Annotated in this window: 40 protein-coding genes; 17 read left to right on the plus strand and 23 right to left on the minus strand. The window is 72.0% G+C overall.

All coding sequences use genetic code 11. The features are described from left to right. Positions 1 to 595, minus strand: a 595-nt coding sequence (locus AOK22_RS29975; protein ID WP_244165137.1) for an FAD-binding oxidoreductase, incomplete at its 3' end; no start/stop codon positions are given. A 156-nt stretch (positions 596 to 751) separates the two neighbouring features. Here AOK22_RS29975 and AOK22_RS29980 point away from each other — a divergent pair. Beyond that, positions 752 to 1,690 carry a LysR family transcriptional regulator gene (locus AOK22_RS29980; protein ID WP_055701861.1) on the plus strand — a complete coding sequence of 313 codons (939 nt, stop codon included), beginning with the start codon at positions 752 to 754 and terminating at the stop codon, positions 1,688 to 1,690. A 6-nt stretch (positions 1,691 to 1,696) separates the two neighbouring features. Here AOK22_RS29980 and AOK22_RS29985 read toward each other — a convergent pair whose 3' ends face one another. The 9 genes from AOK22_RS29985 to solA form a co-directional block, all read right to left on the minus strand. After that, positions 1,697 to 4,012, minus strand: a complete 2,316-nt coding sequence (locus tag AOK22_RS29985; protein ID WP_055701862.1) for an acyltransferase domain-containing protein — start codon at positions 4,010 to 4,012, stop codon at positions 1,697 to 1,699. 36 nt (positions 4,013 to 4,048) lie between these two features. Next, complete coding sequence (locus AOK22_RS29990; protein WP_055701863.1) at positions 4,049 to 5,098, minus strand: aldo/keto reductase; 1,050 nt, start codon at positions 5,096 to 5,098, stop codon at positions 4,049 to 4,051. Positions 5,099 to 5,109: 11 nt separating this feature from the next. Next, entirely contained in the window at positions 5,110 to 5,883 is a 774-nt protein-coding gene (locus AOK22_RS29995; RefSeq protein ID WP_055701864.1) for a thioesterase II family protein, read from the minus strand. A 2-nt stretch (positions 5,884 to 5,885) separates the two neighbouring features. Continuing rightward, positions 5,886 to 8,630, minus strand: coding sequence for a type I polyketide synthase (locus AOK22_RS30000; protein ID WP_055701865.1), 2,745 nt, complete (start codon positions 8,628 to 8,630; stop codon positions 5,886 to 5,888). Next, positions 8,623 to 8,985, minus strand: coding sequence for a phosphopantetheine-binding protein (locus AOK22_RS30005; RefSeq protein WP_055701866.1), 363 nt, complete (start codon positions 8,983 to 8,985; stop codon positions 8,623 to 8,625). The genes AOK22_RS30000 and AOK22_RS30005 overlap by 8 nt, the downstream gene beginning before the upstream one ends. 188 nt (positions 8,986 to 9,173) lie before the next feature. Further along, positions 9,174 to 10,541 (minus strand): aldehyde dehydrogenase family protein, encoded by a 1,368-nt coding sequence (locus tag AOK22_RS30010; RefSeq protein WP_055701867.1) that lies wholly within the window; start codon positions 10,539 to 10,541, stop codon positions 9,174 to 9,176. Continuing rightward, positions 10,541 to 11,641 (minus strand): phenylacetate--CoA ligase family protein, encoded by a 1,101-nt coding sequence (locus tag AOK22_RS30015; RefSeq protein WP_157872317.1) that lies wholly within the window; start codon positions 11,639 to 11,641, stop codon positions 10,541 to 10,543. The genes AOK22_RS30010 and AOK22_RS30015 overlap by 1 nt, the downstream gene beginning before the upstream one ends. A gap of 36 nt (positions 11,642 to 11,677) precedes the next feature. Beyond that, positions 11,678 to 12,181 carry a flavin reductase family protein gene (locus AOK22_RS30020; protein ID WP_055701869.1) on the minus strand — a complete coding sequence of 168 codons (504 nt, stop codon included), beginning with the start codon at positions 12,179 to 12,181 and terminating at the stop codon, positions 11,678 to 11,680. Further along, entirely contained in the window at positions 12,178 to 13,416 is a 1,239-nt protein-coding gene (solA, locus tag AOK22_RS30025; protein WP_063795360.1) for an N-methyl-L-tryptophan oxidase, read from the minus strand. The genes AOK22_RS30020 and solA overlap by 4 nt, the downstream gene beginning before the upstream one ends. Before the next feature lie 302 nt (positions 13,417 to 13,718). Here solA and AOK22_RS30030 point away from each other — a divergent pair, with 302 nt between their 5' ends. Then, positions 13,719 to 14,582 carry an AfsR/SARP family transcriptional regulator gene (locus AOK22_RS30030; RefSeq protein ID WP_167357899.1) on the plus strand — a complete coding sequence of 288 codons (864 nt, stop codon included), beginning with the start codon at positions 13,719 to 13,721 and terminating at the stop codon, positions 14,580 to 14,582. Between the two features lie 20 nt (positions 14,583 to 14,602). Here AOK22_RS30030 and AOK22_RS30035 read toward each other — a convergent pair whose 3' ends face one another. Next, positions 14,603 to 15,664, minus strand: a complete 1,062-nt coding sequence (locus AOK22_RS30035; protein ID WP_055701871.1) for an LLM class flavin-dependent oxidoreductase — start codon at positions 15,662 to 15,664, stop codon at positions 14,603 to 14,605. A 223-nt stretch (positions 15,665 to 15,887) separates the two neighbouring features. On the opposite strand from AOK22_RS30035, the gene AOK22_RS30040 reads away from it, so the two are divergent. The 8 genes from AOK22_RS30040 to AOK22_RS30075 are packed head-to-tail and all read left to right on the plus strand — an operon-like array spanning position 15,888 to position 24,291. Continuing rightward, positions 15,888 to 17,135 carry a DegT/DnrJ/EryC1/StrS aminotransferase family protein gene (locus AOK22_RS30040; RefSeq protein ID WP_055701872.1) on the plus strand — a complete coding sequence of 416 codons (1,248 nt, stop codon included), beginning with the start codon at positions 15,888 to 15,890 and terminating at the stop codon, positions 17,133 to 17,135. Continuing rightward, on the plus strand, positions 17,117 to 17,302 hold the full coding sequence (locus AOK22_RS30045; protein WP_055701873.1) for a tautomerase family protein: 186 nt from the start codon (positions 17,117 to 17,119) through the stop codon (positions 17,300 to 17,302). Before AOK22_RS30040 ends, AOK22_RS30045 begins: the two co-directional genes overlap by 19 nt. Before the next feature lie 52 nt (positions 17,303 to 17,354). Continuing rightward, the gene (locus tag AOK22_RS30050; protein WP_055701874.1) at positions 17,355 to 18,419 is read left to right on the plus strand and encodes a ketoacyl-ACP synthase III family protein; all 1,065 of its coding nucleotides are present in this window, start codon (positions 17,355 to 17,357) and stop codon (positions 18,417 to 18,419) included. Beyond that, the gene (locus AOK22_RS30055; RefSeq protein ID WP_055701875.1) at positions 18,419 to 20,089 is read left to right on the plus strand and encodes a (2,3-dihydroxybenzoyl)adenylate synthase; all 1,671 of its coding nucleotides are present in this window, start codon (positions 18,419 to 18,421) and stop codon (positions 20,087 to 20,089) included. The genes AOK22_RS30050 and AOK22_RS30055 overlap by 1 nt, the downstream gene beginning before the upstream one ends. 32 nt (positions 20,090 to 20,121) lie before the next feature. Next, the gene (locus AOK22_RS30060; protein WP_055701876.1) at positions 20,122 to 20,382 is read left to right on the plus strand and encodes a phosphopantetheine-binding protein; all 261 of its coding nucleotides are present in this window, start codon (positions 20,122 to 20,124) and stop codon (positions 20,380 to 20,382) included. Between the two features lie 53 nt (positions 20,383 to 20,435). After that, positions 20,436 to 21,098, plus strand: coding sequence for an isochorismatase family protein (locus AOK22_RS30065; protein ID WP_425264088.1), 663 nt, complete (start codon positions 20,436 to 20,438; stop codon positions 21,096 to 21,098). Then, the gene (locus AOK22_RS30070; protein ID WP_055701877.1) at positions 21,095 to 23,047 is read left to right on the plus strand and encodes an anthranilate synthase family protein; all 1,953 of its coding nucleotides are present in this window, start codon (positions 21,095 to 21,097) and stop codon (positions 23,045 to 23,047) included. The genes AOK22_RS30065 and AOK22_RS30070 overlap by 4 nt, the downstream gene beginning before the upstream one ends. Next, the gene (locus AOK22_RS30075) at positions 23,044 to 24,291 is read left to right on the plus strand and encodes a 3-deoxy-7-phosphoheptulonate synthase (RefSeq protein ID WP_079036906.1); all 1,248 of its coding nucleotides are present in this window, start codon (positions 23,044 to 23,046) and stop codon (positions 24,289 to 24,291) included. Before AOK22_RS30070 ends, AOK22_RS30075 begins: the two co-directional genes overlap by 4 nt. Positions 24,292 to 24,330: 39 nt before the next feature. Here the strand turns inward: AOK22_RS30075 and AOK22_RS30080 are convergent, their stop codons facing one another. From AOK22_RS30080 to AOK22_RS30110, 7 genes are all read right to left on the minus strand, one after another. Next, a complete protein-coding gene (locus tag AOK22_RS30080; RefSeq protein ID WP_055701878.1) occupies positions 24,331 to 26,964 on the minus strand; it encodes a helix-turn-helix transcriptional regulator in 2,634 nt (877 codons plus the stop codon). Between the two features lie 36 nt (positions 26,965 to 27,000). Beyond that, on the minus strand, positions 27,001 to 27,837 hold the full coding sequence (locus AOK22_RS30085; RefSeq protein ID WP_055701892.1) for a PhzF family phenazine biosynthesis protein: 837 nt from the start codon (positions 27,835 to 27,837) through the stop codon (positions 27,001 to 27,003). A 61-nt stretch (positions 27,838 to 27,898) separates the two neighbouring features. Then, the gene (locus AOK22_RS30090) at positions 27,899 to 29,125 is read right to left on the minus strand and encodes an MFS transporter (protein WP_157872318.1); all 1,227 of its coding nucleotides are present in this window, start codon (positions 29,123 to 29,125) and stop codon (positions 27,899 to 27,901) included. Continuing rightward, on the minus strand, positions 29,122 to 29,745 hold the full coding sequence (gene phzG / locus AOK22_RS30095) for a phenazine biosynthesis FMN-dependent oxidase PhzG (RefSeq protein WP_237773299.1): 624 nt from the start codon (positions 29,743 to 29,745) through the stop codon (positions 29,122 to 29,124). Before phzG ends, AOK22_RS30090 begins: the two co-directional genes overlap by 4 nt. Continuing rightward, entirely contained in the window at positions 29,742 to 30,083 is a 342-nt protein-coding gene (locus AOK22_RS30100; protein ID WP_055701879.1) for a hypothetical protein, read from the minus strand. The genes phzG and AOK22_RS30100 overlap by 4 nt, the downstream gene beginning before the upstream one ends. After that, on the minus strand, positions 30,080 to 30,568 hold the full coding sequence (locus AOK22_RS30105; RefSeq protein WP_069885394.1) for a PhzA/PhzB family protein: 489 nt from the start codon (positions 30,566 to 30,568) through the stop codon (positions 30,080 to 30,082). Before AOK22_RS30105 ends, AOK22_RS30100 begins: the two co-directional genes overlap by 4 nt. Positions 30,569 to 30,649: 81 nt before the next feature. Further along, positions 30,650 to 32,623: an AfsR/SARP family transcriptional regulator gene (locus tag AOK22_RS30110; protein ID WP_055701880.1), complete on the minus strand. Its 1,974-nt coding sequence runs from the start codon at positions 32,621 to 32,623 to the stop codon at positions 30,650 to 30,652. A 486-nt stretch (positions 32,624 to 33,109) separates the two neighbouring features. Here AOK22_RS30110 and AOK22_RS30115 point away from each other — a divergent pair, with 486 nt between their 5' ends. From AOK22_RS30115 to AOK22_RS30130, 4 genes are all read left to right on the plus strand, one after another. Next, on the plus strand, positions 33,110 to 33,535 hold the full coding sequence (locus AOK22_RS30115; protein WP_055701881.1) for a helix-turn-helix domain-containing protein: 426 nt from the start codon (positions 33,110 to 33,112) through the stop codon (positions 33,533 to 33,535). 193 nt (positions 33,536 to 33,728) lie between these two features. Then, positions 33,729 to 34,169 (plus strand): hypothetical protein, encoded by a 441-nt coding sequence (locus AOK22_RS30120; protein ID WP_237773300.1) that lies wholly within the window; start codon positions 33,729 to 33,731, stop codon positions 34,167 to 34,169. A gap of 2 nt (positions 34,170 to 34,171) precedes the next feature. Beyond that, complete coding sequence (locus AOK22_RS30125; protein ID WP_055701883.1) at positions 34,172 to 35,299, plus strand: MAB_1171c family putative transporter; 1,128 nt, start codon at positions 34,172 to 34,174, stop codon at positions 35,297 to 35,299. 281 nt (positions 35,300 to 35,580) lie between these two features. Beyond that, entirely contained in the window at positions 35,581 to 36,432 is an 852-nt protein-coding gene (locus AOK22_RS30130) for a class I SAM-dependent methyltransferase (protein ID WP_107102066.1), read from the plus strand. A gap of 111 nt (positions 36,433 to 36,543) precedes the next feature. Here AOK22_RS30130 and AOK22_RS30135 read toward each other — a convergent pair whose 3' ends face one another. From AOK22_RS30135 to AOK22_RS30145, 3 genes are all read right to left on the minus strand, one after another. After that, positions 36,544 to 37,092 carry a DUF1062 domain-containing protein gene (locus tag AOK22_RS30135; RefSeq protein ID WP_107102067.1) on the minus strand — a complete coding sequence of 183 codons (549 nt, stop codon included), beginning with the start codon at positions 37,090 to 37,092 and terminating at the stop codon, positions 36,544 to 36,546. Between the two features lie 251 nt (positions 37,093 to 37,343). Beyond that, positions 37,344 to 37,994, minus strand: a complete 651-nt coding sequence (locus tag AOK22_RS30140) for a DUF4232 domain-containing protein (RefSeq protein ID WP_055701885.1) — start codon at positions 37,992 to 37,994, stop codon at positions 37,344 to 37,346. Positions 37,995 to 38,365: 371 nt separating this feature from the next. Beyond that, a complete protein-coding gene (locus AOK22_RS30145) occupies positions 38,366 to 38,671 on the minus strand; it encodes a trypco2 family protein (protein ID WP_244165139.1) in 306 nt (101 codons plus the stop codon). Between the two features lie 109 nt (positions 38,672 to 38,780). Here AOK22_RS30145 and AOK22_RS30150 point away from each other — a divergent pair, with 109 nt between their 5' ends. The 3 genes from AOK22_RS30150 to AOK22_RS30160 all read left to right on the plus strand — a co-directional run bounded on the left by AOK22_RS30150 (position 38,781) and on the right by AOK22_RS30160 (position 40,943). Then, on the plus strand, positions 38,781 to 39,389 hold the full coding sequence (locus AOK22_RS30150) for a S1 family peptidase (RefSeq protein ID WP_157872319.1): 609 nt from the start codon (positions 38,781 to 38,783) through the stop codon (positions 39,387 to 39,389). 177 nt (positions 39,390 to 39,566) lie between these two features. Then, the gene (locus tag AOK22_RS30155; protein ID WP_055701887.1) at positions 39,567 to 40,064 is read left to right on the plus strand and encodes a hypothetical protein; all 498 of its coding nucleotides are present in this window, start codon (positions 39,567 to 39,569) and stop codon (positions 40,062 to 40,064) included. Between the two features lie 54 nt (positions 40,065 to 40,118). Further along, a complete protein-coding gene (locus AOK22_RS30160; RefSeq protein WP_055701888.1) occupies positions 40,119 to 40,943 on the plus strand; it encodes a GAF domain-containing protein in 825 nt (274 codons plus the stop codon). A 51-nt stretch (positions 40,944 to 40,994) separates the two neighbouring features. On the opposite strand, the gene AOK22_RS30165 is transcribed toward AOK22_RS30160, so the two are convergent. Both AOK22_RS30165 and AOK22_RS39205 read right to left on the minus strand, forming a co-directional pair. Next, complete coding sequence (locus tag AOK22_RS30165) at positions 40,995 to 41,411, minus strand: hypothetical protein (protein WP_055701889.1); 417 nt, start codon at positions 41,409 to 41,411, stop codon at positions 40,995 to 40,997. 195 nt (positions 41,412 to 41,606) lie between these two features. Further along, a partial coding sequence (locus AOK22_RS39205; RefSeq protein ID WP_208606467.1) for an FAD-binding oxidoreductase occupies positions 41,607 to 42,994 on the minus strand: 1,388 nt, incomplete at its 5' end.

Raw genomic sequence — 42,994 nt, forward strand, 5'->3', positions numbered from 1 at the left:
CGATGGAGGAGTTCATGGTGTCGGGGAGGGTGGTGGTCCAGGTGCGCCAGGTGGCGAGTACGTCCTCGACGTGTTCGGCGGCGTAGTACAGGCCGCCGCCGTAGATCCGGGTGACGGGTACCAGGCCGATCTCCAGGCCGGTGACGACACCGAAGTTGTCGCGGGCGCCGAGCAGCGCGAAGAACAGGTCCGGGTCGCTGTCCGGGGTGACCTGACGGGTCTGTGCGTCGGGGGTGACCACCTCGATGCGGCGGACCCGGTCGGCCGCGTAGCCGAACGTGCGCCCCAGCAGGGGCAGTCCGCCGCCCAGGACATAGGAGACGGCACCGACGTGCGGCGCGGAACCGTTCAGCGGCGCGAGCCCGAAGCGGGCCGCTTCCGTGACCACCTGCTCCCAGCGCACCCCCGCTTGCAGCCACGCCGTCCCGGTCTCGGGATCCACCCGCACCTCGGCCATCCGGCGGGTCGTGATCAGCACCCCGCCCTCCAGCGCGGCCGACAGCCCGTGTCCCGTGCCCATCACCGCGACCGGCAGGCCCTGCCCGACCGCGAAATCCACCGCGGCGGCCACATCACCCGCATCCGCCGCACCCACGATCACATCCGGACGGTGCGACACCGCCCGCTGAAAACCCGTCCGCTCCTCATCAAAACCCTCCTGCCCCGGAACAAACACCTCACCCCCGACCCGCTGGTCCAGTAAGGAGAAACCCTTCATGTCCGCAACACCCGCAATCTAGAGTCGACGCTTATGGAACTGCGTCAGTTCGAATACTTCGTCGCCGTGGCCGAGGAGTCGAGCTTCACCAAAGCGGCCGCCCGCGTGCATGTGGCCCAGCCCGGAGTGAGTGCTCAGATCCGGCGGCTGGAGCGGGAGTTCGGCCATGAGCTGCTCGACCGCAGCGGGCGCACGGTTCGGCTGACCGATGTGGGCAGCGCCGTACTGCCCTACGCGCGGGCGGCGCTGGCCGCCGTGGAAGGCGCCCGTCTGGCCGTGGACGACCTCGCCGACCTGACCCGCGGTCAGGTCACGATCGGTACGGTCGCCGCGTCCTCCTCCCTGGCACTTCCGGAGCTGCTCGCCCGGTTCCACGAGCGGTATCCGGCCGTCGCCATGGCGCTGACCGAGGGCAACTCCGACCAGTTGTCAGAGGCGATACGGGCCGGCCGGATCGACGCGGCCGTCATCGGCCTCGCCGTCGAGCCGCCCGAGGACCTGGACATCCAGGTGATCGCCGACGAACTCCTCGTGGGGGCGGTCGCCCACGACCACAGTCTGGCCGGGCGCCGGGAGGTGTCGGTGGAGGAGATCCTGGACCAGACCCTGATCTGTCTTCCGTCGGGCACCGGGCTGCGCAGCTCGGTCGAGGCGGCCTGGGCGGCCGTGGGCGCCAAGCCCCGGATCGCCTTCGAGGCCAGCGACCCGCAGGTGCTGGCCCAACTGGCCGCGCGGGGGCTGGGGCTGGGGATCCTGCCCCAGCCGTTCGCCCGCGCCCACGCCCACCAACTGCGCTCCATCACCATCTCCAGTCCGCACCTGCGGGGGCAGCTGGCGCTGGCCTGGCGTGCCGAGGGCCCGATCAATCCGGCGGCACGGGCGTTCATCGCGTACGCCCGTGAGTCCCTCGGCAGCCTCGGCTCGAGCGCGGGCCCGGAGATCGGCTCCGTGGGTGTCGCATCCGGTTCCTGACCCCCATCAGACGACCGACAGCGGCGGAAGGAACTCCTGCCGCTGAAAGGGATGTCCGGGCAGCGAGACCCTTCGGCGGTCCCGTCCGCCGTGGAGCGCCGCCCAGTCCGGCTCCGTCCCCTCCAGCCACAGGCTGCCGAGCGCCGACAGCAGCACCCGCGCCTCGGCCGTGTCGTCCGCCGGGTGCGGCAGGGTCTGGAGCACCGGATGGTCCTCGGCCAGCGCCGGGTGCCGGCGCGCGAGAGAGGTCAGCGTCATCCCGGGCCCGGTTTCGAGCAGTACGGCCCCGTCCAGGCCGGCCAGGGTGTCCAGGGCGTCGGAGAACCGCACCGCGCGGCGCATGTGCGCCCGCCAGTACGCGGGGTCGGCGATCTCGTCGCCCACCCAGGCTCCCGTGGTGTCCGAGACAACGGGGATCCGGGGGGCCCGTAGCCTCAGCCCGGCAACGTACGTCTCGAAGGGATCCAGGACGGGCTCCACCAGCGCGGAGTGGCCGGCCGTCGCGATCCTCAGCAGCCTGACCTCGACGTCGGGCCGGGGGAACTCCCGGACGAACCGCTCCACCAGTTCGGCGGGCCCGGACACGGCCACCTGCTCGGGACCGTTGACCGCGCCGATACCGAGGCCGTCGGGGAGCAGGGGCAGCACCTCGGCCTCCGGGAGCCCCACCGCGGCCATCGCACCCGACGGCAGGCTCTGGAGCAGCCGACCGCGTTCCACGACCAGGGCGAGGGCGTCGGGGAAAGTGAACACACCGGCCACGCACGCCGCGGCATACGCGCCGAGGCTGTGCCCGACGACTGCCGCGGGCCGCACGCCCCACCGCATCAGCGCCCTGGCCAATGCGTATTCAACGGCGAAGACCGCGGGCTGACCCACGGCGATGGTCGAAAGAGCCGTCTCCGCCCGGACGGTCGCGGCGGCGTCGGCCGGGTCGACGATGTCCCTCAGGTCGATGCCGAGGGCCTCGCGCGCATGGACGGCGCAGGCGTCGATGTCGGCGCGGAACTCCGGCTGGGTCCGGTACAGCGCCCGGGCCATGCCCACGTGCTGACCGCCCTGACCGGGGAAGGTGAAGACGACCGGGCGGGGCTCACGCGGTGCCTGTCCGGTGGGCGTGTCCCGGCGTTTGCCGCTGCTGAGGGCGGCCGTGGCGTCGGCGGTGGTCCGGGCCACCACGAATCGCCGGTGTGTCTCGGCGGCGCGGCCCGTCTGCAGGGTCCAGGCCACGTCCGGCAGCGGTGTAGGAGCATGGGAGAGGGAGTCGCCGAGGCGGGCGGTGAACTCGTCGAGTGCGGTCTCGTTCCGGGCCGACAGCGGCAACAGCTGCCAGGCGGCCTCGGGTTCGGGCCGTGCGACGACCGGGGCTTCCTCGACGACGACATGGGCGCACATCCCGAAGGGGCCCGAGGCCGCCACCTCGGCCCGGCGCGGCCGTCCCGGCAGCCGCCAGTCGTCCGTGTCGCCCGGCAACGTCCCGGAGGCGACGCCCGTCACGGCTTTCAGGAGCGCGGTCACGCCGGGGGTCGTGTCGGTGATGCCGGCGCCGTCCATGGCGTGGGCGGTCACGTGGACGACGGTGTCCGCCCCGACCCCGGCGACCGCGCGGGCGCGGCGCCCGACCCGGCCCTCGCCACCGTCCCGGCCGGCGGCCGTGCCACGTATCACCGCGTGGACGCGGTCACCGTCGGCGACGGCGGCGGACAGCGGCTTGAGGACGAGGGCTCCGCACCCGCCGACGGCCGCCGGGTCGGGGCCGTCGGCTGCGGGGCGGACCGTGACGGCCCCGGCCACGGCGATGTCGCAGTCCCCGGCGAGCAGCGCCTGAACGGCGTGGTGCACTGCGAGCGGCATCGTGGCGCCCGCTCCCTGCACGGTCACCGCCGGACCGGTGAGTCCCAGCTTGTAGGCGGGGCGGGCGGCGAGGAAGTCGGGGCCGGCGGCGATGCGGATCTGCCAGTCATCGGCGTGCGGCAGGCGCCGGATGCCGCGGCGCAACCCGGCCGCGTACGGCGTGGTGCTGCCTCCCGCGTAGACGCCGATGACCGCTTCGGCACGGGCAGGGTTCACGGCCGCGTCCTGGAGGGCGTGGGTGACGCACTCCAGGAGCATGCGGGCCTGCGGGTCGGTGATGACGGCCTCGCCCGGCGAGAGGCCGAAGTAGGCGTTGTCGAAGGCGTGCGCGTCGGTCAGGACCGGGCCGGGTCCGTCGCCCCGCGCGAGCTGTGCGTGGCAGGCGTCGGCGTCGGCCGTGCCGGGCAACCGCGCGGCCGTGCCGATGACGGCGACCCGAGTGTCGTCCTCCGGATCGATCGCTTGCATCTGTCGTCCTTCCTCGTGACCTCGTCGGTGTCCGGCTCAGGCCACGGGTACGGCGGGGCGGGTGACCACCCGTCCGCCGCGGACGGGTCCTGCGGCGCCCGCGGCCAGTTCGTGCGGCTGCCCCAGCGGTACGGCGCTGACCTCGTCGAGCCGCTGCACCGCGGACTCGTCGAGCGTGATGTCCAGGACGGCGAGGTACCCCTCCAACTGGCTCACGCTGCGCGGGCCGACGATGGGGACGAGCGCGGTCGGGGAGCCCTCGGTCCGGGCGCGCAGCCAGGCCATGGACACCTGGGCCGGCGTGTGGCCGGTCTCCTCGGCAAGGGCGATCACGGTGTCGACGATCCTGGTGCGCTGCTCGCTGTCCTCGGTGCGGATGCCCCGCCCTTCCCAGTCGGTGAGCCTGCCGGCCGTGCCCGTGCGGTACTTGCCGGTGAGCAGTCCGCCGCCCAGCGGTGCGAACAGTGCGGCACCGAGGCCCAGCGCCTCTGCCATGGGGAGCAGCTCCCGGTCGGCACCGCGCTCGGCGAGGCTGTACTCGAACTGCACGCCCACCAGCGGCGCCCAGCCGCGCAGTTCGGCGAGCGTGACGGCCCGGGACACGCGCCAGGCGGGGAAGTTGGAGAGGCCCGCGTGCAGGATCTTCCCCGCGGCGACGAGATCGTCGAGGGCCGTGACGATCTCCTCCATGGGGGTGAGGTCGTCGGGCAGGTGTGCCCAGTAGAGGTCGAGGTAGTCGGTGCCGAGCCGCTTCAAGCTGGCCTCGACGGAACGGCGGATGTTCTTGCGGCTGTTGCCGGTGGTGGAGGGGTGGGGGCGGCCGGTGCCGAGGGAGAACTTCGTGGTGAGGACGTAGTGGTCCCGGTCGGAGCCGATCAGTTCACCGAGCATCTGCTCGGACGTGCCGAGCTGGTAGCTGTCGGAGGTGTCGATCAGGGTGCCGCCGGCGTCGGTGAACCGGTCGAGGATCTTGCGGGCCTCGTCCCGTCCGGCCCCGCCGCCCCACAGGGTGCCGAAGTTGGCCGTGCCGAGGGCGTACTCGGATACCCGCAGGCCGGTGTGCCGGCCGAAAGTCGTGAAGCGCATGGTGCCTCCTGTCATCGGTCCGCGGTCATCGCCTGGTGGACGATGCGCAGCAGGTCCCGCTGTGTGCCGGGGTCACGGAAGTGGAAGTGGCCCCCGCGCAGGGTGTGGTGCGTGAAGGGGCCACGGGTGTGGGTGGCCCAGCCCCGCAGGTCACCGTCCTCCTCGTCGCCGATGAAGGTGGTGACCGGCAGGTCCAGCGGCGGCCCGGCGACGAAGTCGTGCGTTTCGGCGATCTCCATGTCGGCCCGGAAATAGCCGAGCACCAGGGCGCGCAGGTCCTCGTCCTCGTGGACGACCGGTGGCAGGGCACCCCATCGACGCTCGATCTCGGCGAGCAGCGCGTCGGGGGGCAGCCCGTGCACCGGACGTGCCGCGCTCACCGGCGGGGGCAGGATGGAGGAGACGAAGAGCCGCTCCGGCAGGGGCCGCCCCGCGTTCCGCAGCGTGCGGGCCACCTCGTGTGCGACAAGGCCGCCGAGGCTGTGCCCGAAGAAGGCGAAGGGGCCTGGACCGAACTCGACCTCCGTGACCAGGGCCCGGACCAGTTCGGTCATCCTGGTGAAGGGCGGCTCGTCCTGCCGGGGCGCCCGGCCGGGCATCTGCAGACCCAGGACCCGTACGCCCGGCAGTCGGTCGGACCAGCGCAGGAACTCGCCCGCCGAGCCTCCGGCATGAGCGAAGCAGTACAGGTCGGCGACGGCGTCCGGTTTGAGGTCCCGGCAGGCCAGCCACCGGCTGTCGACGGGCGTGCGAGCCGCGGCACCGGGTGCCGTGGTGTCGGCCATGGTCACTCCTTGGGTGACGGGTGGGTGGCGGGCAGCTGCTGGTCGAGGAGTCCGGTGAATGCGGCGGCCGTAGGGGCCGAGAACAATGCCTTCACCTTCAGGTCGACGGGGAAGAGTTCGCGTACCTCGGCCAGGAGCCGGGCGGCGATCAGTGAGTCGCCACCGAGCGCGAAGAAGTTGTCGTCGGGGTCCACCGAGGGCAGTCCGAGGGTCTGTGCGAAGAGCCGCAGCACGGTGCCGAGGGTGTCGTCGGCGGAGTCGGCCGCCGACGACACGGGCTCGGCCTCGGTGTGCGCGCTCTCCTGTGAGGTGCCGGGGACCGGTGTCTCCACCGGTCCCGCGTCGGGGACGGGCGGACCGGCTGGCTCGTCGGCCGGCTCGACGAGATACGGAAGCCGTTCGAACGGATAGCCGGGCAGCGGCAACCGGGCCCTGCGTGCGCCGTCGTGCACGGCACGCCAGTCGACGGAGGCGCCCTGTGTCCAGAGCCGCCCGAGGGCGGTGAGCAGGGCGGTCGGTGCGGTGCCCGGAATGCCGTCGGAGGAAGGCAGTTCGACGCATACCCGGTCGGGGTCGCCGAGGAGGTCCGCGGGCACGGCCTCACCGCCGGGCCGGCGCGCCGCCCACGCGGTGATCCAGTGGGCGGCGTCGGCCTCCGGCGCCGGGCCGTACCGGCCCCTGCCGTCGTCGGTGAGCAGCGGCACCGTCGGTTTCCCGAGCGGGATGTCCGCCAGCAGCTCCCGCAGTGTCCGCTCACGGTCGGCGGAGCGCGCCGCGGCCACGACGAGCCGTACCGCGTCGGGCAGATCCAGGACCTCGGCGGCCACCGCCGCGGCGAGGGCGCCAGGACCGGTGCCGAAGACGGCGGACGGCTCGCCCGCCCAGTGCCGCCACAGCGAGCCGAGGGCGTGTTCGCGGGCGAAGACGACCAGGTCGTGCACGGCCGGGTCGTCGGGCCGGCCGGCTCTCGGGGTGCCGAGCGCGGTACGCACGGCCTCGACGAGACCGCCGACGGGCGGGCCGGCGACGTCGAGGAGGGCGAGACCGTCGAGGCAGGAGTCGAACGCGGCGGTGAGGACCGGTTCCGAGTTCGGCAGCCAGCCGGGGCCGGGCCCGCCCGGGGTGCCGGGGAAGACCAGCGTGGCGGCGCGGGGGATGACCGCCCTGTCTTCGGTAGGGGGCAGGGCGGTGAGGGCGTCTGCCGCGTCTTCGGTGGTGGCGGCGACCACGAAGGCGCGGTGGGACAGTTCACGACGGCCGGTCTGCAGGGTCCAGGCGATGTCGGCGAGCGGCAGACCGGGGTGGTCGCGCAGATGGGCGGCGAGGTTGCGGGCGGCCGTGCGCAGGGCCGTCGGTGTGCGGGCGGAGAGGACCAGCAGATGGGCCGGACGGGCCGGACCGCCGGCGGCGGGGGCGGGAGCTTCTTCGAGGACGACATGGGAGTTGACACCGCCGATACCGAAGGCGCTGACGCCCGCGCGGCGGACGGCGGCCCCGGGGCGGGGCCGCCATGGTTCGAGCGCGGTGGCGACCCGGAAAGGGCCGGCCGCGAAGTCGATCTGGGGGTTGGGCTCGGTGAAGTGGAGGCTGGGCGGGATGGTGGCGTGCTCCAGCGCGAGCACGGTCTTGATGAGTCCGGCGGCTCCGGCGGCGGCGTCGGTGTGGCCGATGTTGCTCTTCACCGAGCCGATGGCGCAGTAGCCCCGGTCGTCGGTGTCCTCGCGGAAGGCGTGGGTGAGGGCCGTGATCTCGATGGGATCGCCGAGCGGCGTGGCCGTTCCGTGGGTCTCCACGTACGTGATGGTTCCGGCGTCGGTACCTGCGGCGAGCTGGGCCGTGCGGACTGCCGCCGCCTGTCCGCCGACGCTGGGGGCGGTGAAACCGATCCGGGCCGATCCGTCGTTGGTGACGGCGGAGCCGCGCAGGACCGCGTGGACGCGGTCGCCGTCGGCGAGCGCGTCGCTCAGGCGCTTGAGTACGACGACGCCGACGCCGTTGCTCGCGACCGTGCCCTCGCCGAGTGCGTCGAACGGACGGCACACGCCATCGCGGGAGAGGATGCCGTCCTCGGTGTATCCGGCCTTCTTGGGCGGGGCGTGCACCGCGACTCCCCCGGCCAGGGCGAGGTCGCAGTCGCCGGAGAGCAGGTCCTGCGCGGCAAGGTGGACGGCCACGAGGGCGGTGGCGCAGGCGGACTGCACGGCGACCACGGGGCCGCGCAGGCCCAGGCGCTCGGCCGTGCGCGCCGGCAGGAAGTCCGGGGCCGTGCCCAGCAGGATGTCCTCCTCGGTGACGTCCGGCAGTTTCTCCGCCTGGTCCCTGAGGGTCTGGGCGTACGACGTCTCCGTGGAGCCGCCGTAGACACCGATGCCGCCGGGGTGGCGGTCGGGATCCTGGCCGGCGTGTTCCAGGGCGGCAACGGCACATTCGAGGAACACGCGCTGCTGGGGGTCGATGAGCAGGGCTTCCTCGGCGGAGTAGCCGAAGTAGCCGGCGTCGAACCACTCGGGCCGCTCCAGCAGGCCCCGGGCGGGGACGAAGACGTCGCCGGCCTCGTCGCCGGTGTGGCCGGTCGCCGGGCGCAGGGGCCGGGGCGCTTCACGGGTGAGGGTGTCCAGGCCTTCGGTGAGGTTGCGCCAGAAGGCGTCGATGTCCTCCGCGCCCGGGAAGCGGCCCGCCATGCCGAGGACGGCGATGTGCCCTTCGGCGCCGGCCGCTGTCCCGTCCCGCTGCTCGTGGTCATTCATCGTGACCTCCTGCGGTCTCGTGTTCGCCGCGTGCACGGCGGCTGCCGAGCCGGGCGCGGCGGCCAGCCCGTGCGGCGGGCAGGCGGTGGGTGCCCCCGCCGCCGCTGTCCGGCGCACCGTCGAGATGGCGGGCAAGCGAGCTGATCGTCGTGTGGGTGAAGAGCTCGACGAGCGGGACGTCCTTGCCCAGGCGCTCGGCGATGCCGTCCCGGACCATGTGCAGCAGGACGGAGTGGCCGCCGAGGTCGAAGAAGTTGTCCTGCGGCCCCACCCGGGGCAGTTCGAGAATGTCGCACCAGATCTCGGCCAGGACGTTCTGGGTGTGCCGTTCCGGTGCCGGGGGTTGTGCGGGCATGGTCCACTCCAATGTGTCCCGTGAGGGAGTTCTAGGGGGCGGCTCATCGATCGTCCAAGTCACGGAATCAGATGTCCAATAGCTGACTTCCCTAGAGCGCAGAAGAGTTGGTTATGGGCAGGGGCATGGGAGAGGGCGCCGTAACCGGGGTGTCCCGGTTACGGCGCCCTCGGGTGACACGGGTCGTTTCAGCCGCGAAGCACGGTCTTGCTGCGCATCAGGAAGTCCGCCAGATACCCGTCGTGGGGCATACCTGTGTCGGTCCAGTGGGTGGGGTGGTCTCCCACGTACACATTGCTGATGGTGGGGTCGTCGCAGAGGGCGTCGACGAGCGCCTCGTCGTCGGTGAAGGCGCTCATCACCAGCGTGTCGCGCAGGGGGGCGACGCCGGCCGTACGGTCCCAGGGCGCGACCCAGACACAGGGGCAGGGCACCTCGGTCCCCGCCTCGGGCGCGTCGGGCCGGTCGAGTTCGAAGACGGCGGGGCGCAGCACCGCGCTCCCGTCGCCGAGTTCGTCGGCGATGCCGTCACCGCCCAGCCAGGCTCGGGCGGCGCCCGCGGCACGGCCGAGAACGTAGCGTTCCAACGCCCTTGCGGAGCCGCCTGGTTGGACGGGCAGCCCGGCCTTTGGGTCCTCGGGCGGCAGGCTCGGCAGCACGGCGAGCCGTTCGGCGAGGGCCTCGGCCACCGGCGCCGGGTCGCCCTCGACGAAGACGGCCGTGGCGTTGACGCAGCCCGTGCCCCCGTGGTGGGCGACGGAGTCCACCAGTGTGTCGAGGTGGCGCCGCCAGTCCACGTCCTTGGTGAGCAGGATCTTGCTCCGGCCCGGACTCAGCGCCAGCACGCTCCGATCGTCGGCGTGCTCCCGGATGACCTCGTCGCTGCCGTACGCCAGATCGGCGTCCCGCAGCATGGCTTCGGCGGGCTCGTGCTCGGTGGGCAGCAGCACCACGTGATCGGGCCCGAACCCGGCGGCCCGCAGGGCGAGGACCAGCCGGTGCGGGGTGAGCGGTTCGCGCCGGGAGGGCCGGACGGCCACCCGGTAGCCGAGGGCGAGCGCCTCGGGCCACAAGGAGTGGGTACCGGGATGGTTTCCGGCCGCGTGCACGGCGAGGACGTCGCCGCGCCGCGCCCACACGGCCCGGCCGGTCCTGGTCAGTGGATCGCGCCAGTCGGTGACGGCTCCGGCGGGACGGGCGAACTGCAGACCGCGGTGGAGGTGGGTGGTGCGGTGGGTCAGGGTGCGGGTCGCGGCGCGGACCACGGTGAGGGGGAGGCCGGCGACCCGGCTGACAGCATGCTCGTACGCCTCCGGGGTCAGCCCGCCGAGTTCGGCGGTGGCGAACAGCCGGCCGGCTTCGGCGATCGCCGCGACCCGTTCGTCGACCGGCAGGGGGGTGGCCGCGCGCAGGGCGCCCATGGCGCGGCCGACGAAGACCTTGGGGGCGAGGCCGAGTTCACCGACTACCCGTCCGGACACGTCGGACACGGGCTGCCGGTGGTGTGCCCGGTAGGTCCCGGACGGGCCGAGGACGTCCAGAGGGACGGCGGTCATCAGTAGACCCCCTCGATCACGACCTCGTCGTCGAAGCGGGCCACGGGCGCGATGTCGGCGACCGAGTCACCGACACGGCCGTCGGGGCCCTTGATCCGGGTGGCGAGGTCGCGCTCCAGGTTGTTGGGCAGCAGCAGGCCCTTGCTGACGTGATTCATGACGACCTGTCCGCGCTCGCCGTACGGAACCGGTCGGCCGCTCGCGGGGTCGATGACGGAGAAGGTGATGTAGGGCGAGAAGGTGTCGAAGATGCAGGGGTCGTCGTCGCCGAGGCCGTACCGCTGCCCGGCGATTCCCAGGATCATCGTGCTGCCGTAGTGGCCGTAGAGCGGGATGCCGGGGAAGATCTCGGTGCGGTACAGCTGGCGGCTTTCGGCATCCATCTGGGTGCCGCCCCAGCGGATCGCCCGTACCTTCCGGTTGACGAGGTCCACGAGGTCGTCGCGGCGGGCCAGTCGTTCCAGCAGGGGCGGGGTGATCGTCATGACGCCGATGTCCTGTGTGCGCAGGACGAAGGCGGCCTGGTCGACGAGGTGTTCGGCGTAGTCGTCGGCGAGGTCGCCGCGGCCGGAGGCGATCAGCTTCTTCGCCCAGCGCGGGTCCAGGTCGATGAAGAACCCGAGACTTCCGTGCGTGGCGGCGGACTCCTCGAAGATCCGGCCCACGACGTGGGGACCGGAGGGGGTGACGCCGAGCCACTGGGCACCCCGGGGAAAGCCGTGGGCGTCCAGGTTGGCGTTGCTCCAGGCCACCATGCGGTCCATCCAGTCGCGGAGACAGACGACCCGCTTGGGCGCTCCGGTGGTACCGCCGCTCTCGAAGGTGCCGACGATGTCGGGGCGTTCGCCGTAGCCGCGCGGGACGAGGTCCCGCACCGGTACGTCCCGGAGTTCGTTGACGACGTTCGGGAACAGGGCGAGGTCGGCATGGGTCTTGATGTCGTTGCGCGGGTCGAAGTCGAGGCTCCGGGCGCGGCGGAGCCAGTACGGCGATCCCGTCTCGGGGTTGAAGTGCCACTCCATCGCGGCGCGGACGAACTCGTCGGGGTCCGGCGTGGCGTCGAAGGGCAGGTCCAGAACGGGATGGGTTGTTGGCGACACAGGTGGTCCTCCTTGGGCAGCGATGGGCGGCGGGGTTCAGCGGGGCGTGTGAAAGGTCCGCCCGTACCAGAGGAGCGGGGTGCCGGGGTCCCGTGCGTTCACCCCGGCGAAGGCACCGAACAGCAGGTCGTGGTCGCCCACGGCCACCACGTCGTGGCGCAGACAGCGGTACGCGGCGTGGGCGTCCGGCAGCACCGGCAAGGCGGTTCCCGGCCAGTGCGCGAACTCCTGCCCGGCGAAGCGGTCCACGCCGTGCCGGGCGAAGGTTCGGGCCAGGGCACGGTGGCGGTCGTCGAGGACGTTCACCACGAACTCGGGGGCGGACAGGAACGCGTCGCGACAGCTGGAGGTACGGGACAGCCCCACCATGAGCAGCGGTGGATCGAGCGAGACGGACACCACGGAGCTGGCGGTGAACCCCCAGCGGCGTCCTTCGTCGTCAGTGGTCGTCACGACGGTGAGAGCGGCCGGCAGCAGGGCCATGGCGTCGCGGAAATCGTCCGCCCCGGTCAACGGGGTGGTGGGAACAGGGGTGTTCATCGTTTTCCCTCCTGCGCTGCGGGGGCCGTGGGCACGGCCTCACGCACCGTCGTGCTCATGCGTACGGGCGCCGGCGCGGGCCGGGTCCGGACGGCGAACCGGCCTGGCGCCAGGAAGTCGAGCGGCAGGCGCGCGGTCCTGCCCGTGGCCAGGTCGGCGAGCGCCTCGCCGATGCCCGAGGCGTGTTTGAAGCCGTGGGCGTTGCAGCCGCCCCCGACGATGACGCGCGCGTCGTCGTCCAGCGCGCCGACGGCGAACTGGCCGTCCGGGGTGCGCGTGAAGAACGACACGGCCACCCGGTCGGGCAGTTCCGCCAGACCCGGCAGCCGTCCCGGCAGCATCCGTGCGACGTCCGCCCAGTCCTCGGGCCGGACGAAGCGGTCGGCGTCGTCGTCGGGATCGATGGGGCGGGCCCCGGGGCCGTACCCCTCCAGACCGAGCTTGACCTCGTGGCCGCCTTCCCTGCCGTTGCCCCAGAGCACGGGGCCCTCTTCGGTCTCCCGCATGAAGACGGGGAAACGCTCCAGGTCGTACCCACTGTCCTCCACGACGGGCCGGAACCAGGTCAACGGCATGCGCAGGGTCTCCAGCGGCAGCCCTTCGACGAGGGCGGAGAGCCAGGACCCGACGGTGATCACCACCCGCCGGACCCGGTGGACGCGCTCAGCGGTGCGGACCTCCACGCCTCCGCCGACGACCCGCACGTCCGTGACCCTGCTGTCGGTGAACACCCTGGCGCCCGCCGCCGTGGCGAGTCCGGTCGCCGCCCGGATGGACGCCTCGGGGCGGAGGATCCCGGCCGAGGGCTCCCATACCGCGAGGTGGTGGTCGGGCACCCCGGCCTGGCGGGGGAAGCGCTCGCGCAGCTGCCCCGGGGTCAGTGTCCGCACCTCGATGCCGTGGGAGCGGGCCGCCCGCAGGGTCCCGCCGACGATCGTGCCCTGCTCGGGCCCGATCAGCAGTCCGCCACCGGGAAGGAACAGCCTCTCGCCCGCATCGTCCTCCAGGCGCCGCCACACCTCCGACGACCTGCGGGCGAGGGGCACGAGCGCCGGGTGCTCCAGGCACGTGATCCGGAACATCCGCGATCCCCCGGAGGACGAGCCCAGGGCGTGTCCGGGGCGGTGCCGCTCGAATCCGATCACGTCAACGCCACGGGCGGCCAGTTGCCACAAGGCCATGGCTCCCCAGGCTCCCAGGCCGACCACGGCCACGTCAGCGTCCCACCGGTTCATGCGTGCCTCTCTCGCTCGCGCTCCGCTGTGGCCGGACCGGGTGGCACGGCGCCATCCACGACACCACGCGGCCGTCGTTCGGCACGTGAGTGGTCGGTACTCAATTCACCACGTACGCAAGCCCGTTGAGCGCGCGTACGGCGCCCGCGGGCCGGGCTGCCGGGGCGCGTGCCCGGGAGCCGATTGAGTAGCGCTCGCTCAGGCGCAGCCGTCGTACGCCGTGGTCCCCTCGGTGGCGGAGACGAGTGCACCAGGCAGGAAGCGGACGTGAGACGGCCAAGGGAGAACCAATGCTCTTCAGGATGCTGGGTGTACCGGAGGTGTACGACGAGAGGCTGCGCCGGGGCATCCGGCTCACCAGCTCGAAGCAGGGCACCGTGCTGGGCGCGCTGATGGCCCGTACGGGAACGCCCGTACCGGTGGACGAGCTCATCCACGAGGTGTGGGGGGACCACCCCCCGGCGAAGGCGGGCAACGCCCTGCAGGCCCATGTCTCACGGCTGCGGCAGACGCTGTCCCTGGCGGAGCCGGAGACGGGCAACCAGTCCCGGCTCCTCACGAAGCGGTCGGGCTATGTGCTGCGGGCGCACGAGCGGGAGACCGACAGCGGGCAGTTCCGGCTGTCGGTGGCCCGCGCACGGCGGCTCGCCGATCGCGAACCGCATGCCACATACCACCAGTTGCGCCAGACCCTGGCGCTGTGGCGAGGTGAGGTACTGGAGGGGAGCGTCCGCGGGCCGATCTGCGCCGGGATGGCGGCGGAGCTGGAGCGGGTGCGGCAGGACGCCCTGGAGGCGCTGTTCGACCTGGCGCTGCGCGTCGGCCGCCACGAGCACGTCCTCGGCGAGCTCCGGGAGGCGGTCCGGGCCCATCCGGAACGCCCCCGTTTCCGTACGCAGCTGGCGCGGGCCCTCACCCGCAGCGGCCTGACCGCCGAACCCCCGTCCGGCACGACGGCCGGGCTCGTGGCGCCCTCCGCTCCGGCCGACGGCGGCAGGCCGTCGCCACGGGCCCGAACGCAGTCGCCGGCGGAGGCCGGGCGGGCCGATGAACTGGCGCAGCTGCGCGGCCTGGTGCAGTTGCTGGCCTCGGAACAGCGTTCGCTGCGGGCCCGGCTGGAGCGGCTGACGGAGCTGGTGGGCAGCGGGGGCGCCGGCGCGACCTGACGCCCGCCGCGCCCCGCCGGTCACGGAAACGCGGGCATGACCTCCGCGGCGAAGAGTTCCATCGCCGTGGCGGCGCGCGCGAAGGAAAGTCCGCCGGGGTTGAACTGCAGGCTGAAGGAGAGGTCGTCGCCGAATTTCCGGCGTACCGCGTGAATCTGATCGATCACACCGTCGGGGTCGCCCGCGAGCACCTTGTCGGCCGCCAAAGAAGCGGCGAACTCGTAGTTCTTCGCCTTCTCCAGGAACTTTTCGTACCCGGGATAATCAGCGGACTTCTCGGTGGCGAGCGGGGCTACGGCCGCCGCCATGTGCTCGATGTAGTTGCGTTCGTAGAAATCGCCCTGCTGGAGCGCTTCTTCGCGGTTGCGGGAAACGTAGCAGGTGAATTTTATCTGGATGCGCCGGGCGGCCGGATCGTGGCCCGCGGCGTCCCAGGCGTCGCGGTAGGCGTCCAGCATCGAGGCGAGTTGCTCGACCGAGGTGACGGACGGCACCACTTGGAGGTGGTGACCGGCCGTGCCGGCGGCCGCGCAGGACTCGGCACTGGTGGCCGAGGCGATGTAGACCGGCGGGTGCGGTTGCTGGAAGGGCCTCGGCAGCAGGGTGACCGGGCCGAACCGATGGAAGCGGCCCTCCCACACCAGGTCCTCGGTGGTCCACAGCCGGCGGCAGGCCTCGACGCCTTCGGTGAACCGGGCCCGGCTCTCGTCCATCGGGACACCGAAGGCGGCGAACTCGGTGGGCAGGAAGGCTCGTCCGAATCCGACGTCGAGGCGGCCGTGGGAGAGGTGGTCGAGCATGGCGAGCTTCCCGGCCAGCTTCACCGGGTGGGTGAAGGCGGGGACGACAGCACCGGTGGCGAGGCGGATGCGGCTGGTGCGCGCGGCCGCGGCGGTGAGCAGGGTCACCGGATCGGGGCTGTACCCGCCGTAGGCGGTGAAGTAGTGCTCGACGGTCTGTGCCTGGGTGAATCCGAGGGACTCGGCGAGTTCGATGAGCCGCAGTGTCTCGTCGTAGTAGTCAGTGGCGGATTTCGTCGCCGGATCCACCACCGGGAAGAAGTTGACACCGAATTCCGTCATCTGCGGGCCTCCTGAGTGTCTGCATTCGAGCGGGGTCCAGAAAAGAGGCGACACCCCATGGCCGTCAAGTTCAGGAAGCGGTGATACGTCAGTCTGTCAGCAGCGGGTCAGGAAAGGCCTTTTCCCATTGCTCGGGGAACGTCCGGGCTGATTGTTTGCTGACCGTGCGTTGCCGCGGAGGAAGCGGCAGCCGATCCCCGACCCGAACGCCGGAGGACCCGTCATGCGCGGAACCTACGCCGTCCCGTACGCGAGCCGTGGCAGCATCCTCGGCAGCGCCGAGAGCGAGGCACTCGGGCAGCTGATCGCCTCAAGCGGTTCACTGTCCATGGGCTCCTTCCGGGACCGTTTCGAGCAGCGTTTCCGCGAGCACATCGGCACCCGCCATGCCCTGTCCGTGACCAGCGGCACGGTGGCGCTGGAGCTCGCCATCCACTTGCTCGACCTCAGGGAGGGCGACGAGGTCGTCGTCACCCCGCAGACGTTCCAGGCCACCGCCCAGCCCTTGCTCGGGCTCCCGGCCACGGTCCGCTTCTGCGACGTCGACCGGGACTCGCTGAACATGGACCCGGGCGTCCTCAAGTCCCTCATCAATGACCGCACACGCGCCGTGCTCCTGGTCCACTACGGCGGCTGGACCGCCGAGATGGACGAGATCCTGGCGCTGACGCGGGAGCGCGGCATCGTGGTCGTCGAGGACTGCGCGCACGCGCTGGGCGCGGTCCACGACGGGCGCCGGCCCGGCTCCCTGGGCGACATCGGCTGCTTCAGCTTCCACTCCTCGAAGAACATCACCACCCTCGGCGAGGGCGGCATGATCACCCTCGACCGCGACGACTGGGCCGAGCGGATCGACCGCCTCCGCTCCAATGAGGTGGACGGCGTCTTCGTTCCGGCCGCCCGGGACGGTCTTCAGCTCGGCAGGGAGCTGCTGCCCTGGATGAAGTACGCCTCGTCGGCCTACGAGGCGGTCTGCACCGGCATCCGCAGGCCGGGGACGAACGCCACGCTGTCCGAGGCGGCCGCGGCCGTGGGCCTGGCCCAGATGGACCGACTGGACGAGCTGGTGGCCCGCCGCCGGTGGATCGCGGCGCGTCTCGACGAGGTCATCGAACGCCATCCGTACACCCGGACCCAGCGGCCCCGGCCCGGAGTGAAGCACGCGCAGCACCTGCACACCTTCTTCGTCGACGGGCCGCCCGGAGTGCGCGAGTCGGTGATCCACGGCCTCGACGAGCGGGGCGTGGAGGTCCAACTGCGCTATCTGCCCCTGCACCTGCAGCCGGAGTGGCGCGAGCGCGGACACGGGTTCGGCCAGTGCCCGGTCGCGGAGGAGCTCTGGTTCGGCCAGCACATCAACCTGCCCTGCCAGCCGGGGCTCTCCGACGAGCAGGTGGACCACCTGGTATCGGCGCTCGACGCCGCATTGCTCACCGCAGCGAAAGGACTGTCATGCCTCTCATCGATGTGACCATCTACGAGGACCGGCTCGACCAGAAGTCCAGGGACGAACTGATCACCCGTCTCACCGACGCGGCCGTCGCCGTCTTCGGCGAGGACATCCGCGAGCACACCTGGGTGGTGCTCAAGGGCGTGCCGCGCGAGCGGTGGGGCATCGCCGGAAAGCCCGGCGCGTGACCGCCGCGACGACGAACGGCGAGGGCACGCGGGGCGAGGAGAGGTCAACGCGATGAAGTTCGACGACATCCACCTCGCGGGAGTGGGCACCTACCTTCCGCGCACCATCACCACGGAGTACGCGGTCAAGGAGGGCTGGTACGCGAAGGAGGCCCGGGAGGCCTCCGGCCTGGAGGCCGTCGCGGTCGAGGACACCCTGCCGGCCGTGGACATGGCGGTACGCGCCGCACGGACCGCCGTCGACCGCTCCGGCCACGCCGCGGACGACTTCCTCGGTCTGCTGCACTCCCACACGTACTACCAGGGGCCGGAGGGCTGGTCCCCGGCTCATTACATCCTGGGCAACACCCTCGACCGGCCGGTCTCCGCCTTCCAGGTGCAGCACGGTTGCCTGGGGCTGCTGGCGGCCCTGGAATCGGCTGCGCTGCGCCTCACGACCGACGGCGGTCGGGACGCCGCGATGCTGCTGACGGCCGCCGACAACTTCAACACGCCGTTGGTGGGCCGCTGGACGTCCTCGTCGATGTTCGTCCTCGCGGATTCCGGTTCGTCCCTGGTCGTCTCGCGGCGGGGCGGCTTCGCCCGGCTGCTGGCGATGGACTTCGTCTCCCAGCCGGGGATGGAGGCCATGCACCGGGGCGACGAGCCGCTCTTCCCGCCACGGGAACCGGTGCGGCCCGTCATGGACTTCGAGGGGCGGCTGGAGAGCTGGCGCACGCGGTGGGCCGAGGGCGGCTCGATCCCCCTCGCCGACTTCGGCGCACTGATCGCCGCCACCGTGGAGCGCACCCTCGCGACGGCGGGCACTTCGCTGGACCGCATCGCGCGGGTCGTGCACAACGGCTTCAACCAGGACCCGTTGAACGTCTTCCTGCTCGACCCTCTCGGTCTGGACGCCTCCCGCGGAACCTGGGAGCTCAACCGCGGGACCGGCCACGCCAGCGTCTCCGACTTCGCCATCGGCCTGGAACACCTGTGGACCACCGGCCAGGTGGTGCCCGGCGACCAGGTGCTGGTGCTCGGCTTCACGACCGGCATGGAGGCGGCCTGCGCGGTCCTGGAGATCACCGCGCGGCCCACCGACACCCCCGCCTTCCCGTCCCGAGGAGTTCACTGATGCTCGAAGGTTTCACCCGCTGGCCCGAGGACCTGGCCGAGCGGTACCGCGCGGAAGGCCACTGGCGAGGCGAGAGCCTGGTGGACCTCCTCGACACCGCGGTGCGGACCCACGGCCCGAAGACCGCCGTGGTCTGCGGCGACCGGCGGATACGTTACGACGAACTGGACCTGCTGACCCGGCGGACGGCCGCGGGACTGCACGCCCGTGGCATTCGTTCCGGTGACCGGGTCGTCGTCCAGCTCCCCAACGGTGCGGACTTCGTGGTGGTCTGTTTCGCCCTCTTCCGGCTGGGCGCCAAGCCCGTCTTCGCGCTGCCGGCCCACCGCGAGCAGGAGATCCGTCACCTGTGCGAGCTGTCCGGGGCCGTCGGGTACGTCTTCCCCGAGGCCCACCACGGCTTCGACCATCTCGCCCTGGCCCACCGGGTACAGGACCACGTCCGCGGACTGCGCCACCTGTTCGTCCTCGGCAAGGACGCCGACGGGGGTGCCGTACCGCTCGCCGAGGTCGACGCCGAGCCCGTCGACCTTCCCGCGCCCGATCCGTCCGACGTGGCGTTCTTCCTGCTGTCGGGCGGTACGACGGCGCTGCCGAAGCTGATCCCGCGCACCCACGACGACTACACGTACCAGGTGCGTGCGGCCCGCGAGGCCTGCCCGGTGGACGGCGAGGACGTCTATCTCGCCGTTCTGCCCGTCGAGTTCAACTTCACCTGGGGCTGCCCCGGGGTCGTCGGCGTGCTGGGCGCGGGCGGCACCGTGGTCATGGCCACGGATCCCACTCCGGAGCTGTGCCTTCCGCTCATCGAGCGGGAAGGCGTGACCTTCACCTCCGTCGTGCCCAGCGTCCTCCAGCTGTGGCTCGAAGGGAGCCAGTGGCTGGACAGCGACCTGGGCAGCCTGCGGTTCCTCCAGGTCGGCAGCGCCAAGTTGTACCCGGAGACGGCCGCGCGGGTCGAGCCCGCCTTCGGCTGCCGGCTCCAGCAGGTCTTCGGCATGGCCGAGGGGCTGCTCACCTTCACCCGCCCGGACGATCCCACCGAGACGGTGCTCACCACACAGGGCAGGCCGGTCTCCCCGGCGGACGAGATCCGCATCGTGGACGAGCAGGATCGCGAGGCCTCGGTCGGCACGATCGGCGAACTCCTCGCCCGCGGCCCGTACACCCTGCGCGGCTACTACCGCGCGCCGGAGCACAATCGCCGGGCGTTCACCGAGGACGGCTTCTACCGCAGCGGCGACCTGGCGCGGCTGACCCCGGAGGGGAACCTCGTCATCGAGGGGCGGATCAAGGATGTGATCATCCGGGGCGGGGACAAGATCTCCGCCGCCGAGGTCGAGGGCCATCTGCTCACCCTGGACTCCGTCGCCCGCGCGGCCGTGGTGCCGTACCCGGACGAGTTCCTCGGTGAGCGCACCTGCGCCTTCGTGGTCCCGGCCGGCGAGGTGCCGGCGCTGCCTGACGTCAAGGCCGCCCTGGAGGACCGGGGGCTGGCCGCGTACAAGCTGCCGGACCGCCTGGAGATCCTCACCGGTCTGCCCCTGACCGGACTCGGCAAGATCGACAAGAAGGTGCTCGCCGCTCTCGCCCGTGGCGAGACCGCCCCGGCCGCCGCGGACTTCCTGCCCTCCCCCGCGGCCCGCGCGGCGGACCCGGACAGCGACTGACCCCTCCCGAGAGACACCACGGAAAGGCCCTCATGGACACCGATGTGCCCCGCTCGGCTGACGAGATCCGCGCGGCGGCCGCCGCCCTGATCGGCATGGCAGCCGCCGACATCCCCGACGACGCCAACCTGGTGCGTCTCGGCCTGACCTCACTCGACGTGATGCGGCTCAGCGGGCGCTGGCGCCGCGGCGGCATCGTCGCGCAGTTCGAGACGTTGGTCGCCGATCCCACCATCAGCGGCTGGGCCCGGCACATCGGCTCGCTCACCGCGGACGACACGTCCGGCTCCTGAGGCGCCAGAGCCCCTGCCCCGCTGCCGTACGGACCTGAAAGGAACCCAGCACCGTGGCGCGCTCCGCCATACCCGAGATCCGTCCGTATCCCATGCCCGCGTCCGCCGACCTGCCCCCGAACCGGGTCGCGTGGACGGTCGACCCCGACCGTGCGCTGCTGCTGATCCACGACATGCAGCACTATTTCCTCGGCTTCCTGCCGGACGGAGAGCCGCCCAGGCAGCAGTTGGAGGACCAGGTCACGACGTTGCGGCGCGTCGCCGCGGAGTCGGGCGTGCCCGTGGCGTACACGGCACAGCCCGGTGACATGACCGATGAACAGCGCGGACTGCTCAAGGACTTCTGGGGTCCCGGCATGACCGCCTCGCCCCGGCATCGCGGAGTACCCCAGCGGTACGCCCCGGCCGAAGGCGACACCGTGCTCACCAAGTGGCGCCCCAGCGCGTTCTTCCGCACAGGACTCCTGGAGCTGATGCGCGCTCAGGGCCGTGACCAGCTGGTGCTGTGCGGGATCTACGCCCACGTCGGTGTGCTGCAGACCGCGGCCGAGGCCCTGGCCAACGACATCGAGTCCTTCCTGGTCGCGGACGCGGTCGCGGACTTCTCCGAGGCGGACCACCACATGGCCCTGCGGTACGCGGCGGCCCGCTGCTCGATGGTGGTCCCGGCGCAGACCGTACTGTCGGCGTTCGCACGCGCCGGAGCCCTCCGATGACGGCCGCACACCCGGCGGACGACCTGCTCGGCCGGCTCACCGGGGAGAACCCGCCGCCCGCGTTCGCCCTGCTGCACCGCCCGGAGGCCGGTGACGGCTCTCAGGTGGACGTGCTCGTGGGGGACGTCTCCGAGGTCTCCGCCTTGGCGGACATCCCCCTGTCCGACGGGGACGGCCGCGGCGCCCACGAGCAGTTGGTGCTGCTGCCGTACCGGCAGATCGCCGAGCGAGGCTTCGCCTGCCCGGACGACGGCGAGCCGTTGCTCGTCATGGACATCCGCGAGCAGGAGCTGCTCGCGGTGTCCGAACTCCTCGACCGCGTCGGCGACACCACCCTGGCGGTCCGCGACGACGCCTTCGATCTCGACGACGACGCGTACGCCGACCTGGTGCGCCGTATCGTCGACGAGGAGATCGGCTCCGGGGCCGGGGCCAACTTCGTCCTCAAGCGCACCTTCACCGCGCACCTCCCCGACTGGTCGCCCCGCGCCGCACTGACTCTCTTCCGGCGGCTGCTGGCCGGAACGTCCGGGGCGTACTGGACGTTCCTGATCCGGGCGGCCGGGCGCACCCTCATCGGCGCGAGCCCCGAGCGCCACATCACCGTCGATCTGGGCACGGCCGTGATGAATCCGATCAGCGGAACGTTCCGCCACGCTCCGGCGGGCCCCGCGCTCGCCGAGGTCGTGCGCTTCCTCGGTGACAGCAAGGAGTCCAACGAGCTCTACATGGTGCTCGACGAGGAACTCAAGATGATGAGCCGGATCTGCCCGGACGGCGGCCGGGTCATCGGTCCCCAGCTGCGCGAGATGAGCCATCTGGCGCACACGGAGTACTTCATCGAGGGCCGCTGCAACCGTGACGTACGGGACGTGCTGCGCGAGACGCTCTTCGCCCCCACGGTCACCGGCAGCCCGCTGGAGAGCGCCTGCCGGGTGATCAGGACCCACGAGCCCGAGGGGCGCGGCTACTACGCGGGCGTCGCCGCTCTCCTCGGCCGGGATGCCGAGGGCGGACGCCGACTCGACTCGGCGATCCTGATCCGTACCGCGGACGTGGACGACATCGGCCGGCTGCGGCTGTCGGTGGGGGCCACCCTCGTGCGTGACTCGGATCCGCGTGCCGAGGCGGCGGAGACCCGGGCCAAGGCCGCCGGGATCCTGGCCGCCCTGCACGGGCCCGCGGGCACGACGGGGCCCACCGCCTTCCGGGGCCCAGGACTCGCCGCGGACCCCCGGGTCTCGCGCGCGCTGCAGGAGCGGAATGAACCGCTGGCGGAGTTCTGGCGCCGCTCCCCCAGCGGGCGTTCGCTGCACCTGCCGCATCTGCTGGGCCGTCGGGCGCTGCTCATCGACGCCGAGGACACGTTCACCGCCATGGGGCACACGCTGCTCAGCGCGCTCGGCCTGCGGGTGACGGTGCGTCGGTTCGACGAGCCCTACACGGTCGAGGGGAACGACCTCGTGATCGTGGGGCCCGGTCCCGGTGACCCCCGCGATCACGGTCACGCCAAGATCGCCCATCTGCGGGCCGAGACCCGGCGGCTGCTGGACGGCGGAGTGCCGTTCCTCTCCGTGTGCCTGGGACACCAGGTCCTGAGCGGACTGCTCGGGCTCACCCTGGTCCGCAAGGACATCCCGCACCAGGGCGTGCAGCGCACCATCGACCTGTTCGGGCAGTCCGAGGACGTCTACTTCTACAACACCTTCACCGCCGTGTCCCCCGCCGACGCGTGGCCGGGCCCCCGGAGCCGCCCCGGGCCGGTGCGGGTGTGCCGCGATCCGCGCACCGGCGAGGTCCACGCGCTCCGCGGCGAAGGTTTCGCGTCCGTCCAGTTCCATCCGGCGTCGGTGATGACGCGCAACGGAACCGCCATCCTCGAACGGCTCGTCAGCTCGGTGCTGACGCCGTCCGCCGACTCTTCCCGTGAGCGTGAGGCCATCGCATGAGCTCCTCCTTGATCACCGCCACGACAGGTCATCCGCCGCACGGCACGGCCGTCGGCCCACCGGTCGCGCAGCCACCGGGCTGGCGGGACGACGACGCCGTGCGCGACGTCTCGGAACGACTCGCCGGCTATCTGCCCCTGGTCCTGCCCGCCGAGTGCGACCGGCTGCGGAGCCGGCTGGCCGCGGTGGCCCGCGGTGAGGCGTTCCTGCTCCAGGGCGGTGACTGCGCCGAGGCCTTCGACGCGCTGACCACCGAGTCGGTGGCCGCGAAGCTCGACACGCTCTTCACCATGGCGTCGACCCTGTCGGCCGGCGCCCGGCTGCCCGTCGTGACCGTGGGGCGGATCGCCGGGCAGTACGCGAAGCCCCGCTCGCTGCCGACGGAGGAACGCGACGGTGTCGTGCTGCCCGCGTACCGCGGCGACGCGGTCAACGGACTGGAGTTCTCCTCCGCCATGCGCACGCCCAATCCGTACCGGATGCTGCGGATGTACGGCGCGTCGGCGGCCACCCTCAACAGCATCAGGGCCATGGCCCCGGCATGGGAGCCGGTCGGTGGACCGCCGGACGGCGCGCGGCGCCCCCAGGAGTTGTTCGTTTCCCACGAGGCGCTGCTGCTCGACTACGAACGGCCGCTGACCCGGGTCGACCGCCGCTCCGGTGGCGCCTACGCGAGCTCCGGGCACCTGCTGTGGGCAGGCGAGCGCACCCGCCGCCCGGACGGTTCGCACATCGACTACCTGGCCGGCATCCGGAATCCGGTGGCCGTGAAACTGGGCCCGCGCGCGACCGTGGGCGAGACCCTGGAGTTGGTGCGGCGGCTCGACCCGGAGCGAGAGCCGGGGCGCCTCACCTTCGTCGTGCGGATGGGCGCGGACAAGGTGCGCGAGGCGTTGCCGGAGCTGGTGGACCGTGTCACCGCTTCCGGTGCCCTGGTCGGCTGGGTCTGCGACCCCATGCACGGCAACACCTTCACCACCTCGTCCGGGTACAAGACCCGGCGCGTGGCGGACGTGGTGGACGAGATCGCCGGTTTCTGCGAGGTGCACCGTTCCCTGGGCACCCGGCCGGGCGGGATCCATCTGGAGCTGACCGGCGAGGAGGTCACCGAGTGCCTGGGCGGCGGCGCCGGAGTGGCCGTGGACGACCTGCCGTCCCGCTACGAGTCCGCCTGTGATCCCCGGCTGAACCGGAGCCAGTCGATGGAGGTGGCCGAGGCGACCGCGGGCCTCCTGGCCGGCTGATCGCCGGAGCCGTCGGGGCGGTCGTGCCGCCCCGACGGCTCAGCGGTGAAGGCCCGCCGGGGCCACGCGGACGTCCTGGTGGTTGTGCGCGCGCCGGTCGAGCCGCCCGGCGAGCTCGGACCGCGTGGTGATGCCCAGCTTTCCGTACGTCCGGTGCAGGTGGTTCTCGACCGTGCGTACCGAGACGGACAACTGGTCGGCGACCTCCTGATTCGTCAACCCGGCCGCGACGAGAGCGGACACCTCCCTCTCCCGCACGGTCAGCGTGCCGAAGGTGTCGCAGGACCGGAGGTCCTCGCCTTTCACCCAGGGCGGCAGCGTCCCGCCGAAGGCACCGAGGTAGTCGCGGCACGCCGCGCGGGCGGCCCGGCTCCTGCGATGGTTGCCGGCCGCCTGGTGGGCCAGGGCGCTCTGGGCGGCGGTCTCGGCGGCCAGGGGCAGGAATCCCAGCCATGCCTGGGATTCGGCGAGGGCGTCCAGCGCGCCGCCGTCCCAGCGTGCGAGGGCCTGGACGTGCCGGGCCTGGACGGCGGTCGTACCGCTGAGTCCGGCGGGGTCCGGCAGCAGGGCGGCGGCCTCTCCGGCGGCACCGAGCCGGGCGGCGAGATGGAGTGCCGAGACCGCCTGGGCCCACCGTCCGGCCGCACCCGCCGTGGTGGCGACGGCGACCGCCTCGCGAATGGCCCGGGGCCGGTCCCCCACGTGGGCGGAGACCACCGCGGCCTCCAGCGCGGCGCCGTCACGGGCCAGTGGATAGCGGACCGTCCGCGCCTGCACGGCCCGTACCTCGACGAGTGTGCGGACGGCCTCGGCGTGCTCGCCGGCCTCGGCGAGTGCGGCGGCGAGCTGCGCCAGCGTCCACGAATGGGCGGTGAGCCAGTCCTGCGGCCCCTCCAAGGCACCGGCGCGGCGCAGTTCGTCGACGGCCGCGGACCAGTCACCGCTCGCGCGGTGCAGCCGGGACCGCAGCAGGGCGATCCGCACGCGTTCGCGCGGGTCGCCCTCGTCCCACCAGCGCATCGAAGCGACGCGGGCGACGGCTTCCGCCACCCCGGCGGTATGCAGCAGCGCGTAGGAGTCCACCCACTGGGCGGCGGCGCCGACGAACCGGTGGTGTTCCCCGGCCTCCAGGCTCCGAACACGAGCGAGCGCCGTCTGTGGATCGCCCAGTTCGACGCGGGCAAAGGCAGCCGGGACGGTGACAAGACCGGTGAGCGAAGCAGAGCCCTGGGCAGGCGCGTCCCCCGCCGCCACGACCTCGGCGAAGCGGTCGTCGAGCAGCCCGAGCAGGCTGCGGGCCCCGGTGAGGGGCAGCCGGCCGGGGCGGCCTGTCTCCTGGAGCGCGCGGTCGACGACCCCGATCGCCTCGGGCAGCCGGCCGAGACCGTAGGCCATGTTGACGGCCCGGACGGCGAGGAGCTCGCCCGTGCGGGCCGGGTCCGGTGCGGGGACCTCGGCCAGCACCCGCTCCGCCTCGGGGTGCCTGCCGCGGCCTTCGAAGGCCTGCCCGAGGACGATCCGGGCACGGGTGGCCAGGTCGGAGGTGCGGGTCACGGACAGGGCGCGCCGGGCCAGCTCTTCGGCCCGCTCGAAGTCATGGAGCCGCAGGGCGGTTTCGGCCGCGGTGAGCAGGTGCCCGGGGCAGGGGGTCTGGCCCGCGTCGAGCCGGAGCGCGACCACACGGGGCACGTCGTTGTGGCGGTTCATCCCGGTGGCCTCGATGGCGTCGGCGAGCTGGCGGCGCAACCGGCGCCCCGCGAGCTCGGGCAGGGCCCGCAGCACCGCGGCGGAGTAGAGCCCGTAGACCAGCCGGAGGCGGAGTCTGCCGCCGGAGCGCTCGGTGACGACGAGGCCGCTTCGGTTGAGGGACTCCGCGGCGGAGCCGAGACCGGCCGCGGTGGCGAGATCGGCCTCCAACGGCTCGGCCAGAGAGACGAGTTGGAGGAGTTCCCGCTCGTCCAGGCGCAGGCCCGCCAAGCGCAGTTGGACCAGGGCACCGAGCCGTCCGGAGGGGTCGACGGGCAACTCTCCACGCCACTGCCAGATCCCGTCCTCCTCGTGCAGGGCGCCGTCGGCGAACCCGGCGTCGCTGAGCTCGCGCAGGAGCGTGGCGTTGCCGCCGGTCGCCGACCACAGTCGCTCCAGGCAGTCGACGGAGAGCTGCCCGCCGAGGCGGGCCTGGAGCACCTTGAGGGCCCCGGTGCGGTGGAAGTGGCGGACCTCCAGGCGATCGGCCAGGCGCTCCACCCACAGCCTGCTCAGGCCGGAGGGCAGGGCGGCTCCGGATTCCGCGGCGGCCACCAGCCGCACGCGGCCGCCGCGGACGAGGGCGTACAGGGAGGCGGCGGCGACCGGGTCGGTGAGGTGGGCGTCGTCGAGGCCGAGGACCAACGGCGGCCTCTGCCGGTCGATGTCGCCGCCGATACGGTCCTCCAGGCACTCGGCGAGCGATCCTGCGGTACCGGTGGGAATGGCTCCGCTGACCGCGACCGTGCGGGCGCCCTCGGCCGCGGCCTGGTCGAGGGCGGCCCCGAGCAGCCCGCTCTTGCCCACCCCCCACGCGCCGGCGAGCAGGACACCATGAGTGTTCGCGAGCGCCTGTCGGATGTGGTCGAGTTCGCGCTCGCGGGCCGCGGTGGCCCAGAGCCTGTGGAAAGCGTTGTCCCGCGCCATCTGTCTGTGTGCTTCCTTCCCCCGTCGGACCCACCGTCAGACGAACAGGGTTCCCCGGGCGACGGTGACCGCGCTGCCGCTCATCTCGACGGCGGTCACCCGGTCGCCTTCACGGACGGCCCTGGCGTACATGGTGGAGGGGCGTCCCATCCAGGCGCCCTGGACGATCTCGATCTCGGTGCCGTCCTCGATCAGCCCGTGCCGGGCGAGGTGGATGGCTATCGGTCCGGTTGCGGAGCCGGTGGCGGCGTCCTCGACCACTCCGTACGCGGGCGAGAACATACGGCTGCGCCATTGCCTGCCGTCGCCGGCGAAGCAGTTGGCCGCCATGTCGGGGAAGGCCGTCAGGGCCCGGTGGTCGGGGCGCAGGGCGGCGAGCGCCTCGATGCTCTCGAGCGCCACGAGGACATGGCGGGGGCCGTTGCGGTAGATCTCCACGGGGAGAGCGGGGGTGTCGACGCCGAGGGCTTCGAGGAGTTCACCGGTCTTCTCGTACGGCTCCCAGACGGGGATCGGCTGGGCCATGCGGATCCGGGTGACCCGGTCGCCGGTGCGTTCGGCGTCGACCGGGATCTCCCCCATGGCGGTCTCCAGCAGCAGCCGGTCGGCCCCGCGTTGTTCGGCGAGGACCTGGGCGGTGCCGAGCATGGGATGTCCGGCGAAGGGCAGTTCGTTGACCGGGGTGAAGATGCGGATCCGCGCGTCGGCTCCGCCCGACGGCGGCAGGACGAAGGTGGTCTCGGAGAGGTTCATCTCCCGGGCGATGCGCTGCATCCGGCCGGCGGTGAGGTCACCGGCGTCAAGGAAGACGGCGACCGGGTTCCCCTCAAGAGGGGTCGTGGTGAAGGCGTCGGCCACGCAATAGTGATGCATGTCGGGGCGTCCCATCGGTTGGCTGTGGATGCGCGGGGCGGCGGCTCCGGGCCGCCCGGCGTCAGGGGGTGGCGGCGCGGGCGGGCAGCAGCGCGACGAGGCCGGCCGTGAGCGCCGCCGGTACGGCGAACGCGTAGAAGTTCCACCGGACACCCGCACCGGACGCGGCGATCAGCCCGCCGAAGGCGGGCCCCGCGATGGCGCCGAGTCGCCCCACCCCCAGGCTCCAGCTGAGGGCCGCGGTCCGCACGGGTGCGGGGAAGTGGGCGGCGATATGGCCGTTGACGAGGATCTGGGTGCCGATGGTGCCGAATCCCGCGACAGCGGTCAGGGCGTGGAGCACCGGCATGGGCCGCGGGGCCGACAGCAGCAGGATGGACACCGCGGCGAGCCCGAAGGCAAGGGCGATCACGCCGCGCATGCCGACCCGGTCACCGAGCGGGCCGAAGACCAGTGTTCCGGCGATGGCACCGGTGTTGAGGACGACCAGGAAGAACAGGGAGTCGGCCGTCGGGTAGCCGACGCTCCGCATGATCTGCGGCAACCAGGCGTTGAGGCCGTAGACAAGGAGCAGTCCGAAGAAGCTGATCAGGGCGAAGAGCAGGGCCGGAACCCGGTGCGGTGGGCGGAGCAGTTCACGGAAGGCGCCCGGCCCGTGGGGCTGGGACACCCTGTGGGGGACCGCTCGCCTCGGCAGGTGGCGCGCGAGCACCGGCAGGAACAGGACGGGCGCGGCACCGGCCCAGAACAGGGCACGGAAGCTCAGCTCGGGCAGCAGCGCGACGGCGAGAGCGGCGGCGATGATCCCGCCCACCGAATAGCCCGAGAACATCAGGGCGTTGCTGCGGCCGCGGTGGCGGGGTTCGGAGTGTTCGGCGGTCAAGGCGACCGCCGTGGGCATGACCGCACCGAGTCCGATGCCGCCGAGTACGCGGAAGAGGCCGAAGGCCCAGGCTGTCGGGGCCAGGGCACAGGCAGCCATGGCGGTGGAGAACCAGGCCATGCCGACGAGCAGGATCCGCCGGTGCCCCAGACGCCCGGCGAGGGCGCCCGCGCCGAGTGCGCCGAGGAGCATGCCTCCGGCGGCATACGAACCGATGGCCCCGGCCTCGGCGGGTCGCAGGTCCCACGGTTCGTAGCGCAGGAGTTCGGGCAGGACCGCGCCGTAGACGATCAGGTCGTAGCCGTCGAAGACGAGGACGGCGAAGCACAGGAGCAGGACGGTCCGGCGGTGACCCGGGGCGGTGACCGGCGCAGGGCCGGTCACCGCCGGTGTGGCCCGGGTCACGGCTGGAGCCTCGCGGAGGACCACGCTCCGTCCTTGAGGTCGTAGCGCAGCCGACGGTGCAGCCGGTCCGGGCTCTCCTCCCAGAATTCGACGGCGTGCGCGGTGAGCCGGTAGCCGACGTACCCGTCCGGGCGAGGCAGTGGACCTAGAGCCGCGAGCCGCCCGGCCTCGGCGCGCAGTTCCTCGACGTCCGGGAGGACGTGGCTCTGCCGGGAGGCGACGGACATGGCGTGGGTGGTGACGGGCCGAGCGGCCCACAGAGCGTCGGACTCGGCATCGGCGAGCTGCTCCACCGGTCCGGCGAAGACGATCTGCCGACGGGTCTCGCGCCAGTAGAGGACTCCGGACGCCCAGGGGCGGACGGCCAGTTCACGGCTCTTCCGACTGCCGCGGTGGGTGGTGAAGACGACACCCGTGTCGGTGAGGGAGGTGAGCTGGACGATCCGGCTGGAGGCACGGCCGTCCTCGTCGCTGGTCGCCAGGGCGATGGCGCCCGGCTCGCGGACGTTCTCGCGTGCGTGGTCGAGCCAGGTGCGCAGCAACGGCACGGGGTGCGGCGGCGGAATCCGGAATTCGGCGGGCTCCATCGGAGCCCCGGTCACGCTGGGGGACGTGGTCACGTGTTCTGCGCCTCCAGAGCCCGCCCGAGGCCCGCCAGTGAAGGGATCTCATGGCGGCCTTCGACGGTGGCTTCGATGTCGAACCAGGTGCGGTGGGTGGGTGGATAGCCGATGAGCTCGGCAGCGCTGCGGGGGTGGGGCGGCGCGGCGGCCTCGGCGGATTCCCAGAGCAGGACGGCGCCCCACCGGTTGTTCTCGTCGTCGGCGATCCAGAGCTTGAGCACCAGGCCCTGCTGTTCGGTCCAGGCCTCGGTGGCCTCCTCGCGGAGGAAGCCGCGCAGGGTCTCGATGGTCTGGGCGGATTCGGCCAGGTCCCACCAGGCGATCATGGCCCTCATGTGGGGATCCCGTCCCGCCGGACGACTGGCACCTCGATGCCCAGGGCACGCAGCTGGTGGAAGGGGTTCATGAATTCCCGCTGCTGGCGGACCTTCCCGTTGTCCATCAGGAAGGAATGCAGGAAGTGGTTCTTGTAGTGGCCCGGTTCATATCCAGGGAAAAGTATCTTGCCCTCTCCATCGCATTCCACCCAGAGGAAGTTCGGGTCCTGCGTCTCGAAGACCGAGATGTTGTACCAGACCCAGTCGGGGAAGCATGTGAGGGACCACACGGCGTGCTCGCCGAGCCGGTCGCGGCCTCGGATGGCGATGGGCCCGGGGGTGTCGGCGGTCCACAGACCGCCCTCTCCGTCCTCGGTGAAGAGCAGGTGGCGCTGGAGGCGGTCCTGACCGGTGGTGTTCATGTACTTCTCCACCGTGGCCCGGTTGACGCGCCGGAGTTCGGCGGAATCCGTGAAACCGTGGTGCACTGCTGCGTCGGACACGTGCTGACCTCCGAGGTTCGCGGGTGCTTCGATCTCTCCCAGGCATCATGCGTAGGGCCGCTATACGGCAGTGGTCGACTGCTATATCTCGGCTATACATTCATGGCGGCCGACCGCGGCACGCAGTTCGCGGACGTAGGCCCGGCAGAATTCGGCACTGCTGGCGAAGGGCCCCGCGGGCAGGGAACGGGTGAGGGCGGCGAGCCGGGTGCCCAGGAGGGCGTCCGGGCCGTCGTGCTCCGGTGCGCCGGGCCGGGTCCCGTTCAGCCTTCCTCTCCAGGAGGCCAGGACACGACCGGCGACCGCGGTCCGCACGCCTTCCGGTTCGGTGCGTTCCACTTCGTCGGTCAGGACCCGCAGGAGCAGTCCGGAGATGCCGTAGACGAAGCTGCCGTCGCCCTCGACACCGGTCACGGTGAGCATATGGGCCTCGACGAGTTGTTCGAGCAGATCCTCGGTGTCGCCGGCAGGTAGCTCCAGGGCGGCGGACGCGGACCAGACCGAGACGTGGCAGGCCCGGAGCATGGCCAGACGGCGGAGTGCGTGGCGCAGGGTGTCGGGGAGCTCGGTGTAGTGGCTGCGGAGGGTCGCGCCGATGTCCAGGCCGCCGATGCGGAGCAGGTCGAGGATGTTGCGACGGGGGTCGGCGAGCCGGTCGGCGAGATGGCCGGCCGTCCAGTGCGGCTTGGCGGTGAGCTGCGCGGCGAGGGCGCGCAGCGCGCCGGGGTTCAAGTCGCAGAGGCGGACGAGGCGTTCGAGGGCGGCGGGGTCGCCGCCCGCGGCGGTGGTGCGGCCGGTGATCCCGGTCAGCAGGGAGATGGCCTCGCTCTGTGGGAGGGCGCCGAGCGCGAGGACCCGGACGCCGGGCAGGTCGGCGAAGCGGGGGCGGCCGGTGATGAGGAGCTGGTTGCGGCCACTGCCGGAGACCAGCGCGTCCAGGGGGGCGTCGGAGCCGACGTCGTCGAGGACGATGAGTCGTCGCCCTTCGGCGAGCCGTTGCCGGACCAGCCACAGCCGGCCGTCGACTCCGTCACGAGGTGCGAGTGGTTCCCCGAGGCCGGTGAGGAGTTCGTCGAGGACGGCAGTGAGAGGGCGGGGCCGGCCGGAGGCGTCGCGGCAGCGGACCAGGAACTGTCCGTCGGGGAACGCGACGGCGTTGTCGTGGGCCGCGCGCACGGCGAGTACGGTCTTCCCGCTGCCGGCGATGCCGGTGATCACGATCGGGCCCGCCGGGGCGGCGGGATCGACGTCGGTGAGCCATCGGCGCAGCAGCGCGCGCTCGGCGTCACGGCCTGCGAAGTCGAGCAGATCGGGTGGCAGCGCGGCACGGGCCCCGCCGTCCGCGGGCCGGGAGGGTGCGGGGAGCGGCAGAGGGCCGAGCGGCCGCGCGGTGAGGGTGCCGGCGAGCAGGGCCTTGAAGGTGCTGTTCAGCTCTTCCCCCGGGTCCACGCCGAGATGTTCGGCGAGTACGGTTCGCCCCTCCTGGTACAGGGCGATGGCATCGGCCTGCCGACCGCACTGGTAGAGACCCGTCATGAGCTGGGCGCGCAGCCGTTCCCGGAAGGGGAACTCTTCTATGACCGGCGTGAGTTCGTCGACCACCTGCCGGCCGAGGCCGAGGCCGAGCTCGGCGGCGGCCTTCTCCTCCAGGACCGACAGGCGCAACTCCTCCAGCCGTGGCCTTTCCTGTGCGTCGAGGAACTCGCTGGCTCCGGTCAGGGCGGCGCCCCGCCACTGCGCCAGAGCGGCGCTGAACAGGGTGACGCCCTTCTCGCTCATGCCGTTCGCAAGGGCCTCGCGCGCCTGGGTCGACAGACTCATGAACTCGCAGTAGTCGACGGTGACATCGTGCAGGCGCAGCGCGTAGCCCTCCGGGGTGCGGATGAACTCGACCGCGTCGCCGAGGGCCCGGCGCAGCCGCGAGACGTAGGTGTGGACCTGGGCCCGTACGGTGGCCGGGGGCGCGGTGCCCCACAGGGCTCGGTGGATCTCACGCTGGGGCACTCCCCTGCCCCCGGCCAGCACGAGCACGGCCAGCAGGGTTTTCGGCCGCATCCCGCCGAGTAACCGGGCCTGACCGCCTTCCAGGGCTTCCACCTGTCCGAGTACGCGAAGTTCCATGTCTTCCCCCGTCTGGCTGTGTTCCCCGGAATACGCACGACACCGCGAGATGCTGAGAGGAGCGCGCTGAACCCGGTTCGCGCGCGGGGCGGAACCCCTGCACGTATCGACATGAGTTGACTCTGTGGGCGACTGTTCCAACATGAGTCGAAGATCGGTGCGGCCAGAGACGCTAATCCCGGCGCCACACGCTGTCAACAGATTCCTGGCCGGATCCGCTCCCCCTGCGGGTCAGCAGGGCGAAGGGGCCCGCCGTGCGATCCTCGACGCCTTCGTCGCGGCCCGCGCGGCCACCGCCACCGCACGGCGGCGGATACCCGCGCAAAGATCGACGGAGATTGAAACAGCCCTGCTCGGCCGGTCATCGACGGACTTGACCGATGCAGATACATTGCCTCGCGAGCAGGGAGGGAAGTCTTGATGAGCTCAGACAGCGACGCTTCGCCGACATTGGCCGACAAGCTCAATCACCTTTTCGACACCGTGATTCCCGTCGGCCGGGGCCCCTACAGCACCGAAGAGGTCGCCCGCGCCATCACCGAGGCCGGCATCCCCATCTCCGGTAGCTACATCTGGCTGCTGCGCAAGGGCCGCCGGACCAACCCGACGCTCAAACACCTCGAAGGCATCGCGCAGTTCTTCGGCGTTCCCGCCGCCTATTTCCTGGACGACAAGGTGGCCGCCACCGTGCACGCGGAGCTCGGACTGCTCTCGGCGCTGCGGGACGCGCAAGTGCATCATGTGGCGCTGCGCGCCGCCGGGCTGTCGCCGGAGAGCCTCGACACCATCAGCGAACTGATTGAACGCGTAAGGGCGTTGGAGGGACTCCCGGGTGACTCGAGCTAGCGGCGAGTCCACCCCCGAGGCGCCCTCGAAGTCATCGTGACCATGACTTGAATCAATCTGTTTCAGCCCCCATGCGCCGCTATTACATGTAGTTCATCAGTGAAACGCACGGGGGTGTTGTTCTATGAAGGAACGAGAGTTGCGTCGGCGCTGCAAACGCCGTCTACGAGCGCTCGGAATACAACTGCCGCTGGTGGCGGAAGACCTCTGCGAGCGCCTGGGCGAGCACCGGGGCCATCCGGTCCGGCTGATGCCGTACGCCCTTCCCGTCGCCGGACCCTCGGGGCTGTGGATCGCCACCGCGCAGGCGGACTACATCGTCTATCAGCGTGAGACCAGCAAGGCTCACCAGGACCACATCATCATGCACGAGGTGGGACACATCCTCGGTGACCACCGCCACCCCGACGGCCAGGACGGCGTCTCCCGGGCCCTGCTCCCCAGCCTCTCCGCCGATGTCGTCACCCGTGCACTCGGCCGCACCTCATACGACGAGGAGCAGGAGCGCGAGGCCGAGATGACGGCCACCATCATCATGGAGTGGTCCATGCTGCACGCGGTCCGCCCGCGGCAGTCCACCGACTCCTCCAGCCGCATAGAGTCGGCACTCGGCGACCAGCAGAGGTGGCTCTAGGCATGGTGAGCCTGTTCCTCGGCGCCGTCCTGGTCCTCTCGCTCGTCCGAAAGCTTGTCCAGTCGCTCCGGGCTCCCGACGACCGACTCCTGCGGTCGGTCACGTGCTGTCTGCTCTGCGCCCTGCTCACCTTCTCCCTGGGACTCCCGGTGAGCACCCGTCTCGTCGACGGGGCGATCGGCGCCGGGTCCGCCAAACTGCTCCAGAACGTGCTGCTCCTCAGCACGCTCTACTGGCTGGTGTGCTTCTATCTGCACTCGGCCACGGACCCGGACACGGGGCGACGGCGCGCCCGCCTGGAACTCGTCCCGCTGGGCCTCACCGCAGCCGTGATCACGCTGGCCATGGTGACGACCCCACCCCATGAGCGCGACCACTCCTTTACGACTGCGCACATGCAGGCTCCCGAGATCGCGGTGTTCTACTGCGCGGCCGGTCTCTATCTCTGCTACGCGCTGGCGATGGCGCTGTGGTGGACGTGGCGCTACGCCCGGCTGTCCACCGGGCCGCTTGCCCACGGGCTGTGGGTACTGGCGGTCTCCCTGGCGAGCATGGTGGGCGCGAGCGCCCTGCGCGAGGGGATGGTCGTGACCCGGTGGCTCGGCGGTACGGTCCCGCTGCCGCTCACCCTGGTCACCAAGCACCTCCTCGAAACGGTGGCGGTCCCGCTCTTCATCATCGGACTGCTCTATCCCGGGATCGTCAACCGGTGCTCCATGGTTCGCCTTTGGTGGCGCCACCGCCGGCTCTACCGCCGACTGGCACCCCTGTGGACAGCTCTGCACGAAGCCTTTCCCGAGGACGCCTTCACCCGGGCGGACCGTGGCTGGCGCAGAGTCACCCACGGCTGGACCGGCATCCACCATCGCTACTACCGCCGGGTGATCGAGTGCCGTGACGGCCTCGTACGGCTCAGTCCCCATCTCACCGAGTTCGAGGCGCTCTCCTCGGCCACGGACGACCTCCCGCGGGAAGTGATTGCCGGGCATCTGCGGGCGGCTCTCAGGGCCCACGCCGAGAGCGAGCCCGCTCCCTCGCGCGCCGTGCCGATCGCCCGGCCCTCGGGGGACAGCGTCACCGACGACGTACGCCAGCTCGTCACTCTCTCCGACGCGCTCGCCGTCAGGTGAACGGCGACGCTCCGCGGCCGTTCGTCTTCGTTGTCCGGTTTCAGGGTTTGCCGTCGACCCGTCCTGCTGTCTGCTGGAGGCGTGACCGAGCGGCTGCCGTGACCCGGTGATCCCGCTCCCGCCCTCGCGCGCTCACTCATCACCAAGGTGCCCGGACCCTCGCACCGGATACGACTTCGAGACTCGAATCCTTGCAGGTCAGCGGCGTCTGTTCGCCTGTCGTGACGGCGGATCGCCGCATTCAGCGGAACACCCGAGGTGGAAGCCGAAGAGGAAGAGCGATGGCGCTTTCCAGGATGGCGCGGGCGTGGGACGGGACCCGGAGTCCCGCTCGCGACGCGGCCGTCGCCGCGCAGTATCTGACCCCTGACGACGCGGCCCGCTATGCCGCGTCGTACGAGGGCCGGCGGCCGGCGGCACGGTACTACTGCTCCAGGTTGCACGTGATCGACGAGGCGCTTCGCGCGGGCCCGCGCGGTCGTCTGCTGGACGTGGGATGCGGGCCCGGGATGCTGGTGCGGCATCTTCTCGACACGCACCCCGGGGAGTTCCGGATCACCGGATGTGATCTGTCCCCGGCGATGATCGACGCCGCCGCGGATCGGACGAAAGGCTCCGAGGACGTCGAGCTGACCGTGGCGCGCGTGGAGCAAATGCCCTTTCCCGACCAGCACTTCGACGTCGTCGTCGCCATGGGCGTCCTGGAGTACTCCGACGCCGACGCCGGGCTGCGCGAGATCGCGCGCGTGGTGCGGCCGGGCGGACTGGTCCTGGTGACGATGCTCAATCCGCTCAGCCCGTACCGCGTGGCCGAGTGGTTCGTCTACTGGCCCTTGCTGCGCGTACTCGGCCGCGTCGAGCGGCTGTTCGGCGCTCAGCGGCACGCCGCGGACACGTCCGGCATCCGCGCGATCCGGTCGGGCCGGCTGCGCCGGATGATGCGCGCGCACGGGCTGACGACGGTGGACTCGGTCCACTACGACGTGACGCCCCTGGTCCCTCCGCTGGACCGGCCGGTCCGCCGGTGGAGCGCGAGGTGGCGCGACCATCCCGAAGAGACCGTGAGCAGAGGCGCCCGCCGCTGGCTGGGCACCGCCTACCTGCTCAGCGCGCGGCGCGACAACGGTGCGTAGCGACGGCACATAGCGACGGCGCGCAGGGGGGCCGGCCAGGGTGCCGGTCGCGCGACTGGCACCGCCGGGGCGCGGACACCGTCCGCGCCCCGGCTCTTGCGTGAGCGCCACTCAGCGCTTGAGCATGAAGGAGAAGTCGCTCGACACCTTGCCGCTCAGCCGGACCGCCGAGATGAGCCTCCCTTGCGCGACCAGCCGCTCGACCTCGGCCCGCGGCAGACCGCAGCCGTCCGCGATCAGTCGCACCGGCCGGACCGGTATCCGCGCCGCGAAGCCGACCGACACGTCGATCACCTCGCGGTCCAGGTGGTCCGTTCCGCCGGTGTCCAGACGCCAGGCGCCCGTCCAGTCGAGGGCGAAGCGGTTGCGACGCTGCACGACCGGGTCCTGGAGCAACTCGGCCGCCAGAGAAGGGTCGTTGTCGTGCATCCGGTCCAGCAGATCGGGCCGTACGGAGCGTACGTTGGTCCGCTCGAAGACCGTGAGCTTCGCCGTGTCCCCGCACGAGGCGCACAGGACGAGGACCCAGGCGTCGAGCAGTTTGTGGTTCGCGTTGACGCGGAATCTGCCGTTGGCCCGGAAGCGTTCGGACGCGCACGCGTGGCAGCGTCGGACAACGGTGGGCAGGCAGGTGGGCATGACCACCCAGATGGTGAGCACAGAAGTACACCGGTTTCAGTGAGAGTCCGCAGCAAGAAGCAGCGCGGCGCGCAGGGCGCGACGCGCGACGAATCAGCGCTTGGGGGGTCTCACACGGTGTACAACGGCACGTCCTTGCCTGGACAACTCGGCTCCGCAGCAAGGTAACGGCGGGGTGGGGCGGCGCTCCACTGAATTTCGAGCGCCTCAGTGCCCCCGCGCAGGCCCGTACCGGCCGGACGGTCGACCGGACGGGCCCGGGAACGTTCGGGTCAGCTCGCCCCGCCCTGGCCGGCGCTGCCCATCGGGCCGACCTTCACGGAGGAACCGGAGCCGTCGGTGACGGGCAGGGTGGCGGCGCCCGGCCACTCGACGGAGAACGACTTCGTCTCGTTCGGCGGGGTGATGACGAGGCTGCTGACCTTGACGCCGGAGCCGCCCGACTCGTTGAGCGGGTAGGTGACGCCGAAGAACACCGACTCGCCGTCCTTGAGGACCATCGGGCTGGACTCCTGGCCGCTGCGCTCGGCCGACAGATCGCCCTCACTGGTCTTCAGGTCGACGCCCGCGTACCCGGACAGGAGGCAGTCCCGCCCGCCGCCGTTCTTGAACTCGACCGCGACGGTGCCCTCGTCGTCGCCGTCGATGGTGCTGTCCTTCGCGGTGATGTCCAGGTCGTCGGTGCGGCACTTGGCGGCCTTGGCCTGCGCGTCCGAACCGGATCCCGCCGAGCTCTTGCCCGCGGAGTCGTCCTTGCCGCCGCCCTGCTCCGAACCGCCGGAGCCCGAACCGCCGCCCGAGGTGGACGAGGACGACGAGGACGAGCCGTCGCTCTGCGCCGTGCCGTCGTCGCCGTTGCAGGCCGTGAGCGAGAGACCCGCGGCGACGGCCAGGGCGGCGAAGGTGAGCTTGCGAACGCGCATCGTTTTCTTCCTCAAGTTCGGTGGGAGGTACCGGCCGCTCGCGCCGAGCCGGTGTTCGACTTCGGTACGAGCGAGCGTTTCTGCCCACCAGGACCGGCCCGCCCCGGCCGGCCGTTCCGCCCCACCACCCGCTCATACAATCCCGTTACACGCGAGGCCGCGCACACCCCGCGCAGGGAGGCGCCCCCGCCCAGTGGCGACGGGGGTTCCCCCATCTCCGGGCACTTGTTCGAGCTCGCCGTACGCTGCGACAGACTCGTGACTCAGGGGGACTTGACCGCAACCGGCGGCATGTCATCTCTCCTGGCGCAGGGGTGGCGCTCAGCATCCCCGGGTCCGGAAGGCACCCCGCCTCCCCCGGCCGGGGGCGCTCACCGCTCTCCGTCCACCTCTTCACCCGCGACGTACGCCGTCGTCAACACCCCTTTGCTCGTGCGGACCTTGGGCTGCAGGGTCAGAGTGATCCGCTGGGTCCGCGCGGACGTGTGCGCGGCGTCCGCCCCGCCCTCCAGCACCCAGAAACGGATCTTGCCGTGCCCGCCCGCCGTGCGCTGGGCCGCCACGGTCGCCTCGATCTCGACCGGGCCGAGTTCGAACTGGACCGGCTGGTCGGCGCCGTCGACCACGGCCTCGTTCAGCTCCGTGCGCAGGGCGCGAATCATTTCGGCGAGTTCCACCGTGCATCTCCTTGGTGTGCGGCGCGCGCCGTACGCTCGTCCAAGTGGCGCTCAACGCACAGCAGTTGGTCGCGCGAAGCCTAGCTACTCGGCGGCTCGGGCGGAACAAGTGAAGGAAGCGTCAGGACTGCGGGCGGGCCAGGTGGCCGAGGTCCTCGTGACGCACGACGCGGGCGAGCGCCGTGGATCCGGCTATCTCGTCGGTCCGGGCACCGTCCTGACCGCCGCGCATGTCGTCGCGGGAGTCCGCCGCGCGCGGGTACGGTTCGACGCCGACCGCCCCGGCGAGTACATGAACGACGCTCAAGTGCTCTGGCATCACAAGGGTGTTGACGTCGCCGTGCTCGGCGTACCGTCGAGGGATTCCCTGTCGGTCAGCACCGCGCGCTTCGCCCGCGTTCCCGAGGACGACGTACTGCTGCGATGCAGTGCGGCGGGCTTCCCCCGCTTCACGTTGCGGGAGGGACAGGGCGGTTCGCGTTTTCGGGACTGCGAACACGTCCACGCGTCCTGTTCGGTGCCGGCCAACCGCCGTGAGGGGACGCTGGATCTACGGGTTCCCCCGCCCTCCCCCGCCGAGGCCGGCGCGCGGTCCGGTTCGCCCTGGGAGGGCATGTCAGGAGCCGCGGTGTTCAGCGACGGCCTGATCGTCGGCGTCGTCTCCCGCCACCACCTCACCGACGGGCGCGGCTGGAGGAGCTCCTGGGGCGCCGTCTGACGCCGGACGCTCTGCTGTGCGTCGGCGCACGGACGCGGACCGCTTCGACGTACGCGGCCGACGGTCAGCTGGAGCGCTATCTGGCGGCGGCCGAGCGCTACGCGGGGACGCACCCCTACGACGACGTGTCGTTCGGTCGCACCCCGCCGCTCGTCGGATCCCGCCCTCGCCGGGGCCGTGCGGGTCAGACCGGCGCGTGCGCTGATCGGATGGGATCCGCGCGGCGCGGATCTGTGCGCCGCGCTCGGCCGGGACGCCGACGTGGGCGACGCCGCCCGGGTGGAGGCGCTCCGGGCGCTGGCGCGCCTGAGGGACCCGCGCGCCGCCGACCTGTGCGCGGACCTCTGCGCGCAGCCCGCGCTCAGCGCGACACACCGCACCTGGATCACCATCCTGCTGGTCTCGCTCGGCGACCCGCGCGGAGCCGACCAGTACGCCCTGCTCGCCGCGGACGCCCGGCTCGGCCTCGCGCGCCGCCGACGCCTCATCAGGACGCTGGGCCGGCTCCCGTTCACCCGCGCGGGTGACCTGTGCGCCGAACTGGCATTGGACGCACGGCAGATGAGAGAGGTGCGGGCCGCCGCCGTCGAGGCGCTGCTGCACCGCTGCCCCGACGCGCGTGCCGTCTCCCTGGCCGCGGCGCTCTCCGTCGAGACCACGGCCGACCGTGCGTGAACTCGCTAGTCTGGAGGTTCCGTGTCTAGTGCATTCGGGGCAGGGGTTGGGGCCATGGTCCAGACTTGGTCGGTGTCCGGCGTCGAGGTGTCCGTCACTTCCAGACCGGAGCGGACGGTCGTACGCGTAGCGGGAAAGCTGCACCACAGCGCTGTCGTGGCCCTCCGGAAGCAGCTCTCCCATCTGTCCGACCAGGGCTACTGCCTGGTGCTCGACTTCAGCCACGTCTCGTTCCTGGGCTTCGCCGGGGTGGAGCTGGTCGAGGCCATGGCGGAGCAAGTGCGCTCCGTGGGCGGGGAGATGGAGGTGTGGGGAGCCCACGATCCGCGGCTGCGGGCCCTCCATCTGAGAGGTGGTCTGCGCTCCCTGCGGCTCAGGGACGGGGACGGCGCGCCGTCCGACGTCGCCGCCCAGGGACGTAATCAGCGGGTGCTGCGCGAGGCACTGGCCAGGGCACTGCATGCGACAGGCGCTCCGATGGGCAACGCCCAGATCCTGGACCCCGCGTCGGACGGTCTGCACATCACGGTCCAACGGGGCTTCCGGCAGCCGTTCCTGTCCTTCTTCCGCCATGTGCGGGTCAGCGGGCACGAGGAGCCGGCCGCGGGGCACGGGAGCAGCTGCGGCCTCGCGGCGCAGGAGCAGTCCCCCATCTTCGTGGAGGACGTGCGGTCCTCGCCCCTGTTCGTGGGGACGACGGCGCTGGACGTCCTCCAGGACGCGGGCGTGTTCGCCGTCGCGTCGCTGCCCGTCCTCAACGCGGCGAACGAGCTGACGGGGATGATCTCCACCCACCATGCCCGGCCCCTCACGTGGACCCCTGAGGCACGGGAGGAGCTGAAGCACGTGGCCCGGGCGGCCGGCCAGCTAGCGCAGTAGGCGGCCGGCTCGCGCAGCAGGGACGAACGGCCGGCGCCGGCAGCGCGTTGATCAGTCGGGCAGCGGAAGGGGCCGGGGCGGCAAGACGGCGGCACGCAGGCATCTGATCGCCAGTTGGGGCGCGTTGACGGCCCACTCCTTGGCCTCGGCGCCGGGCACCCGGCTGGAGGACCACACGGTCACGAGGAGTTTCGCCGCGGTCCTCAGCTGCTCGCGGGGGGCCTCGACGGCGGTGTCTGCGATGGCCTGCTCGGCCATGTCGCACAGGGCGGGATCTGTGGAGTTCCGGCGGCTGACACCGTGGATCAGGACGGTGTACAGCGTCATGAAGACATCGGCGTCCTCGGCGGCGAGTTCGATGGCGTCCTGGGCGTAGCGGACGAGTTCGGAGAGCCGCGTGAGCTGAAGACCCAGCTGCTCGCCGGCACCCTCGGTGCCGGATCCATGCTGAAACGGGGGTCGGTTCATGGGTCCTCACCCGCAGGAGTCTGGGCGGGTATGCGGGGCAGGTCCGACCCGTGAGTGGCAGCGCGCGAAGGACCCGACACAATTCTGCCCCATCTCCCGGATTGCCGGGATGAAACGGGGTGGTCCGGTCGCAGCGCGGTCCTGCCGGGGGCGCCAGTTCGCCGTGGGGCGCCGGTTGTGTCAGTACGGCCTCCGCTACGGCGGCGGTGCGAACCGGCCCCGGGCGAAGACCCCGTGCGGGTCCAGCGCGCCGGCGAGGCGCCGGTGGAGCTCCGGGTCCGCGGCGGCGGGCCGGGGGTGGTCGACGTCGGGGCGGTACGGGGGCCAGCCGTGGGCCGCGAAGGAGGCGTGCAGCCGGTCGAGGGTGCGGTGGGCGGCCGCGGTGGACGCGGCGTCGGCGGGGTCGAACCGGAGGGTGACCACGTGGTCGACGGTGTCGGCGTCCAGCACGTTCATGGTGATGCCGGGCCGGGCCGTCCCCTCCTCCAGGGCCGCATCGATCAGGGCGGCGGCCGTCTCGACCGCGGCCCCGTCGAAGGGAACCACCGGCAGGAACATCAGCAGTCCCCCGCGGCGGTCCAGGCAACGGGCGCAGCAGCCGCCGGTCTTGCGGCGGAAGAGCGCGTCGTCCGGGTCGTCGGCCCCCGCGTACGCCCCGTGCGCCTCGGCGTCGGCGGCGCCGGGCGGTCCTTCGGCCAGTGGGCAGGCGGCCTCGCGCAGGCGTGCGGCGAGGAGGTCGGCGAGGGCCGTGGTGAGGTCGGTGTCGCCGGTGAGGGCGAGGTGGGCCAGGTAGGCGTCGCCGGGGGTGCCGTCGGGTTTGCGGAGACCGTAGGTGCGGGCCGCGACCGGATCGTAGATCTTGGTGGTGGCGGGCACCAGACGGCCCGTCGTCCAGGCGCGCAGGGTGTCGACGGCGGTGGCGAGCCGGGCCGCCGGGAAGGTGGCGGGCAGGATCCGCACCGAGCGCGGCCGGGGCAGCAGACGGACCACGGCCGCGGTGACCACGGCCCAGGAGGCCTGGGTGAACAGGTGGTTGAGGGAGGCTCCGTGACCGTGCGGCTGGACCACGGCGGGCCCCTCCGGGGACGGCCACCAGCCGGTCCGTACGCGAACGCCGTCCGCGAGGACGAGTTCCAGTCCGGCCAGGTCCTCGGCGCGCGGCCGGTGCAGGCCGACGCCACGCTCCAGGATGTTGCCGATGACACTGGTGTGCCGGGAGGCCCCGGTGAGGTTGAGCATGCGGTCGGTGCCCGTCAGACGGGCACTCAGTTCGCCCTGGGTGACGCCGGGTTCGACGACGGCGTAGCCCCTGCGGGTGTCGACCTCGCGGATCCGGCCGAGGCCCGACAGGTCCAGGACGGCCGCGCCGTCGTCGACCGGCAGGGCCGAGCCCAGGCCCCAGTTCCGGCCGGTGGAGACCGGATGCAGAGGGGTACGGGCGGTGGCCGCGGCCCGTACGAGGTCGGCCACTTCGTCTCCCGTACGCGGCCGGAGGACCCCGGCGAGGCGGCGCGGCCGGAACCGGCCGGAGTCCGCCCCGGTGGGCCGGGGGGTGGTGGCGACCGCCTCGGCCCCGGGAGGGG

The sequence above is a fragment of the Streptomyces silaceus genome (genome assembly GCF_001419745.1).
GTDB lineage: Bacteria > Actinomycetota > Actinomycetes > Streptomycetales > Streptomycetaceae > Streptomyces > Streptomyces silaceus.

Bases quoted from the DNA above. Each gene is read 5' to 3' on its own strand.
- AOK22_RS30050 (WP_055701874.1), top strand. From the start codon at position 17,355: ATGAAGTTCGACGACATCCACCTCGCGGGAGTGGGCACCTACCTTCCG.
- AOK22_RS30035 (WP_055701871.1), bottom strand. From the start codon at position 15,664: ATGACGGAATTCGGTGTCAACTTCTTCCCGGTGGTGGATCCGGCGACG.
- AOK22_RS30085 (WP_055701892.1), bottom strand. From the start codon at position 27,837: ATGCATCACTATTGCGTGGCCGACGCCTTCACCACGACCCCTCTTGAG.
- AOK22_RS29985 (WP_055701862.1), bottom strand. From the start codon at position 4,012: ATGCAAGCGATCGATCCGGAGGACGACACTCGGGTCGCCGTCATCGGC.
- AOK22_RS30000 (WP_055701865.1), bottom strand. From the start codon at position 8,630: ATGAATGACCACGAGCAGCGGGACGGGACAGCGGCCGGCGCCGAAGGG.
- AOK22_RS30005 (WP_055701866.1), bottom strand. From the start codon at position 8,985: ATGCCCGCACAACCCCCGGCACCGGAACGGCACACCCAGAACGTCCTG.
- AOK22_RS30020 (WP_055701869.1), bottom strand. From the start codon at position 12,181: ATGAACACCCCTGTTCCCACCACCCCGTTGACCGGGGCGGACGATTTC.
- AOK22_RS30100 (WP_055701879.1), bottom strand. From the start codon at position 30,083: ATGAGGGCCATGATCGCCTGGTGGGACCTGGCCGAATCCGCCCAGACC.
- AOK22_RS30125 (WP_055701883.1), top strand. From the start codon at position 34,172: ATGGTGAGCCTGTTCCTCGGCGCCGTCCTGGTCCTCTCGCTCGTCCGA.
- AOK22_RS30010 (WP_055701867.1), bottom strand. From the start codon at position 10,541: ATGACCGCCGTCCCTCTGGACGTCCTCGGCCCGTCCGGGACCTACCGG.
- AOK22_RS30030 (WP_167357899.1), top strand. From the start codon at position 13,719: ATGCTGGGTGTACCGGAGGTGTACGACGAGAGGCTGCGCCGGGGCATC.
- AOK22_RS30060 (WP_055701876.1), top strand. From the start codon at position 20,122: ATGGACACCGATGTGCCCCGCTCGGCTGACGAGATCCGCGCGGCGGCC.
- solA (WP_063795360.1), bottom strand. From the start codon at position 13,416: ATGAACCGGTGGGACGCTGACGTGGCCGTGGTCGGCCTGGGAGCCTGG.
- AOK22_RS30075 (WP_079036906.1), top strand. From the start codon at position 23,044: ATGAGCTCCTCCTTGATCACCGCCACGACAGGTCATCCGCCGCACGGC.
- AOK22_RS29980 (WP_055701861.1), top strand. From the start codon at position 752: ATGGAACTGCGTCAGTTCGAATACTTCGTCGCCGTGGCCGAGGAGTCG.
- AOK22_RS30070 (WP_055701877.1), top strand. From the start codon at position 21,095: ATGACGGCCGCACACCCGGCGGACGACCTGCTCGGCCGGCTCACCGGG.
- AOK22_RS30130 (WP_107102066.1), top strand. From the start codon at position 35,581: ATGGCGCTTTCCAGGATGGCGCGGGCGTGGGACGGGACCCGGAGTCCC.
- AOK22_RS30080 (WP_055701878.1), bottom strand. From the start codon at position 26,964: ATGGCGCGGGACAACGCTTTCCACAGGCTCTGGGCCACCGCGGCCCGC.
- AOK22_RS30110 (WP_055701880.1), bottom strand. From the start codon at position 32,623: ATGCGGCCGAAAACCCTGCTGGCCGTGCTCGTGCTGGCCGGGGGCAGG.
- AOK22_RS30040 (WP_055701872.1), top strand. From the start codon at position 15,888: ATGCGCGGAACCTACGCCGTCCCGTACGCGAGCCGTGGCAGCATCCTC.
- AOK22_RS30045 (WP_055701873.1), top strand. From the start codon at position 17,117: ATGCCTCTCATCGATGTGACCATCTACGAGGACCGGCTCGACCAGAAG.
- AOK22_RS29990 (WP_055701863.1), bottom strand. From the start codon at position 5,098: ATGCGCTTCACGACTTTCGGCCGGCACACCGGCCTGCGGGTATCCGAG.
- AOK22_RS30115 (WP_055701881.1), top strand. From the start codon at position 33,110: ATGAGCTCAGACAGCGACGCTTCGCCGACATTGGCCGACAAGCTCAAT.
- AOK22_RS30160 (WP_055701888.1), top strand. From the start codon at position 40,119: ATGGTCCAGACTTGGTCGGTGTCCGGCGTCGAGGTGTCCGTCACTTCC.
- AOK22_RS29995 (WP_055701864.1), bottom strand. From the start codon at position 5,883: ATGGCCGACACCACGGCACCCGGTGCCGCGGCTCGCACGCCCGTCGAC.
- AOK22_RS30140 (WP_055701885.1), bottom strand. From the start codon at position 37,994: ATGCGCGTTCGCAAGCTCACCTTCGCCGCCCTGGCCGTCGCCGCGGGT.
- AOK22_RS30055 (WP_055701875.1), top strand. From the start codon at position 18,419: ATGCTCGAAGGTTTCACCCGCTGGCCCGAGGACCTGGCCGAGCGGTAC.
- AOK22_RS30165 (WP_055701889.1), bottom strand. From the start codon at position 41,411: ATGAACCGACCCCCGTTTCAGCATGGATCCGGCACCGAGGGTGCCGGC.